This is a genomic window from Roseovarius aestuarii (assembly GCF_019966515.1).
Lineage (GTDB): Bacteria > Pseudomonadota > Alphaproteobacteria > Rhodobacterales > Rhodobacteraceae > Roseovarius > Roseovarius aestuarii.
The window spans coordinates 1-57671 of the sequence record NZ_JAIMIB010000017.1 but is presented as its reverse complement, the minus strand read 5'-3'; the positions used below and the strand labels follow the sequence as shown (position 1 = coordinate 57671).

55 protein-coding genes, 1 pseudogene and 1 riboswitch (1 of these 57 running past the window's edge) are annotated in these 57671 nt (G+C 56.9%); of the genes and pseudogenes, 27 read left to right on the top strand and 29 right to left on the bottom strand.

What is annotated here, in order from left to right:
• The 13 genes from LC334_RS17895 to LC334_RS17835 form a co-directional block, all read left to right on the top strand.
• Positions 1-420, top strand: partial view of an FHA domain-containing protein gene (locus LC334_RS17895; RefSeq protein WP_223413052.1) — the 3' portion only. The gene continues 549 nt to the left of window position 1, outside the view; only the last 420 of its 969 coding nucleotides appear in the window; its start codon lies beyond the left edge, outside the window; its stop codon occupies positions 418-420.
• The gene (locus LC334_RS17890; RefSeq protein ID WP_176237737.1) at positions 407-1351 is read left to right on the top strand and encodes a PP2C family protein-serine/threonine phosphatase; all 945 of its coding nucleotides are present in this window, start codon (positions 407-409) and stop codon (positions 1349-1351) included. Before LC334_RS17895 ends, LC334_RS17890 begins: the two co-directional genes overlap by 14 nt.
• A 4-nt stretch (positions 1352-1355) precedes the next feature.
• Positions 1356-2360: a hypothetical protein gene (locus LC334_RS17885; RefSeq protein WP_139836475.1), complete on the top strand. Its 1005-nt coding sequence runs from the start codon at positions 1356-1358 to the stop codon at positions 2358-2360.
• Positions 2361-2605: 245 nt separating this feature from the next.
• On the top strand, positions 2606-4678 hold the full coding sequence (locus tag LC334_RS17880) for a dynamin family protein (protein ID WP_085801678.1): 2073 nt from the start codon (positions 2606-2608) through the stop codon (positions 4676-4678).
• A 41-nt stretch (positions 4679-4719) separates the two neighbouring features.
• Entirely contained in the window at positions 4720-5541 is an 822-nt protein-coding gene (locus LC334_RS17875) for a dynamin family protein (RefSeq protein ID WP_263286554.1), read from the top strand.
• Positions 5542-5665: 124 nt separating this feature from the next.
• On the top strand, positions 5666-6052 hold the full coding sequence (locus LC334_RS17870) for a hypothetical protein (RefSeq protein ID WP_085801680.1): 387 nt from the start codon (positions 5666-5668) through the stop codon (positions 6050-6052).
• A 24-nt stretch (positions 6053-6076) separates the two neighbouring features.
• Positions 6077-6886: a hypothetical protein gene (locus tag LC334_RS17865; protein WP_139836476.1), complete on the top strand. Its 810-nt coding sequence runs from the start codon at positions 6077-6079 to the stop codon at positions 6884-6886.
• A 168-nt stretch (positions 6887-7054) separates the two neighbouring features.
• On the top strand, positions 7055-8371 hold the full coding sequence (locus LC334_RS17860) for a glutamine synthetase family protein (RefSeq protein ID WP_085801682.1): 1317 nt from the start codon (positions 7055-7057) through the stop codon (positions 8369-8371).
• Positions 8372-8428: 57 nt separating this feature from the next.
• Positions 8429-9109 (top strand): type 1 glutamine amidotransferase, encoded by a 681-nt coding sequence (locus LC334_RS17855; RefSeq protein WP_085801727.1) that lies wholly within the window; start codon positions 8429-8431, stop codon positions 9107-9109.
• A gap of 3 nt (positions 9110-9112) precedes the next feature.
• The gene (locus LC334_RS17850; RefSeq protein ID WP_085801683.1) at positions 9113-10474 is read left to right on the top strand and encodes a glutamine synthetase family protein; all 1362 of its coding nucleotides are present in this window, start codon (positions 9113-9115) and stop codon (positions 10472-10474) included.
• Between the two features lie 34 nt (positions 10475-10508).
• Complete coding sequence (locus tag LC334_RS17845; RefSeq protein ID WP_176237738.1) at positions 10509-11828, top strand: NAD(P)/FAD-dependent oxidoreductase; 1320 nt, start codon at positions 10509-10511, stop codon at positions 11826-11828.
• A gap of 174 nt (positions 11829-12002) precedes the next feature.
• The gene (locus tag LC334_RS17840; protein ID WP_085801684.1) at positions 12003-13214 is read left to right on the top strand and encodes a DegT/DnrJ/EryC1/StrS family aminotransferase; all 1212 of its coding nucleotides are present in this window, start codon (positions 12003-12005) and stop codon (positions 13212-13214) included.
• Between the two features lie 52 nt (positions 13215-13266).
• Complete coding sequence (locus LC334_RS17835) at positions 13267-14166, top strand: aminotransferase class IV (RefSeq protein WP_085801685.1); 900 nt, start codon at positions 13267-13269, stop codon at positions 14164-14166.
• A gap of 3 nt (positions 14167-14169) precedes the next feature.
• Here LC334_RS17835 and LC334_RS17830 read toward each other — a convergent pair whose 3' ends face one another.
• Genes LC334_RS17830 through LC334_RS17810 form a run of 5 tightly spaced genes read right to left on the bottom strand, consistent with a single transcriptional unit; the run spans position 14170 to position 20099 of the window.
• Positions 14170-15663 (bottom strand): AMP-binding protein, encoded by a 1494-nt coding sequence (locus LC334_RS17830; RefSeq protein WP_085801686.1) that lies wholly within the window; start codon positions 15661-15663, stop codon positions 14170-14172.
• The gene (sauS, locus tag LC334_RS17825) at positions 15660-17162 is read right to left on the bottom strand and encodes an acylating sulfoacetaldehyde dehydrogenase (protein ID WP_263286553.1); all 1503 of its coding nucleotides are present in this window, start codon (positions 17160-17162) and stop codon (positions 15660-15662) included. The genes LC334_RS17830 and sauS overlap by 4 nt, the downstream gene beginning before the upstream one ends.
• Positions 17137-18099, bottom strand: coding sequence for a Bug family tripartite tricarboxylate transporter substrate binding protein (locus tag LC334_RS17820; RefSeq protein ID WP_085801688.1), 963 nt, complete (start codon positions 18097-18099; stop codon positions 17137-17139). The genes sauS and LC334_RS17820 overlap by 26 nt, the downstream gene beginning before the upstream one ends.
• Positions 18100-18138: 39 nt before the next feature.
• Complete coding sequence (locus LC334_RS17815) at positions 18139-18594, bottom strand: tripartite tricarboxylate transporter TctB family protein (RefSeq protein ID WP_085801689.1); 456 nt, start codon at positions 18592-18594, stop codon at positions 18139-18141.
• The gene (locus tag LC334_RS17810; RefSeq protein WP_085801690.1) at positions 18591-20099 is read right to left on the bottom strand and encodes a tripartite tricarboxylate transporter permease; all 1509 of its coding nucleotides are present in this window, start codon (positions 20097-20099) and stop codon (positions 18591-18593) included. Before LC334_RS17810 ends, LC334_RS17815 begins: the two co-directional genes overlap by 4 nt.
• A 109-nt stretch (positions 20100-20208) precedes the next feature.
• On the opposite strand from LC334_RS17810, the gene LC334_RS17805 reads away from it, so the two are divergent.
• The 6 genes from LC334_RS17805 (at position 20209) to aat (ending at position 26074) form a co-directional block, all read left to right on the top strand.
• Positions 20209-21234, top strand: coding sequence for a LacI family DNA-binding transcriptional regulator (locus LC334_RS17805; protein WP_085801691.1), 1026 nt, complete (start codon positions 20209-20211; stop codon positions 21232-21234).
• A gap of 182 nt (positions 21235-21416) precedes the next feature.
• Positions 21417-22445, top strand: coding sequence for a DMT family transporter (locus LC334_RS17800; RefSeq protein ID WP_085801729.1), 1029 nt, complete (start codon positions 21417-21419; stop codon positions 22443-22445).
• On the top strand, positions 22442-23356 hold the full coding sequence (locus LC334_RS17795) for a DMT family transporter (protein ID WP_085801692.1): 915 nt from the start codon (positions 22442-22444) through the stop codon (positions 23354-23356). The genes LC334_RS17800 and LC334_RS17795 overlap by 4 nt, the downstream gene beginning before the upstream one ends.
• A 200-nt stretch (positions 23357-23556) precedes the next feature.
• The gene (gene accB / locus LC334_RS17790) at positions 23557-24045 is read left to right on the top strand and encodes an acetyl-CoA carboxylase biotin carboxyl carrier protein (RefSeq protein ID WP_085801693.1); all 489 of its coding nucleotides are present in this window, start codon (positions 23557-23559) and stop codon (positions 24043-24045) included.
• Positions 24046-24055: 10 nt separating this feature from the next.
• A complete protein-coding gene (accC, locus tag LC334_RS17785; RefSeq protein ID WP_085801694.1) occupies positions 24056-25405 on the top strand; it encodes an acetyl-CoA carboxylase biotin carboxylase subunit in 1350 nt (449 codons plus the stop codon).
• 18 nt (positions 25406-25423) lie between these two features.
• Complete coding sequence (gene aat, locus LC334_RS17780) at positions 25424-26074, top strand: leucyl/phenylalanyl-tRNA--protein transferase (RefSeq protein ID WP_085801695.1); 651 nt, start codon at positions 25424-25426, stop codon at positions 26072-26074.
• On the opposite strand, the gene LC334_RS17775 is transcribed toward aat, so the two are convergent.
• The 6 genes from LC334_RS17775 to LC334_RS17750 form a co-directional block, all read right to left on the bottom strand.
• Complete coding sequence (locus LC334_RS17775; protein WP_085801696.1) at positions 26038-26400, bottom strand: DUF2155 domain-containing protein; 363 nt, start codon at positions 26398-26400, stop codon at positions 26038-26040. The genes aat and LC334_RS17775 overlap by 37 nt on opposite strands.
• Positions 26397-26858 carry an outer membrane lipid asymmetry maintenance protein MlaD gene (gene mlaD / locus LC334_RS17770; protein ID WP_085801697.1) on the bottom strand — a complete coding sequence of 154 codons (462 nt, stop codon included), beginning with the start codon at positions 26856-26858 and terminating at the stop codon, positions 26397-26399. Before mlaD ends, LC334_RS17775 begins: the two co-directional genes overlap by 4 nt.
• Positions 26859-26866: 8 nt before the next feature.
• Positions 26867-27250 (bottom strand): NADH:ubiquinone oxidoreductase subunit NDUFA12, encoded by a 384-nt coding sequence (locus tag LC334_RS17765; protein ID WP_085801698.1) that lies wholly within the window; start codon positions 27248-27250, stop codon positions 26867-26869.
• Between the two features lie 180 nt (positions 27251-27430).
• Positions 27431-28696: an ATP-dependent Clp protease ATP-binding subunit ClpX gene (gene clpX / locus LC334_RS17760; RefSeq protein ID WP_085801699.1), complete on the bottom strand. Its 1266-nt coding sequence runs from the start codon at positions 28694-28696 to the stop codon at positions 27431-27433.
• A gap of 142 nt (positions 28697-28838) precedes the next feature.
• A complete protein-coding gene (locus LC334_RS17755; protein ID WP_085801700.1) occupies positions 28839-29471 on the bottom strand; it encodes an ATP-dependent Clp protease proteolytic subunit in 633 nt (210 codons plus the stop codon).
• 176 nt (positions 29472-29647) lie between these two features.
• Complete coding sequence (locus tag LC334_RS17750; RefSeq protein ID WP_085801701.1) at positions 29648-30883, bottom strand: acyl-CoA dehydrogenase family protein; 1236 nt, start codon at positions 30881-30883, stop codon at positions 29648-29650.
• Between the two features lie 230 nt (positions 30884-31113).
• On the opposite strand from LC334_RS17750, the gene LC334_RS17745 reads away from it, so the two are divergent.
• A complete protein-coding gene (locus LC334_RS17745) occupies positions 31114-31836 on the top strand; it encodes a Hint domain-containing protein (protein WP_085801702.1) in 723 nt (240 codons plus the stop codon).
• A gap of 110 nt (positions 31837-31946) precedes the next feature.
• Here LC334_RS17745 and LC334_RS17740 read toward each other — a convergent pair whose 3' ends face one another.
• The 4 genes from LC334_RS17740 to metZ form a co-directional block, all read right to left on the bottom strand.
• Complete coding sequence (locus LC334_RS17740) at positions 31947-33395, bottom strand: TrkH family potassium uptake protein (RefSeq protein WP_085801703.1); 1449 nt, start codon at positions 33393-33395, stop codon at positions 31947-31949.
• A gap of 77 nt (positions 33396-33472) precedes the next feature.
• Positions 33473-34180, bottom strand: coding sequence for a hypothetical protein (locus LC334_RS17735; RefSeq protein WP_085801704.1), 708 nt, complete (start codon positions 34178-34180; stop codon positions 33473-33475).
• A gap of 158 nt (positions 34181-34338) precedes the next feature.
• Positions 34339-35439: a GTP cyclohydrolase FolE2 gene (folE2, locus tag LC334_RS17730; RefSeq protein ID WP_085801705.1), complete on the bottom strand. Its 1101-nt coding sequence runs from the start codon at positions 35437-35439 to the stop codon at positions 34339-34341.
• Between the two features lie 163 nt (positions 35440-35602).
• On the bottom strand, positions 35603-36784 hold the full coding sequence (metZ, locus tag LC334_RS17725) for an O-succinylhomoserine sulfhydrylase (RefSeq protein WP_085801706.1): 1182 nt from the start codon (positions 36782-36784) through the stop codon (positions 35603-35605).
• 57 nt (positions 36785-36841) lie between these two features.
• A riboswitch (SAM riboswitch) is annotated at positions 36842-36920 on the bottom strand.
• A 116-nt stretch (positions 36921-37036) separates the two neighbouring features.
• Between metZ and LC334_RS17720 the strand changes: the two genes are divergently transcribed.
• Entirely contained in the window at positions 37037-37945 is a 909-nt protein-coding gene (locus LC334_RS17720; protein ID WP_085801707.1) for an alpha/beta hydrolase, read from the top strand.
• 49 nt (positions 37946-37994) lie between these two features.
• Here LC334_RS17720 and LC334_RS17715 read toward each other — a convergent pair whose 3' ends face one another.
• The 6 genes from LC334_RS17715 to LC334_RS17690 all read right to left on the bottom strand — a co-directional run bounded on the left by LC334_RS17715 (position 37995) and on the right by LC334_RS17690 (position 43873).
• Positions 37995-38624, bottom strand: a complete 630-nt coding sequence (locus LC334_RS17715) for a hypothetical protein (protein WP_085801708.1) — start codon at positions 38622-38624, stop codon at positions 37995-37997.
• A gap of 100 nt (positions 38625-38724) precedes the next feature.
• Positions 38725-39330, bottom strand: a complete 606-nt coding sequence (locus LC334_RS17710) for an inner membrane-spanning protein YciB (RefSeq protein WP_085801709.1) — start codon at positions 39328-39330, stop codon at positions 38725-38727.
• Between the two features lie 17 nt (positions 39331-39347).
• Positions 39348-40250: an EamA family transporter gene (locus tag LC334_RS17705; RefSeq protein ID WP_085801710.1), complete on the bottom strand. Its 903-nt coding sequence runs from the start codon at positions 40248-40250 to the stop codon at positions 39348-39350.
• A 36-nt stretch (positions 40251-40286) separates the two neighbouring features.
• Entirely contained in the window at positions 40287-41495 is a 1209-nt protein-coding gene (ftsY, locus tag LC334_RS17700) for a signal recognition particle-docking protein FtsY (RefSeq protein ID WP_223413051.1), read from the bottom strand.
• Positions 41496-41567: 72 nt separating this feature from the next.
• Positions 41568-42191 carry a lysoplasmalogenase gene (locus tag LC334_RS17695; RefSeq protein ID WP_085801712.1) on the bottom strand — a complete coding sequence of 208 codons (624 nt, stop codon included), beginning with the start codon at positions 42189-42191 and terminating at the stop codon, positions 41568-41570.
• Positions 42188-43873, bottom strand: a complete 1686-nt coding sequence (locus LC334_RS17690) for an NAD(P)H-dependent oxidoreductase subunit E (RefSeq protein ID WP_085801713.1) — start codon at positions 43871-43873, stop codon at positions 42188-42190. Before LC334_RS17690 ends, LC334_RS17695 begins: the two co-directional genes overlap by 4 nt.
• A gap of 182 nt (positions 43874-44055) precedes the next feature.
• On the opposite strand from LC334_RS17690, the gene LC334_RS17685 reads away from it, so the two are divergent.
• Both LC334_RS17685 and LC334_RS17680 read left to right on the top strand, forming a co-directional pair.
• A complete protein-coding gene (locus LC334_RS17685; protein WP_085801714.1) occupies positions 44056-45252 on the top strand; it encodes an alkane 1-monooxygenase in 1197 nt (398 codons plus the stop codon).
• Complete coding sequence (locus LC334_RS17680) at positions 45200-45571, top strand: hypothetical protein (RefSeq protein WP_306372163.1); 372 nt, start codon at positions 45200-45202, stop codon at positions 45569-45571. Before LC334_RS17685 ends, LC334_RS17680 begins: the two co-directional genes overlap by 53 nt.
• Before the next feature lie 110 nt (positions 45572-45681).
• On the opposite strand, the gene xseA is transcribed toward LC334_RS17680, so the two are convergent.
• Positions 45682-47172, bottom strand: a complete 1491-nt coding sequence (gene xseA, locus LC334_RS17675; protein ID WP_085801716.1) for an exodeoxyribonuclease VII large subunit — start codon at positions 47170-47172, stop codon at positions 45682-45684.
• A 111-nt stretch (positions 47173-47283) separates the two neighbouring features.
• On the opposite strand from xseA, the gene purD reads away from it, so the two are divergent.
• A complete protein-coding gene (purD, locus tag LC334_RS17670) occupies positions 47284-48546 on the top strand; it encodes a phosphoribosylamine--glycine ligase (protein WP_085801730.1) in 1263 nt (420 codons plus the stop codon).
• 85 nt (positions 48547-48631) lie between these two features.
• On the opposite strand, the gene LC334_RS17665 is transcribed toward purD, so the two are convergent.
• Together LC334_RS17665 and LC334_RS17660 are read right to left on the bottom strand one after the other, a co-directional pair.
• The gene (locus LC334_RS17665) at positions 48632-49435 is read right to left on the bottom strand and encodes an FG-GAP repeat domain-containing protein (protein ID WP_223413050.1); all 804 of its coding nucleotides are present in this window, start codon (positions 49433-49435) and stop codon (positions 48632-48634) included.
• 2 nt (positions 49436-49437) lie between these two features.
• A complete protein-coding gene (locus tag LC334_RS17660) occupies positions 49438-49761 on the bottom strand; it encodes a 2Fe-2S iron-sulfur cluster-binding protein (protein WP_085801717.1) in 324 nt (107 codons plus the stop codon).
• Between the two features lie 268 nt (positions 49762-50029).
• Between LC334_RS17660 and LC334_RS17655 the strand changes: the two genes are divergently transcribed.
• Complete coding sequence (locus LC334_RS17655) at positions 50030-50545, top strand: peptidoglycan-binding domain-containing protein (RefSeq protein ID WP_085801718.1); 516 nt, start codon at positions 50030-50032, stop codon at positions 50543-50545.
• 690 nt (positions 50546-51235) lie between these two features.
• On the opposite strand, the pseudogene LC334_RS17650 reads toward LC334_RS17655, so the two are convergent.
• Positions 51236-51358: pseudogene (locus LC334_RS17650) on the bottom strand (citryl-CoA lyase); the annotation flags it as partial.
• A 367-nt stretch (positions 51359-51725) separates the two neighbouring features.
• On the opposite strand from LC334_RS17650, the gene LC334_RS17645 reads away from it, so the two are divergent.
• Positions 51726-52322: a pyridoxamine 5'-phosphate oxidase family protein gene (locus LC334_RS17645; protein ID WP_085801732.1), complete on the top strand. Its 597-nt coding sequence runs from the start codon at positions 51726-51728 to the stop codon at positions 52320-52322.
• 192 nt (positions 52323-52514) lie between these two features.
• On the opposite strand, the gene LC334_RS17640 is transcribed toward LC334_RS17645, so the two are convergent.
• The 3 genes from LC334_RS17640 to LC334_RS17630 all read right to left on the bottom strand — a co-directional run bounded on the left by LC334_RS17640 (position 52515) and on the right by LC334_RS17630 (position 54955).
• Positions 52515-53297, bottom strand: coding sequence for a hypothetical protein (locus LC334_RS17640; protein WP_085801719.1), 783 nt, complete (start codon positions 53295-53297; stop codon positions 52515-52517).
• A gap of 178 nt (positions 53298-53475) precedes the next feature.
• Positions 53476-54645: an MFS transporter gene (locus LC334_RS17635; RefSeq protein ID WP_176237739.1), complete on the bottom strand. Its 1170-nt coding sequence runs from the start codon at positions 54643-54645 to the stop codon at positions 53476-53478.
• A complete protein-coding gene (locus tag LC334_RS17630; protein WP_085801721.1) occupies positions 54638-54955 on the bottom strand; it encodes an ArsR/SmtB family transcription factor in 318 nt (105 codons plus the stop codon). Before LC334_RS17630 ends, LC334_RS17635 begins: the two co-directional genes overlap by 8 nt.
• Before the next feature lie 758 nt (positions 54956-55713).
• On the opposite strand from LC334_RS17630, the gene LC334_RS17625 reads away from it, so the two are divergent.
• Complete coding sequence (locus LC334_RS17625) at positions 55714-56376, top strand: DUF2461 family protein (RefSeq protein WP_377150396.1); 663 nt, start codon at positions 55714-55716, stop codon at positions 56374-56376.
• A 172-nt stretch (positions 56377-56548) separates the two neighbouring features.
• Here LC334_RS17625 and LC334_RS17620 read toward each other — a convergent pair whose 3' ends face one another.
• Positions 56549-57436, bottom strand: a complete 888-nt coding sequence (locus LC334_RS17620) for a lysophospholipid acyltransferase family protein (RefSeq protein WP_085801723.1) — start codon at positions 57434-57436, stop codon at positions 56549-56551.
• Positions 57437-57671 lie beyond the last annotated feature (235 nt).

Here is a 57671-nt window from a genome sequence, read left to right as displayed (position 1 = left end):
GCCGATGCAGCCCCTGATCCCTTTGCTAATTCCGCGAAAGAAAAACGCCAGCCATCACGGACTTTTCCAGTCGGTTGGCTGGTCGTGGTTAAAGGCCCCGGCAGAGGTCATTCCCTAACCCTTTACGACGGCGTGTCGACCATCGGACGCGGCGAAGATCAGGCGATTAAACTGGATTTCGGCGATACCAGCATTTCGCGGCAGCACCACGCCGCCGTCGCCTATGATGATGAACAGAAAAAATTCTTTCTGGGGCATGGCGGCAAATCCAATATCATTCGGCTGAATGACAAGCCGGTTCTCAGCACCGAGGAATTGTCGCACGCAGATATGGTCCGGATCGGAGAAACGACGCTTCGGTTCGTGGCACTGTGCGACGATGACTTCAACTGGGGAGCGGGCGACCATGACGGTGAATGATGCCCCGCGTTTCAGCTTTGACACAGCCTCGGCGATCAATCAGGGCGCGCGCGACTATCAGGAAGACGCGATCATCTTTGATTTCTCTAGTGGCGCGGATCTGAATTTCGTCGTGCTTGCCGATGGTATGGGTGGGCACGCGGCAGGCGACGTCGCCAGCAAGATTGTCGTGACCGAAATGTTCAGCAAACTGACGTTCCGATGCGGCGATACGGCAAAGTTCAAATCCGACATCCCGAACGCTCTGCAAGATGCGGCGATGTGTGCAAATGACAGGCTGAAAGAACACGTGGCCGGACATCCGGACACGCAGGGCATGGGCGCGACCCTTGTGTCGGCGGTTTTTATAGATGGCCTGCTCTATTGGATCTCTGTCGGGGATTCGCCCATGTACCTGTTTCGCGATGGTGCCCTGACCCAACTGAACGAAGATCATTCCATGGCCAAGACGATCGACATGATGGTGCAGTCTGGCACGCTAAGCGAAGAAGAAGGCAGCAACCATCCGGACCGGAATGTACTGACGTCGGTCCTTTTTGGTGAACCGATCCCTCATGTCGACTGCCCGGCCGAACCAATGCAGTTGCAGGCGGGCGATACGCTCATCGTCGCAAGCGATGGGCTGCAATTTCTCGAGCATAGGTACATTGAACAGGTATTGCGCGAGCGTCCTTTCAGCAGCAGTAGCCAGATCGCCGATGTGCTGGTCAGTTCTCTGAAGAAACTCAACGACCCGGATCTCGACAACATATCTCTATCAGTCACTCAGGTCAGCAACGCTCGTCAGGACGATTTTGGACTGCATCAGGAATGTGCTGTCGAAGAGGCGTATGTAGAAAAACAATCTCTGTTTCAGAGCATGATCAAAAGCCGCAGGCTACGTGCCCTGAGACGCGAAAGCGGCCCAACCTCTGGTACGCCGTGTGAGTGAAAAAATGAAAGCAACCGCATCACTGACAACCCTGCAGGATATTCTGGCCAGCGGTATGCTTACGGAGCATATCCAGAAGATTGGCGAGGCGCTGCTTCACCGGCTGTCATCACCCGTTCGGCTTGTCCTGATGGGACCGGATAGCGACAACAAACAGCGCGTGCACGAGATGCTTACCGCCCACGCCATCCCCGAGACGATCATCAGCGAGTTGGCACTGGGTAGCCAGGTAGATTTCGGACAGGCGGATATCTGTCTCTGGTGCACGTCCGAGTTCGGCAGCACCGAATACCAGGTATGGCAGGACGCGCCGGACCTGCTGAAAGATCACAGTTTTCTCGTGCTCCTGGCGACGCCCGAGACGGCGGCCAGTGTGTTTTCCGAAGATCAGCTCGACGCCCTCGGAGATATCGCTGCCGAGGAGTTCCACAGCCTCTTCCCAATCACGCTTGAGCCTCAACCCACGTACCCGTCCGCTGCGCTGGACGCTCTGGTTGTAGAAATAGCGAAACTGGTAAAATCGGGACGCGTGGCCGATCACGATAGTGCCGAGTTTTTTGTTCGTACCCACAGGGGAGTGCTTGCGGGATCATCCACCGCTGGCAACCACGCGCCGGATACAGGCCCGCAGCCGAGTCCACCGACCGCTGAGGTGCTTCCCGAGGCGGTCGAACCGACTTGTGATGAGGCGCCTGTCGAACTCTATCGAAAAGCGTTCGATCATATCTGCAAATGCGCCTCTCAGCTCAGCTCACCCGCATGTACCGATGCCAGCGACGACTTCAGTGACATATTGTCTATCTGCCATCAGACATGTGAGACGGTGGCGGACATGTTGTCGGAAAGCGCCTCGGATGCACCGGATTTTCTCCTGTTGAAAGAGGACGTTCTTCGCTCGGCAGACAAGCTGTTGCTGATGTCACTCGAAAGTGGCGTGGCTCCGGCTATTTCCGCTGTAACGACGCTGCTGCAGACACGGCGAGAGATGGCAACGCGCATGGCCCTTTAGCTACTGGCTGTCGGCCTGAAAACACGGCTGGAGCTAGGTCGCGAGAGCGCCAGGTAAAAACCGAAAAGCTGATTCTATGGCTTTTTACCTGATTTCAACCAATCTGAGACGATACTGCACTCGCGGGGTTGCGGCTGATCGTAATCCTTTCATGTGTCCGGGAGATCGAGTTTGCGCGATATAAAAAGGAGATTGGGCCTGAGTTTCAGTACCTCCGGGACCATCTCTTGCGATGTGAAAATCCTATGAATGTGGAAACCAGCATAACCGGTGCTGCGGTTGCCGATTCCGGCCTGCCTCAGCAGCTGTTGCAAGCATCGCTTGGCAAGCTTGATGCCTTCTGCGACAGCCTTCGGCCGCTCGACAAGGCCTTGCGCATCGCCGCGAAACTGGGCGATGAAGATACTCAAAAAATAGCCAACCGCCTGATTGCGCAGCTTGACAAGCTGGAACCCAGCGTGACGATGATCGGGCAGATCAAATCCGGCAAGACCTCGCTGGTCAATTGCATGATCGGCTGGCCCGACCTGCTGCCGGCAGATGTAAATCCCTGGACATCCGTTGTAACCTCCCTGCACCTCAGTCCGGTCGAATTGACGCCGCCAACCAGCGCAAAGTTTAACTTTTTCGAGCAAGATGAGTGGGATCGACTGGTCGGCGGTGGGGGCCGCATAGGCGAGCTTGCAGATCGCGCTGGCGCGGATGACGAACTGGAAAAGATCAAAGCCCAGGTCGAGCAGATGCGCGAAAAATCCCGGGCCCGTCTGGGCCGGAAATTCGAGATGCTTTTGGGGCAGGAGCATGACTATGGATATTTTGATCAGGATTTGATCGAACGCTACGTCTGCCTTGGTGACGATTTCGAAGACACCGAACCTGATGCCACATCTGCCACTCAGGGCCGCTTTGCCGACATCACCAGATCAGCTGATCTGTTTTTTCACCAGCCCGCCATACCGATGCGGCTATGTATCCGCGACACTCCCGGCGTCAATGACACCTTCATGATGCGCGAACAGATTACCATCCGGTCGATCCGGGACAGCAGGATCTGTGTTGTTGTCTTGTCGGCGCATCAGGCACTTTCTTCCACGGACCTTGCACTTATTAGGTTGATTTCAAACGTGAAATCTCGTGATGTGACGATTTTTGTCAATCGTATCGACGAGCTGTCGGACCCCGCCAAACAGGTCCCTCAGATCAGGGCCAGCATCGTGGAGACACTCGCGAAACATGACGGGCCGGCGGATGCGCGCATCATTTTCGGCAGCGCGCTCTGGGCTCAGAACGCGGCCAGCGGGCAGCTGTCCTCCTTACCCGAAGCCAGCCAGGAGGCACTGTTCAACTGGGCGGAGGTTGCCGAAAACCTGGTCGCGGACGAAGAAAACCCCAGCACGATCCTGTGGCACCTCTCGGGCGTGCCCGCGCTCTATGAAACGTTGGCGGAAAGGATCACCCAAGGCGTGGGCGCGGAGGTAACGTCGCAGATCGTTGCCAGCACCCGAAACCTGATAAATGGCATGCAATTGTCCGACAATCTATCGGCAAAAGCAGAGGTCGGGGAAACCACGATTCACCTGGGAACCGAGGAGATCGCAACCCGTCTGGGCGCGCTCCAAAACCAGACTGTCGAGGGGCTTCGACAGGAGTTGATCAGTGTTCAGGCCGCCTTTGACGCGCGCATCGACCGTGCCCACGAAAGTTTTTTGGAACGGGCGACCGAAGCTCTGATTTCACATCTTGAGAAATACGGAGAGCAAAGCATCTGGGAATACAGCCCGTCTGGCCTTAGAATGCTGTTGAGCTCGTCTTACAAGCTTTTCGGAAAGAAATGCCAATCAGCGTTTTCCGCGCAGGTTGGCGCGGCGATTACCGAGCTTACAGAGCTCTATCACCAATCGCTTCAGCTACCGCGCGATCTGTTTGACATCAAGGCGCCGCCCGCGCCCAGGGTGCCTCCTCCGGTATCTCTGGGTCAAACGATCGCGCTCGACCTGAAGGGAGGTTGGTGGAAAAGCTGGTGGTTCAGACGCCGTGGCTTTCAGGCCTTCGCGACGAATTTTAACGAACTCATCAAGGCCGAAACCGAGAGTATTGTCGCCGATCTGAAGCAGGATCAGGCCCAGGCCATGCGCGAGGCCACGCTAAGCTGCTTTCAATCTTTTCTGTCAGAGCAATGCGCGATCCTGCAAAGCGCCACGGAATCCGCCTCGGCGAGCCCCGAAAAAATTGACGGGATATTCGGAAGAAGCTCTTTGGTAGAGCGTGAAAAAGAGCTGAGAGAAGCTCATAAGCAACTGGATACGTACAATAAATGAGAGAGCCCAGTAACAAAAACAGCAAACCGTGTATCGCGCTGATGGGCGAATTCAGCGCCGGTAAAAGCACGTTGGCGAACCTGCTGATCGGGTCAGACCCCCTGCCGGTACAGGTAATCGCCACGCAGCTACCCCCAGTCTGGATTTCATATGGCGATGAGGCTCCGTATAGATCGGACCTTGAGGGCAATCAATATCCGGTGGACGTTGATAATCTTGCCGAGGCGCCGCTGGAAGACACGGCCTATATCAGGATCTTCTGCAACGAGGATATCCTGATGCAATGCGACCTGCTTGACATGCCCGGTATCTCCGACCCGAACATGTCATCCGAAGTCTGGCAGCGCATGATCTCAAAAGCGAACGGTGTGTTGTGGTGCAGCCACGCCACACAAGCCTGGCGCCAGAGCGAGGCAGCGGTTTGGGCCGATCTGCCGGATGAGCTCTATGACCGGAGCTTGCTGCTGCTGACCCGCATCGACAAGATAACCTCCGATCGGGACCGGCAAAAGATAGTCAAGCGGGTGCGAAAAGAAACGCAGGGCCAATTTCTGGACTGCCTGCCAATCTCTTTGTTGCAGGCAACCGGTGAACAGGACGATTATGAAACCTGGGCCAAAAGCGGTGCTGAGGAATTTGCCAAAAAGCTTGCTGAACTCCTTCAAAAGCTTTCATCGGATCTTGCGACGCACCCGCAAGAAACCAGTGAACGCGACGGAACCCGCCCGTTGAAACTCCCTGCCTTCGAGGGGCCGGACAAGCCTGCCGAGGCGGCCGAGGTCATTGATGACGCTCCATCGCGGATCATGCCACGGCGGGTGATCGCAACGTCGTCAGAACAGCGCCTGCGAAACGAATCGTGACCGCTAACCTTCTCTGGTGAACCCCGCCAGGCAAAGCCATTAACCTGTTTCCAACTTTCAAAGAGTATGCTCCGACTGCTCGCGCCAATCTCTGCGCGATGTCTTGTTATGTTGGGTGAACAGCATGAAGCTGGCAGAAAAGCTGGATCAGTTGCGGCAGAAGTTCCCGGAATGCCAGACCCTGGCGTTTGCCGATATATCCACGGGAATGGTTTTATGTTCAAGCGCCGACAAAAATTCGCGGCAGGAGTATCTGGATTCATTATGTGACGTCGCGGTCGATATGCTCAACGGGGATAGCGCAAAACGTGTCAACGACGCGTTCGCTCGCGAAGATGACGCTGGCATATATCAGGCGATCATTATTGAGACCGCGGAAATTGGTGTTTTCCTGAAATCCACGAACAACCCATCCGAAGCATTATGCTGTGTGTGCACTCCAGGAATTGAATTGGAGGCGTTAATTCAGGGCGCCCGCGAAAATCTTGATGAGTTTGGGGGCGACCCATGAACCATTCCCAAAGCATCTTTTCTAATGACTGAGCTGACCACGCTACAGAGCCGAATCGCAAGCCTGACGCAGTGCTCGGATTCCGTATCAGGCCGATACCGGGACCTCATGCTGCCGGGAATGACTGATGGACTTTCGGCCATGCGGCTGGAAATCGAAGAAACACAGTTGCTCAGGCGGCTTGTGTTTCAAAATGACACGGGCAACACCATCGGGATTGAGGTCGCATCGGGCCGAGTGCTCAGGGTGGCAGAACCCATTACGCATCAATTGCCGGCGGAATGCGCCGACCTGATTGGCCAAGATCTGCTTGAGGATCACCATGACCAGATCTCGGCCGTAGTAGATATATTCCGTAACTTCTGCGCGGGAACTGAAACGCTTCGTGTAGAGAGCCATATCCTCGCAGAAAAGAAGGAAACTTCCAGCGTCGGCATTCCGGGCTCGAAGCTCTGTGAGCCCTTTCTGGATCTCGCGAAAACGCCCGAAATACTTTCAGGCCAGAATGACCTCAGTGTTTTCGCGGAACGATGCGCACCTTCAGCGACAGCTATTTTGGGCCTTGAAGGAGACGTGATTTCATTTGAACTGGGACCCGATGAATTTCTTAAACCACTCCGAGATGTCGCAGATGCAGAACAGGCCAAAGCTTCTGAAAAGCCTGGTACAGAACGAAGCGAGGAGAGTGAACCAAACTGCATCATTCTGAGTGAGCATCCGGCTAATGGTCGTTCTCTTTTGCGTGCCACCGCATCAGGAAGTCAGGTTTTTGTCCTGTTTGACACTACGGCGCTGACAAAATTCCTGACTTTCTGGACAGAAAGCCGCGTCTGAGTCGACCAGATCGCTTTAAACACCCCTACCGGCATGCAGGCGCATAATCCAAGCCGAAAAAGCCGAAACCCTGCCTCTGTATAGCTTCCGCAAATAATTTGATCAAATTATATTGGCATACCACAGGAAATCCGATAATCTGCCGGGAACTCAGACACAGGTGTCCCGATGGACCTCAGCAAATTCCAGACTTTCCGGGTTGCCGCCTGCGACCTAAATGGCCGTATGCGCGGTAAACGTGTGCCCGGCGACTATGCTGCAAAGCTCGACCGAGGCACTATTCGGATGCCGCTTTCGGTGCTCAATGTCGATATCTTCGGCGCTGATATCGAAAACAGCCCGCTGGTGTTCGAGACAGGTGATGCCGATGGCATCCTTTTACCTTCGGGCCGCGGTCCGATGCCGGTACCCTGGCTGGCGGTGGATCAGCCGCTGGTGCCGATGGTGATGCACCACGATGACGGCGCCCCGTTCGAGGGCGATCCGCGCCATGCGCTGGTCTCGGTGCTGGATCGTTTCGCCGCACGCGGCTGGCAGGTGATGGCCGCGACAGAGCTGGAATTCACCCTGGTCGATGACAGCGAAGATACGCTCAAGACGGTTCGCGACCCGCGCAACGGACGTCGTCTGACATCTCCGGGCATTCTGTCTTTGTCCCAGATGGATGCGTTCGATCCGTTCCTCAGCGCGCTTTATCAGGGCTGTCAGGACATGGGTATTCCGGCCCAGACCGCAACCACCGAAGCTGGCATCGGCCAGTTCGAGATCACGCTCAACCATCAGGATGCTCTGCGCGCAGCGGATGACACTTGGGCCTTCAAGACCTTGATAAAGGGGCTTGCAAGGCAACATGGCTTTGCTGCCAGCTTCATGGCCAAGCCGTTTGAGGACGACGCGGGCAATGGCATGCACCTACATTTTTCAGTGCTCGATTCTGATGGCAAAAACATCTTCGATGATGGCGGCGAGGCCGGGACCGACCTGATGCGCACCGCCGTGGCCGGCTGCGTGGCCGCCATGCCTGGCTCGACCCTGATCTTCGCGCCCCATGCCAACAGCTACACCAGACTTGTGCCGGGGGCGCACGCCCCCACCGGCGCCGGCTGGGCCTATGAGAACCGCACCGTCGCAATCCGCATTCCCGGCGGCCCACCCGCCGCACGCCGGATCGAACACCGCGTGGCCGGTGGTGATATCAATCCCTACCTGACATTTACCGCCATTCTGGGCGCAGCAATCACCGGCATCGACGATGACATGGCCCCGCCCGCGCCCCTTACCGGCAACGCCTACGAGCAGGAGTTGCCGCAACTGGCGGCGGATTGGCAGACGGCCATCGACCGGTTTGAAACCGATCCGCTGATCACCCGGTTCTTCAGCCCGATGATGATCCGCAACCTTGTCATGACCAAACGACAGGAACTCCGCCTGATGTCCGCGATCCCCCAGACCGAGCACTGGAAAACCTATCTGGAAACGGTTTAACTTCGGCACATGCTCAAACACACCCCTGAACATTTGATCAAATCACGAGACCAAGAGATGAAAATCGGCATCCTCATCACCGGCCACGCCATCCCCGAATTCGAACAGGATTTCGGCGGCGATTATGACGCGGTCTTCGCGCATATGCTGCGCGATCAGGGGTTTGATTTTCAGGGTTTCAACGTCGTTGATGGTGAATTTCCAGATGGGCCTGACGCCGCTGATGGCTGGTTGATCACCGGGTCGAAACATGGCGCGTATGAGGATCACGACTGGATCCCGCCGCTGGAACAGCTCATCCGTGAGATTTATGCCGAAGGGCGCCCGCTCGTCGGGGTCTGCTTCGGTCATCAGGTCATCGCCCAAGCGCTGGGTGGCAAGGTCGAGAAATTCAGCGGTGGCTGGTCGGTTGGCCACACCACCTATGACATCGAGGGCGAGCAGATGGCGATCAACGCCTGGCACCAGGATCAGGTCACCGAGTTGCCCCCCGGCGCGCAGGTCATCGGCTCCTCGGATTTCTGCGCCAATGCCGCGCTGGTATACGACGACCGCATCTACACCATCCAGCCCCACCCCGAATTCACCTCGCACATGATCGGGCAACTGCTCGATACGCGCGCAAAGGATGTGGTGCCAGAACCGATTATCAACGATGCCAAAACGAAACTCGATGCGCCAATTGACAGCGACAAGATCGCCTCTCGCATCGTCGAGTTCTTCAAACAAGGAGCCTGAGACATGGCCGACTGGAAAGACAATCTACCGGACGCCGCCAAGGCCTATCTGGAGGGCCGCCGCCTGGATGAGGTCGAATGCATCGTCTCGGACCTGCCCGGCATTGCCCGCGGCAAAGCGGTTCCGGCTTCGAAATTCGCCAAGCAGGACTATTTCCACCTGCCGGATTCGATTTTCTATCAGACCATTACCGGCGACTGGGGCGAGGCGGCTGACGAAGAGGAAGGCTTTATCGAAAAGGACATGATCCTGCGGCCCGATTTCTCCACCGCCACCGCCGCCCCCTGGACCGGCGACTGGACCCTGCAGGTGATCCACGATGCCGAGGACCGCGATGGCAAACCGATCGGCTGCAGCCCGCGCAACGTGCTGAAACGGGTTGTGGATCTCTATGCCCAGCGTGGTCTCAGGGCTGTGGTTGCCCCCGAGATGGAGTTTTTCATCGTCGCGCCCAATATCGACCCGGCCAAGGAAATCGAGCCGATGATCGGCCGCTCGGGCCGCCCTGCCGCCGCGCGTCAGGCCTATTCGATGACGGCCGTGGACGAGTTCGGACCTGTCATCGACGACATCTATGATTTCGCCGAGGCGCAGGGGTTTGAAATTGACGGCATCACTCAGGAAGGTGGCGCCGGACAGCTTGAGATCAACCTATTGCATGGCGATCCGGTCAAGCTGGCCGACGAGGTGTTCTACTTCAAGCGCCTCATCCGCGAGGCCGCGCTGCGTCACAACGCCTTTGCCACTTTCATGGCCAAACCGATTGCGGAAGAACCCGGCTCGGCCATGCATATCCACCACTCGATCCTTGATATCGAAACCGGCGAAAACATCTTTTCCGGTCCACAAGGCGGTGAAACGGACGCGTTTTATCATTTCATCGGCGGGTTGCAGAAACACATGCCTGCGGCCATCGCCGTGCAGGCACCTTACGTGAATTCCTACCGCCGCTACGTCAAGGATAACGCCGCCCCTATCAATCTGGCCTGGGCGCGCGACAACCGCACCACCGGCATCCGCGTGCCACTGTCCGGCCCCAAGGCGCGCCGCGTCGAAAACCGTCTGGCGGGGATGGATTGCAACCCCTATCTGGCCATCGCGGCCAGCCTTGCCTGTGGCCTTCTTGGCATGATGAACGAAACTCGCCCGGACAAGCAATTTAAAGGCGATGCCTATGCGGGTGAATCCGAAATCCCGCAGGTCCTGGGCGATGCACTGGACCTCTTTGACGCGGCGACCGATCTGCACGAAATCCTGGGGCCTGAATTTGCCCGTGTCTACTCGATCGTGAAACGCGCCGAATATGATGAGTTCCTGCAAGTCATCAGCCCATGGGAGCGCGAACATCTGCTGGTGAATGTCTGACCCGCACCGTTGGAATTTGATTTTTTCTCGAAAGATGAAGCCCTTGAACCTGCTTTATGCCAATGACCGTCCAGGCACCTATCCCGATAGCTGGTACGCCGCAACCGCGACGCCGCTCGAGCCGTTCGAGCGCCTCAAGGGTCAGACGCGGGCAGATATCTGCGTGATCGGTGCAGGCTATACGGGGTTGTCGGCGGCGCTACATCTGGCCGAGGCCGGACGCGACGTGGTGCTTGTGGATGCGCATCGCGTAGGCTTTGGCGCCTCGGGGCGTAATGGCGGGCAGCTGGGCAGCGGTCAGCGGATGGACCAGCACGGATTGGAAAAACTGGTTGGTCAGGATGATGCACTCAAGCTTTGGGAACTGGCTGAAGAGGCCAAAGACCTGGTCAGGTCACTGGTCGCCAGACACAAGATCGATTGCCACCTGAAGCCCGGCATTGCCCATGCCTGTTTTTCGACCCGTGAAGTGGCCGAAGAGCATGATTATGCCGAGCATCTGCAGAAGCGCTATGGCTATGACCAGATCGAAGCACTGGATCACGACGGGTTACAGTCCATCTGCCCCTCGCCCGCCTATGTGGGCGGCACGCTCGATATGGGGGCGGGCCATCTGCACCCGCTGGCTTATGCTTTGGGTCTGGCTCGTGCCGCCGCGGCGGCCGGTGTCCGCATCCACGAGAACACCGAGGTGCATGACATCAAAACTGGTGGCAAGGCTGTGGTGCGCACGACGCATGGCCAGGTCGAGGCCGATCATGTGATCCTCGCGTGCAACGGCTATCTGGGCGGGCTTGATCGCAAGGTGGCGGCACGGGTGATGCCGATCAACAATTTCATCGCAGCCACAGAACCGCTGGGCGATGACGCAACAAAGGTGCTGGCGCGCGATGTGGCCGTGGCCGACACCAAATTCGTCATCAACTATTTCCGCCTCAGCCATGACAAGCGGCTGCTCTTTGGAGGAGGTGAGAGTTATGGCTACAAGTTCCCCTCGGATATCGCCGCCACGGTGCGCAAACCGATGAGCCAGATTTTCCCGCATCTGAAGGACGTCAAAATCGATTACACTTGGGGTGGGACGCTGGGCATCACCATGAAGCGTATGCCATACCTCGCGCGGCTGGCACCGAACATCCTGACCGCATCGGGCTATTCCGGTCACGGTGTCGGCACCGCAACTCATTCCGGCTGGTTGATGGCGCAGGCGATCATCGGGCAATCCAATTCGACCGGGTTCGACACGCTGGCGCGGATTCCCACACCGTCATTTCCCGGCGGAACCATGATGCGCTCACCTCTGCTGGTGCTGGCGATGACCTGGTATGCGATGCGTGACCGCCTCGGATTCTGAGCGCCGCAACCTGCACGCAATCCAGGTACGTTCCGTACGAGCCGCTGATAAATTACCTCAAGCACAAGATCGGCACGATCGCGCCTTTTCTCGGACTTCCCAGTAGTTTTTTCTTTCCGGATCAGCTTCACTGTTTTAAAAAAACCGAAATTAGTATTCAGGAAAGCCGAAATCATGACCTTACCTCCGAACGTCTACGACGCCGAGCCCATCCCCGCCGCAGCCCGCGCGGAAATAGACCGGATGTTGAAAACAGGAGATCTCTTTCGCTACACGGCACCGGAAAACGCGCCGGTCACTTTACTGGAACGCGAATTTGCTGATCTGATGGGCAGTAAATATGCGCTTGCAGTGTCCTCATGCTCAGCCGCGCTTTTTCTGTCGCTCAAGGCACTCGGCTTGCCACGTGACGCCCGTGTGCTAATCCCCGCTTTCACATTTGCTGCGGTCCCGTCATCGGTCATACATGCCGATTGCGTGCCCGTCCTGTGCGAAGTCGGTGAAAATTATCGGATTCATATCACCGACTTCACCGAGAAATTGGACAGCACGATCAGCGCTGTGATCATCAGCCACATGCGCGGACATACTTCTGACATGGATGAGATCATGGCGCTCTGTTATGCGCGTGGTGTGCCCGTGGTCGAAGACGCGGCGCATTCGCTTGGCACCACATGGGGCGGGCGCAATATTGGTACGATTGGCCGCGTCGGCTGCTTCAGCTTTCAGTCCTACAAGCTTGTGAATGCCGGTGAAGGCGGGATCATGATCACTGACGACCCCGATATCATCGCGCGGGCAGTGATCATGTCGGGCGCCTACGAACATAACTGGGCTAAACATATCACGACCCCCGACCCCGATCTGGATGCAGCGTTTGCGAAAGCCCAGAACCAGCTCCCGCTTTATAATCTGCGGCTCAATAACCTTTCCGCCGCCATCATCCGCCCGCAACTGGCCGAGATTGAGCGCCGCGTGACCGACGGGCGCCGAAATCACGATTATGTCGCCGCGCGGTTGAACGCTTCTCCCTGGCTGGAAGTCCCTGAAAAACTTGAGCAGGAAGAACGCGCACCGGATTCGATCCAGTTCAACCTCGTCGGCATGACCGAGGATGAAACCCGCGCGTTCGCCGAGGCGGCTGCATGTCGTGGCGTCAAGGTCCAGGTTTTCGGACTGAGCACCGACAACGCCCGTGCGTTCTGGAACTGGCGGTTTATTCCGGGCCGCGCACCTGAGCTGCCGCAGACCCGCGCCATGCTGATGCGGGCCTGTGATACCCGCCTGCCCGCGCGTTTGACCCAAACCGAGTTGGACGTAATCTCGGACGCCATTATCGACGCCACCGCAGACGTGATGCCCCCGGCCCGCGCCTACGGGACCTGACGTCCTTTACGGAATCCGAAACGCGCTCTAGACCAGTAACGGGAGGGGCGCGATGAACGAATTTTCACAAGGTGCCGCGTGGATCAAGGGTCAGGTGGTTCCGATCGCCGAAGCAACCATTGGCGTGACCGATTGGGCCGTGACACATTCAGACGTAACATACGATGTCGTTCCGGTCAGGAACGGCGGTTTCTTCCGGCTTGGCGATTATCTGGACAGGTTCGAAGCGTCCATCAGCGCCTGCCGCATGAATATCGGCATGTCGCAGGCCCAGATCAGTAATGCGTTGCAGGCGATCGTTGCACGATCTGGATTGCGGCACGCCTATTGCGCGATGGTCGCCGCCCGCGGCACGCCGCTGACCCCGGGCAGCCGGGACCCACGCGACTGCGACAATCATTTCTACGCCTGGTGCGTGCCCTACATACATGTTGTCAAACCGGAAATTGCAAATCAGGGTGTCAAAATCTGGCTGTCAGAGGATGTCCGCCGCATCCCGCCTGACAGTGTGAATCCGCTGGTGAAAAACTATCACTGGGGCGATTTTACTGCGGGTCTGTTCGAAGCCAAGGATCGCGGTTTTGAAACCGTCATTCTGCCTGATCACGCCGGAAACGTCACCGAAGGACCGGGCTTTAACCTGTTTTCCATAAAGGGAAAATCCGCGGTCACACCAGATACGAGCGTGCTCCACGGCATCACCCGCCGCACAGCGCTGGAGCTTTGCCGGGAGGCCGGGTTTGAGACCACCGAACGTGATCTGCCGATTGACGAACTGATGGAGGCTGATGAAGTATTTCTGACTTCTTCGGGGGGCGGTATCATCCCGGTCAGTCAGATAGGCGAGCGGGTTTTTTCAAACGGGCATGCAGGGCCGGCGTCAATAAGGCTTCGACAGCGCTATTTCGAGTTGATGGACGATCCAGCGTACCGGACCGATGTTGCCTATTGACGTTCAGACCCGGGCCATTTCCGACAAAAGCCGACGCTGAATTTTACCCGACGGGCCTTTGGGAAGTTCTTCCATGAAATGTATCTGATCGGGGCTTTTGAATTGCCCAAGCTTCTGAACGCAGATCGCCAGTAGTTCGGCCTCGGACAGGGTTGAGCTGTCGTTGACCTTCACCGCCGCCTCTATCCTTTCGCCGTAACTGTCGCAGGGACAGGCAAAGGCCGCCGCTTCGATCACATCCGGATGCGAGTAGAGTGCCTCGTCAATCTCGCGCGGGGCAATGTTTTCTCCACCTTTTATGATCAGCTCTTTCAGACGGCCGGTGATGAACAGATACCCGTCTTCGTCCATACGGCCCAGATCACCCGTTCGCAGCCAGCCGTCAGGCGTAAACGTTTGCCGCGTCGCTTCGGGGTTTTTCAGGTATTCCAGCATGACATTGGGGCCTTGCACGGCAACCTCGCCTTCCTGTCCCGCTGGCACCGGGGCAAAATCCGGCGACAGGATGCTGACCTTGTTGCCGAATGCTATCCCTGGTGAGCCAATCTTGCGCGTACCGGGCGGCAAAGGGTTCGACAATATCTGAGCAGCGGTTTCCGTCAGGCCCATCGTTTCGATGATCGGCACGCCAAAGCGGATTTCAAAGGCCGTCTGAACATCAGGTGACAGCGCCGAAGACGCGGACCGCCCGAAGCGCAACCGCGCCTTGGTGCCTGGATCGGGGTCAATGCTGGAATGCAGCAGGTGAGAGATGATCGTCGGAACAACGGAAAACCACGTGGCCCCCGCCTGCTCCGCGTTCTTCCAGAACCGGCTGGTCGAGAATTTCGGACACATGGCAAGCGAGCCGCCGGATACAAGCGCGCCCATCACAGTGACGCAAAGCCCGTTGATATGGCAGATCGGCAGCACGCAAAAACCGCGATCCGCTGGTGACAGCGCATGGGCGATCGCCGTCGTCCACCCCCCCGCCAGCAGGCTGGATTGCGTGTGTACCACCCCTTTTGGCCGCCCTGTTGTGCCGGAGGTGTACATCAGCAACGCATGGTCGCCCGGCGCCACATCATGCAACTGCGCCGTCGCACTATCGTCGGGGTTCAAGCGTGTGATACCCACCCCTGACGCCTCCTGAAACAACGCCATCTGGTCTTCATCAACAAAGGCAAACCGGCATTCCGAATGGGCCAGGGCATATGCAATCGCCTCCTGCCCGGCGACAAGATTGATCATCGTTGCCCGGAACCCGCCATAAAGCACCCCGAACAGGCATTGAACTGCCACCCGCCCGTTGGGCATCATGATCGCCACGCTTTCGCCATGGGCGATCCCTCGTGCCGTCAGAGCCGCAGCGATGCGGGCAGCAGTATCGCGCAGCTCAGCCCAGCCCAGGCTGTCTTCTCCCTCCGGGAAGACAAAGGCCGTGCCATCCCCATCTGCGCGTTTATCGATCCAGTCACGGAGTGTTCCGGCTGGAGGTGTGCATTCAGAAAGCGTCATTTCCCGGCGACGCCCCAATAGGCGGCAAAAATATCTTCGACCTTCGGTTCATTAGGGGGGATTTCACGGATCACCTTGGTGGTCTGCATGAAATGACGCCAGTTCAGATTATCGTCGATTGAATTGCCACCCCAGGTGCCGCATCCCATGCTGAGCGAAAACGGCATCCCGTTGTTGAAGGCGCCGCCCGTGGCAAAACAATGGGCCTGGTTAACGATGACGCGGCAGGTTGGAATGGCGGCGCCCAGGGCCATTGCCCGACTGTCATCAATACTGTGCAGCCCGATGGAATGTCCGGCACCCATATGACCCAGAATGCGGGCGGCGATCGACTGCGCATCATCAAAATCCCGGGCCCGATAAAGCGCCGCTACACGGCTGAGCTTTTCGCCCGAAAGCGGATGTTCCGGCCCGATGCCGTCGGTTTCCACCGCCAGAAATCGCGTGTCCGGAGGAACCTTGTCCGACATCCCCAATGCTGCGAGCATCGGCGCGGCGTCCTGCGCGATCACCGCACGATTGAGATGCCCGTCTGGCCAGAGCTTTGAGATGATCCCGTCTGCCTCGGTCGCGGGCACCAGCGCGCCACCCTCTTTTGCCAACGCGGCGACGAAATCGTCATAGACCGCATCCACAACGACAATCTCGTTTTCGGAGGAACAGGATGTGGCGTTATCAAAACATTTCGAAGCGGCGATCTTGGCGGCTGCGGCCTTTGGATCGGCGGTTTCGTCCACGATCACGGTGACATTGCCCGCCCCCACCGCGACGGCGGGTGTGCCGCTGCTGTAGGCGCGGCGCACATTGTCCTGACTGCCGGTGACGACAAGCAAATCGGCCGCTTCGAGCATCCGTTGCGTTTTCGCCTTGGACCCGGGCGCCGGGATCATCTGCGCCAGATCATGATCCAGCCCGAGCTTGTCGAATTCAGTATAAATGTAACTCAGCAGCAACTCGCAGCTGGGGATGCCCTTGGGTGAGGGCGACAAAACGATCGCATTGCCGCATTTCAGAGCGTTGATGATATTGTTCGCTGGCGTTGCCGCCGGGTTGGTGGACGGCACGACGGCACCGACGACTCCGACAGGGCGAGCGATTTTCGTGATGCCGGTATCGGGGTTGTCGTCAATCACACCGCAGGTTCTGGCCCCAGCAATGTCGCGCATCAGGCCCAGTGTCTTGCGATGATTCTTGATGATCTTGTCGGGCACATTGCCCAGACCGGTGGTTTTCACCGCAAGCTCCGCAAGGCTCCGGTTACGATCTGGTTCCATAATTGCCCAGCCGGCCGCCGCCGCCGCCCTGTCATAGCGTTCCTGCGTTGCTCCGGTTTCAAAGACCTTCTGCGCCGCGCGGGCGCGGGCCATGACCTGATCGACTATTGCAAGATCGTCCTGCGCGTTCATGAAAATTTCCTGTCTGGTTGGGGAAAGGGCACAAGTTGCCCTTTCCCGTTTAGTTTCTGCAACCGTTTCAGAGGCCGGCCAGCAACTCTTCAAGCGTTGCCTGACGTGCCTGCCACATCGCCTGTACTTCTTCGCGGGTCATGATGTGCATCGGCGAACCGCCCGCCTTCATTTTCTTGGCCACCCGATCATTGGCAAACATCTCGGGTACCGTGGCGGCAAGCTTGTCGATCACTTCCTGCGGTGTGCCCTTGGGTACCATCACGCCGCGGAAATTCACGCTGGCGTTGTCGATATCAAGGCCCTGTTCCTTCATGGTAGGCACATCTGACAGGAACTCGTTCCGCTCCAGATCGAAGACCCCCAGGATTTTGACATTGCCCGCTTCGCGTGCCCGGAATGCATCCGACAGGTTGTTGACACCCGCAATGACATCACCGGCGATAACCGCCTTCATCGCTGCCGTACCACCGCCCTTGGTGGGAATGTAAGCCAGCTTGACACCCGCAGCCTTTTCAAGCTGAAGCGCGGCGATATGGTGCCCGACAAACAATCCTGCACCGGAAAACGTCAGCTTTCCCGGGTTTTCCTTGGCATATGCGAGCACATCGTCCATCGAATTCATCTCGCTGTCCGCAGCAACGACAAAAACGGCCGGATCAGCACCCCAGTTCGCAATGGGCTCGAAACTGTCGGCACCGTATTCGACACCGCCCTCGATCGACTGGGCAATGAAATGCGGAATATTATAGGCGGCAAGCGTGTATCCATCCGCATCGGCCTGCGTTGCGAACCAGTTCCACCCGACGCGGCCCCCGGCGCCCGGTTTGTTGATGATCGCGATCGGCATGCCCAACGCGTCTTCGTTCCCTGCGGTCATGGTCACGATACGGGCCTGAAAATCCGTCGCACCACCCGCGCCGTAGCTGACCATCATCATGATCGGTCGATCCGGATAATCCTGCGACTGCGCAGCACCGCCCGTCAGGGCCATCAAGGTCATCGCGGCCCCTGCCAGTAATTTCTTCATTGTCGTTTCCTCCCTTGGAACTCTGAATTTGTTGATTGATTAGAAGAGTATTTCACGAGGTGTGTAGACCTTCAGCAACAGGCCAAAGACGCCGTACATCACGGCGATGAAACAGGCCGTGATGATCCCCCGCTTGCTCCACGTCTTGAGATTGTCATGCGGGGCCGGGTCGTAAAGCGACAGCAACACGAAGAAGGCCAGCGCCGTTGCGGTGTAAAAGCCAAGCGCTTTTGCCAGCCAGAACACATAGAGCAGCGCCACCACAAGGCCGGGCGCAAGATTAACAGCCATCTGGCGTGAAATGCCACTGCCGATTTTCGACCATCCCAGCAGAGCCTTGAGAAATGTCCATCCGGACAGCGCCACGAAGGACGCAGAAATCAGGCGCGGGAACAAAAAAGCCTCGGATGGTTGCTGGGTGAAGCTGACCCAGGCAATCCAGACGCCCACGAAAAAGACGATGCCTGACGGGATGATATGCTGGGCACGGTTCATGCCTCGACCCCGACGGTCTGTGCCCGGTTCTGTCGCAACTCCATCATCACCGAATAGATGATCGAGGCGATGACCACGGCGATCAGGATAAGATTCAGGCCGCCAGAGAAGAAGTAGCTGCCCAAGCCATCAGTGGCATTGGCGATCATGCTGCCCTGGATGAAATTCGCCTCTGCAATCGGGCCGAGGATCAGACCCAGCACCAGCGGTGCGGCTGAAAATCCGAAACGTTCGAGAAAGAACATCATCACCCCTAGCGCGGCCATGACATATACGTCACCCATCGAGCTTTGCACCGAATAGGCCCCGAAGACCGACAGGCCCAGCACGACAGCCGCCATGACCGATTGCGGCACCTGCGCCACCCGTGCGGCAAGCCCTGCGATATAAAGACCGAAGAGGCACATCAGCACCTGCCCGATCAGCATCGAATTGATAAAGGTCCAGGCAACCTCGGGGTGATTATCGAAAAGGTCAGTTCCCGGGAATATCCCGTGGATCAGCAAGCCACCCAGCAATACCGCCGCCGTGGGCGAGCCGGGGATCGACAGGGTCAGCAGCGGCACGAGGCTAGGGCCCACCATGGCGTTATTGGCGCTTTCCGCCGCAATCACACCCTCGGAATGCCCGGTGCCGAATTCTTCCCGCTCGGGGCTGAATTTCTTGGTCTGGTCATAGGCCACCAACCCGGCGATCTGCCCCCCGACGCCGGGGATCAGGCCAATGAAAGACCCCACCGCAGTACCGATTGCCAAGGCCCGCTTGCGGCTGAACAGTTCTCGCACCGCGTCCCCGATCGCGTGTTTTTTAACCTCGATCACTTCGATATTGTCGTTACGACGCCCCTTGGCGAACATCGTCAGCACCTGCGGGATCGCGAAAAGCCCGATCAGGGCCGCGATGATGTTGATGCCGCCGCCCAGCGATGAATGGAAGATGAACCGCTGCGCGCCCATGATGTCATCAAACCCGATGGTCGCGAGCCAGAGCCCGATACAGCCCGACAACAACCCTTTGACCACCGAGGCGCTGTCTAGCGAGCCAATGATCGTGACCCCCAGAATGGCCAGCCAGAACAGGTGCGACGGCCCAAAGGCAAGTGCCCATTTCGCCAGCAGCGGTGTCAGGAAAATCAGCAGCAAGACGCCAAAGATGCCGCCCACCGCAGACGCAAGAAAGGAAAGTTGAAGCGCGCGCGCGCCTTCGCCCTTCTTGGCCATCGTGTGCCCGTCAAGCGTGGTGGCGATGTTTGCGGGTGCCCCGGGGATTTTCAGCAGGATGGCACTGACCGCCCCGCCCGCCACGGTCGAAGTATAAGCCGCACCCAGCAGGATCAGCCCCGACACGGCCTCAAGATGGAACGTGAACGGGATCAGCAATGCAACGGCCATCGTCGGGGACAGTCCCGGCGTCGCCCCCAGAATGAGCCCACCGATCGTTCCCACCAGCAACAAAAGGAAATTGACCGGCGTGAAGACGTCACCGAAGTAATAGATGAATTCCACGTGGGTTCCCTCCCGTCACTCGCAGCCATATGAGCGATTGACAGATCAGGGTAAGCTATGAAAATAGTATTGCAAATGTTTTCATAAATGATCTAAAAATGATAGATAAATGACTGATATAAAAAGACAAAAATCAGATATTATAGATGTTGCCAGAGCAGCTCGTGTTTCACCATCTACGGTCTCGCGCAGCTTCAATCACCCCGAAATGGTCAATCCCGCGACTCGGAAGAAAATTGATCGCGCGGTCAAGAAGCTGGGCTACATCCGCAACCGCGCGGCGCAAACCATGCACGGCCGTCGCAGCGGAACGATCGGGCTGATCGTGCCAACCATAAATCACACAATCTTTTCCGAGGTGATCCAGGCGTTCTCCGACGCCATCGACGCTGCGGGGTTCACTCTGCTTATCGCCTCGCACGGGTATGATCTGGATCGCGAATACGAGATGATGCGCAAATTGCTGGAACATCGTGTGGACGGGATAGCACTCATCGGGCTTGAACATACCGATGCCAGTTTTAACCTGATCGAACAGCAGGCCATCCCGGCAATTGCGATCTGGAACCATGACCCAAACTCTACCATGGCCTGCGTGGGCGCCGATAATCGCGAGGCCGGCAGGATGGCTGCTCAACATCTGCTGTCATTTGGGCACCGCGAGATTGGCCTGATATTTCCGCAAACCACTGGCAATGACCGCGCACGCCAGCGGCTTGAAGGCGCGATTGACGCGCTGGATACAGCTGGGGTCACAGTGCCCGCGTCATGGCATTCCGAAGCACCTTATTCGATCGCACAGGCCAAGCGTGCAACGACAATGGTGCTTGAAAAACACCCAAGGCCTACCGCGTTGCTGTGCGGAAACGATGTTATCGCCCGGGGCGCGCTTTATGCCGCGCAAAAGACCGGCATCAAGGTACCGGAAGATCTTTCGGTTATCGGGATCGGTGACTTTAAGGGGTCGGAGGATCTGGAACCCGGTCTGACAACCATCAGCATCCCGGCCCAGGACATCGGAACCATCGCCGGAGAGAATTTTGCCCGCATGATCACCACCGGCGACACTGAAATCCTTCGTTTCAAATGCGACCTTTCCTGTGTCGTACGGGGCACCACCGCCGCCCGGACATGATTGCGGCTAAATCTTGAAATAACTTCATATTTTCAATGCACTATACACGGGAAAGCCATCTTCCCGAACTGTCGAAACCAATGTTGTCGCAAATAAGCGAGACCGGTTTCAGAATTCAAGACAGGCTGACGGGGTTGGCCGCTTTTGTCGCGCCCGCCTTCCAACAGACCGGAATTATGACGATGTCCACCTACGCCCCGGATACGCCAGCCGCACCGTCACGCACGATGCACGGGCTAGTCTGCATCGAAATCGGCATGCTATTTTTCGTGGTTCAGGACGCCATGATGAAATCGCTGCTGATGACTTATCCGGTGTGGTTGCTCATCTGTATCCGGTCGTTGGTGGCGATCATTGTCCTGACGCCCCTGATTATCATGCTCGGCGCACCCCATCGCCTTCTCACACCGCTCTGGCCCCTGCATTTCTTGCGGGCGGGGCTTTTCGCCCTGGGTTTCTCGCTCTTTTATGCCGCCTTTCCTTTCATGGGTCTGGCGGAGGTGACGACGATATTCTTCTCGGCGCCGCTGATCACGGCTTTGCTGGCCTCGCTGTTGCTGAAGGAAACGATTGGACCGCATCGGATTGGCGCGCTGGTTATCGGGTTCATAGGCGTCATCATCGCCATGAACCCGACCGGCGACGCGTTTAGCTGGATTGCGATACTGCCACTGGCCTGCGCCCTTACCTATGCACTGGGTCAAATTCTGGCGCGCTACATCGGCGACCGGGATTCCACGCTGACGATGGGGCTCTACACCCTAGCACCTGCGGCCCCGTTGATCATGATCATGGGTTGGTCGCTGAACCAAATCGTCGATATCGGGCCGGAATTTCAGCACCTGCGATGGGCGTTCCCCGCAGAAGCAATGACCGATATTCCGCGTCTGGCGTTGCTGGGAAGTGTAGGCATGGCGGGATATCTGTTCCTGTCGCGCGCTTATCAGGTGGCCAATGCCAGCTTTATCGCGCCGTTTGACTATAGCTACCTGCCCATGGCTGTGGTTCTGGCCTACGTGCTCTGGAACGAAGTGCCCCCCACCGCCACGGTGATCGGCATGGGCCTGATCATCGCCAGCGGACTTTACCTGGGGTACCGCGAACTCAGGGCCACACGTCACAGTGATGACCAGCCGGTTGTCGCGGAAACCGTTTTCGCGCCCGGCAGCCCGCTATCCCCGCAAAATACCGAAGAAGACTCGCCCCTATGAGCATCGCTGATCCGCTGACACAGGCACCAGAGCGCAACTCGGGCGGCATCATGCTGGTGTTCATCGCGGGCGTCCTGTGGTCTACGGTCGGCCTTGGTATTCGACTGATCGAAGATGCGCTGGTCTGGCAAATTCTTCTCTATCGATCGGTCGGACTGTCCTTTCTGCTCTTTGTTGTCATCCGGCTGCGAACCGGTCAAAACCCGTTCGAGCGCGCGCGCCACGCTGGCTGGCCCGGGGTGATCGGAGGGCTTTCACTGGTCGCGGCTTATGCAGGCGGCATCTATGCCATTCAGTCGACATCCGTGGCCAACGCCATGCTTCTTTTCGCCAGTGCGCCGTTCATGGCCGCAGTGCTTGGCCTCGTGATCCTACGTGAGGCGGTGCGCGCGCATACCTGGCTGGCCATCCTGCTTGCCTGTCTGGGGATCGGCGTGATGGTCTGGGACAAGTCCAGTGGCGGCGCCATGGCTGGCAATCTCGCCGCGCTTGGTTCGGCCCTCGGGTTCGCGGTCTTCACCATCGCCCTCAGATGGGGTAAATCCGGCGAGATGCTGCCCTCGGTTTTCCTGTCCGGGCTTTTTGCCATCCCGATCATGGCCATTATCTGCCTTTCGCTGGACCTCCCCTTGATTCTATCGCCGCGTGACGCAGGGATCTCGGGCATCATGGGGATTTTTCAGGTTGGCGCCGGGCTGGTCCTCTACACGATCGGCTCGAAAACAGTGTCAGCGGCAGAGTTGACATTGCTGTCGCTGGCCGAGGTGGTGCTGGCACCCTTGTGGGTCTGGTTGCTGCTGGGGGAAACAGCGACACTCTATACGCTGATCGGAGGGGGCATATTGCTGGTGGCAATCGGTGGTAATGCCCTTCTCGGCGCACGCCGAAAACCACCGGTAACCCTTGTCTGATCCACGAAATCGCGCTCGGATACTGATCTGACAACGGGGCCGGGAAAAGATTTCCGATCACTTGTCGGCTTAGTTCGTCTGAAAACCCGGCTTTCAGATGCAATTGTCCGCTTTTATCACACCCGCGCTTGGCTTATAAACGGCGAAAATAACGTGGCGACCTCTTCCTATCGGATCGCCACAACTGGCCGAGGACTCAGATGTCGAAAAAAAACCACGATGATGACGTCGCCTTTATCAAAGCGCTGGCGGAGATGCTCACTGACAACGATCTGACCGAATTACAGGTCAAGCGCGAATATGGCGATGCAGATAGTCTGAACGTCCGCGTCAGCCGCCGTCAGGAGGTCGCCGCCGCAGCCCCTGCCCCGGTTGCTGTTGCCGCCCCGGCCGCTGCACCGGCGCCGACCGCCGCCGCGCCAGCCGAGAAAGCAGCAGATGATCCGGCAGATCACCCCGGCGCGGTTAAATCGCCGATGGTTGGAACGGTTTACATGCAGGCCGAACCCGGCGCACCGTCCTTTGTAGCCGCAGGCCAGCAAGTCAACGAAGGCGACACATTGTTGATCATCGAAGCGATGAAAACCATGAACCATATCCCGGCCCCGCGTGGCGGCACGGTAAAACGCATTCTGGTGGATGACGGGGCGACGGTCGAATATGGATCGCCGCTGATGATCATCGAATAAGGGCGTACCCATGTTCGACAAGATCCTAGTGGCCAACCGCGGTGAGATCGCGCTGCGTGTTATCCGGGCCGCCCGCGAAATGGGCATCGGTTCGGTCGCTGTTCATTCGACCGCCGATAGCGACGCGATGCATGTACGGATGGCGGACGAATCCGTCTGTATCGGCCCCCCCTCCAGCAGTGAAAGCTACTTGTCGATCCCCTCGATAATTGCCGCCTGTGAGGTGACCGGCGCACAGGCCATTCACCCCGGTTACGGATTTCTGAGCGAAAACGCCAATTTCGTCCAGATCGTCGAAGATCATGACCTGACCTTCATCGGCCCCACCGCTGAACATATCCGCGTCATGGGTGACAAGATCACCGCCAAGGATACGATGAAAAACCTCGGCGTTCCCTGCGTTCCAGGCTCGGATGGTGGTGTGCCGACACTGGCCGAAGCCAAGAAGCTGGGTCAGGAAATCGGCTATCCGGTGATCGTCAAAGCCACCGCTGGCGGTGGCGGCCGCGGCATGAAAGTCGCCAAGAACGAAGGCGAAATGGAGCATGCCTTCATGACCGCCCGGTCAGAAAGCAAGGCGGCTTTCGGCAACGATGAAGTCTATATCGAAAAATATCTGACCACACCGCGCCACATTGAAATTCAGGTCTTTGGCGACGGCAAAGGCAAGGCGGTACATCTGGGTGAGCGCGATTGCTCACTGCAACGACGCCACCAAAAAGTGTTCGAGGAGGCTCCGGGCCCCGCGATTTCAGCCGAAGAACGTGCCGAGATCGGCAAAACCTGTGCCGATGCGGTGGCGCGCATCAACTATACCGGCGCTGGCACGATCGAGTTTCTCTACGAAAACGGCGAGTTTTATTTCATCGAGATGAATACGCGCCTGCAGGTCGAACATCCAGTGACCGAAGCGATCTTTGGCGTCGATCTGGTGCGCGAACAGATCCGGGTTGCCGAAGGATTGCCGATGTCCTTTACCCAGGACGATCTGCGGATCAACGGTCATGCGATCGAGGTGCGGATCAATGCCGAGAAATTGCCCGAATTTGCGCCGCGCCCCGGCAAGATCACTCATTTCCACGCGCCCGGCGGTCTGGGTGTGCGGATGGATTCGGCCCTCTATGACGGCTATTCCATACCACCTTATTATGACAGCTTGATCGGCAAGCTAATCGTCCACGGGCGCGACCGCGAGAGCGCCTTGACCCGTCTGAACCGTGCTTTGGGTGAATTGATCATCGATGGTGTCGATACCACGGTGCCGCTTTTTCACGCCCTGCTACAGGAACCCGACATCCGCCGCGGCGAATACAACATTCACTGGCTGGAAAAATGGCTGGAAGACAATCTCCAAGACTAGCCGTGTCGTGACGATGACATGAGCGAACCGGATTTCCGCCTGACACCGGAAGCGTTACTGCGCGCCTACACGATGGGCATCTTCCCGATGGCAGAAAACCGCGATGACCCCGAGATTTACTGGGTCGATCCGCGACGGCGCGGCATCTTGCCACTGGGCGGTTTTCATCTGTCCCGATCCCTCAAGCGCCGTGTCCGAAAGGCAGATTACGCAGTCGATCTGGACCGCGACTTCGTCGGTGTTGTGGATGCCTGCGCCGACCGTGATGAAACCTGGATCAACGCAGAAATCCGCTGCCTCTATTCGGAGCTTCACCAAATGGGACATGCCCATTCACTCGAAATACGTCACGACGGCGAACTGACCGGTGGTGTTTATGGTGTCGCGATCAACGGGGCGTTCTTTGGCGAAAGTATGTTCTCACGCCGCACGGATGCCTCAAAACTCGCACTGGCCCATCTGGTGGATCTTCTCAGGCGCTGCGGTTTCACACTTTTCGACACCCAGTTCATCACGCCTCATCTGGCGTCACTGGGGGCAAAAGAGATTCCTCGCGCAGCCTATCATTCGCTGTTGGAAGACGCTTTGAAACAGCCCGCCGATATTCACAGCCAACCGATTTGCGGGGATCTTCATTCAGATTTGCAGCTCAACACCCAGACATCGTAGCGCGGGTGCTCCAAGGCGTTCAGTGCGGGCGACGACGCAATCATCCATCCGTCAAACATGATATCCTGATTGGACACGTCTCGGATGGTCAGAAAAGCATAGGCGTCCGCAGCGGTACCTTGCGGATAGCGGCACTCACGCAACTCAACACTCAGCCTGCCAATTTTGGCGGCTTCACCGTTGGCCAGCGTCATATCAACGATATCGCCGTCGATCTTGTCCAGCCCCCGCAAGACGGCCCCGGACCCTTTGGCCACCAACTCCTGAGAAGTCGCCGCGCCACTCATCCCCGCAAGAACCAATGCCGCCAGCCCCCACGGCTTCATTCGGCCTGGTCCTCTTTGTCGTCACCTGCGACGAATTTCATAAGCAGGGAAACGAGGCTGATTGACCCTTGGGTAAATTCAATCTCGGTGCCGGGTTCCAGGTAAAACGGTGACCCGCCCGGCAGCAGCTCAACGTAATTGCCGCCCAACAATCCCTCGGACGAGATAGCGACAGCACTGTCATCGGGAATTTCAATACCCTGCAAAACACTGAAAACCGTTGATGCGCGGTAGGTCCCAGGATCAAGCGTGATGTCGGTGACGCGGCCGATCTTGACACCTGCCATACGCACGTCGGTTCCGACATTGATACCGTCCGCACTGCGAAAGCTTGCGGTCAGCTCGTATTCCGACCCGCCGCCCGACAGACCAGTCGCCTGACCGGCATAGAGCAAGAATCCCACGGCAACCGCCAGGACGGCCCCGCCCACAATCACGTCAGTTGTATTTTCAGACATTGATCCGCCTATTCAGGGGTCCAGGCTTCATAATCCTGGCGCTTCGCCGGAACGCCGCGCCGAATCGATCCTGCCGGTGCGTAGGCCAGGGCTGTCCCGGTCTGGTTTTCCTCGTGGTCTTTTTCCCAAGCTTTATGGGCAAGCGGCTTTTCCGATGGCGGTTCTTTGTACGTGTGGTGCAACCAACCATGCCAGTCAGGACTCACGCGACTTGCCTCACATTCACCGTTGAATATCACCCATCGGCGCTTGTCGTCACTTGTACGATAGAAAATGTTGCCCTGATCATCCTCGCCCACTTTCACACCCTTGCGCCAAGTGTAAAGCTGAGTGTTAAGGGTCTGGTTATTCCACCAGGTCACAGCGCGTAGAAGTGTATTTACAATACCCATCGGGTCCTCCGCCGGTCTTATCCCCTGATATGGCTTAATTGGAAAGAAAGGTCCAGTAGAACAGGCGCCGCCGAGGGGAAAACCACCTGTCCTAAGACGAGGTTTCATCTGCTTCGGATAACCAGGTCAGCGCACCGCAGTTTGAACACCAGTGTTCACCGGCTACACGCCTGATCGGTTTCAGCCTGCGCTCGCTTCTTCCTTTTTTGTGTCGGAGTAGATCATCAACGGATTCGCATCTGCATTCACCGCCTCTTCATTCACGACAACTTCGGCGACGTTTTCCATACCCGGCAGTTCAAACATCGTGTCCAACAGAATATCTTCGAGGATCGAGCGTAAGCCACGAGCACCGGTCTTACGCTTGATCGCGCGTTTCGCAATTGCGCTCAACGCGTCTTCGGTAAAGCTAAGCTGTGCATCTTCCAGCTCGAAAAGCCGCTGATACTGTTTGACCAGCGCGTTCTTCGGCTGCGTCAGAATGGTAACCAGCGCATCCTCGTCCAGATCTTCAAGCGTAGCGATCACCGGCAGACGACCAACAAATTCCGGGATCAGGCCGAATTTCAGCAGATCTTCTGGCTCCAGATCCTTGAAAACCTCGCCCACGCCGCGATCATCCTCATCACGGACATCGGCACCAAAGCCCATCGCACTGCCCTTACCGCGCTGCGCGATGATCTTGTCCAGGCCAGCAAAAGCCCCACCACAGATGAAGAGGATATTGGTGGTATCGACCTGCAGGAATTCCTGCTGCGGATGCTTGCGTCCGCCCTGTGGTGGCACCGCCGCAACCGTGCCTTCCATCAGTTTCAGCAAGGCCTGCTGCACGCCCTCGCCCGACACATCCCGCGTGATCGACGGGTTCTCGGATTTGCGGGTGATCTTGTCGACCTCATCGATATAGACGATACCGCGCTGCGCCCTTTCAACATTATACTCGCTGGACTGTAGCAGTTTAAGGATGATATTTTCCACATCCTCGCCCACATATCCCGCTTCGGTCAGGGTAGTGGCATCCGCCATGGTGAACGGCACATCAAGAATCCGCGCAAGCGTCTGCGCTAGCAATGTCTTACCGCATCCGGTAGGTCCAATCAGCAGTATATTGGATTTCTGCAGCTCGACCTCACCCGCCTTACCTGAGTGATTCAGCCGCTTGTAGTGATTATGCACCGCGACGCTCAAGACGCGTTTTGCCGTCGCCTGACCGATCACGTAATCGTCAAGCACCTCGCAGATTTCGCGCGGCGTCGGAACACCTTCGCTTGATTTCAGGCCCGCACTCTTCGTCTCTTCACGAATGATGTCCATGCAAAGCTCGACACATTCGTCACAGATAAACACGGTCGGGCCTGCAATCAGCTTACGCACCTCGTGCTGGCTTTTGCCGCAAAAGCTGCAATAGAGGGTGTTCTTGCTGTCGCTGCCAGAACTATTCGCCATGAAGTACCTTTCGGGGCGCGAGCCGCAGTTTCAGGCCTGATCTTCGGCCGGTTTATTCACCTTTGATTGCCAGTCTAGGACAGCAACAAAGCCTCCACAATCTCAAAATGTCGGAACCCGGCATTGACGCCGGGACCATGATCTATTCCTCGTCGTCCGATGTTTTGACACGGTTTTCGACGATTTCATCTATCAGACCCCAGGCCTTGGCATCTTCGGGTGACATGAAGTTATCCCGCTCCAGCGCTTCTTCAACTTTTTTCAGCGTCTGGCCAGTATGTTTGACGTAAATCTCGTTCAGCCGTTTCTTCAGCTTCAGCGTTTCTTCGGCGTGAATCATGATATCCGTCGCCTGCCCCTGATACCCGCCCGACGGCTGATGCACCATCACGCGACTGTTGGGCAGCGAGAACCGCATCCCCTTTTCACCGGCTGTCAGCAAGAGCGATCCCATGCTAGCCGCCTGCCCGATCACCAGCGTGCTGACCTTTGGCTTGATGTATTGCATCGTGTCATAAATCGATAAGCCGCTGGTCACGACGCCTCCGGGGCTGTTGATATACATCGAGATTTCCTTGGACGGGTTTTCCGCCTCAAGGTGGAGAAGCTGCGCCACGATGAGGCTGGACATACCGTCATGCACCGGCCCCGAAAGAAAAATAATTCTCTCCTTCAACAGACGAGAAAAGATGTCGTAGGCACGCTCACCACGGCTGGTCTGTTCAACCACCATCGGCACGAGGGTGTTCATATAAGTCTCAAATGGGTCTTTCATGTCTGCCTGCCTGCTGTTGTCGCCGCGATCTTAAATGATCATGTCCTAAAGGAGTCTTAGTGTTGCGCCCAAAGGGCTGCAAGGGGCGTATCCCGTTTTGGTCTATCAACTAAATAATTACTTTTTTGTGAAAGCGGGGTTTCGCGCTGCGTTTCACGACGTGTCCAAGAACCCAATCAGAGCTTTTGCTGAGTGTATTTTCGCAATTCCGCACGGGCCACCTGACGTCGATGCACAGCATCAGGCCCATCGGCTAATCTGAGTGTACGCACATGGGTCCACATCGCTGCCAGAGGCACATCCTGACTTATACCCTGCGCACCAAACATCTGAATTGCCTGGTCGATCACCTCTAACGCCACCTGCGGCGCCACGACCTTGATCTGACTAATCCACGGGGCGGCGGCGCGGGCATCGCCCCGATCCATCATCCACGCGGCCTTCAGGCACAAAAGCCGGGCCTGCTCGATCTTCATGCGGGCATTCGCGATAATGTCGAAATTAGCGCCAAGCTGAGCAATTTTGCGTCCAAACGCCTCGCGTTCCACAGATCGGCGGCACATCAGTTCAAGCGCGACCTCTGCCTGACCAATCGCCCGCATGCAGTGATGGATACGGCCAGGCCCCAACCGGCCCTGTGCAATTTCAAAACCACGACCCTCACCCAACAACAGGTTTTCCGCAGGTACCCTGACATCGACAAAGCGAATATGCATATGCCCGTGGGGAGCGTCATCAGCGCCATAGACCTGCATCGGCCTCAGTTTTTCGATACCCGGTGCCGTTGCGGGGACGACGACCATAGAATGGCGTTGATGCTTGGGTTGATCTTCATCACCGGTACGCACCATCACGATGTAGACCGCACAGCGTGGATCGCCTGCGCCGGTCGCCCACCATTTCTCGCCGTTCAAAACATATTCATCGCCATCACGCACACAAGACATCGCGATGTTGGTTGCATCTGAGCTCGCAACGTCGGGTTCGGTCATCAAATAGGCGCTGCGTATATCTCCGTTCAGAAGCGGTTCCAGCCAGTTTTGCCGCATTGTCGCGGTGCCATAACGCTCGAAAACCTCCATATTGCCCGTATCAGGCGCATTGCAGTTGAACACCTCTGCGCCCATCGGCGTGCGACCCATTTCCTCGGCAAAATAGGCGTATTCAACCGTACTCAGGCCAACTCCGCGCGCACTATCGGTCAGCCAGAAGTTCCACAGACCACGCTCGCGCGCCGTCGCTTTCAAACCTTCCAGTATTGCCGCCTGACGTGCGGTGAATTGCCATCGGTTGCCCTTGGGAATTTCCGCGTGATACTCGACCTCCAGCGGCATAATTTCGTTCCGAACCATATCGGACACGCGCACCAGCAACTCTTTGATTTCAGGCCGAATCGCGAAGTTCATATCCATCTGTATTTCCCCAAACCCATCAGATCACTCTTGATGCGGAATTCCAGTGCCAGACGCATAACTTTAGGTTGAAATTTAGCAAAATTGTCAAACCCTGAGCCACAAAACCGCAAAATCCAGCCACAAATCACCATCATACTGCCCCGTGTTCGCTCACTGCACCAGATGGTGGTGTGGAAGTAAATGTTTGGCGGACTTTGTTTTGATTGAACGAGTAGCAGGAACAAACAATGCAGGTTGTGCAGGAAACGAGCAAGGTAACGTCGCTCTACCCGAACGGGCCGGAGCGCGCGGATCCCCCTACCAGAATTGGTCGTCCGATCAGTAAAAGCTCGAAGCTTCCGGCGCATCGTGACATCAAGGCCATCACATGTTTCACACCTGGAACTGGCATTGCAACCAAGAACGGCGCCAAGCTGGTGGAGCAGCTTAGACAAGGTGATCGTATCCTGACACGTGATCGCGGATTTCAGCCGGTCCGATGGATCGGGAAACGGCAGGTATCTTTTTCTGCGGCGCTACACAAACGCGACGCCCTGCCGGTCATGATCCGCGCCGATGCATTGGGCGCAGGCAGACCCGAACGTGATATCATCGTCTCGCCACGTCATCGCATTTTGACCAGCGATAGATCTTACCTGTCGATCATGGGTGAATCCGAGGCCCTAATTGAAGCGCGCGCGCTTGTCGGCCGACCGGGGATTACATGTGTGATGCCTGAACAACTGACTTACATCCACCTTCTCTTTGACCAGCACGAGATCATTCTGTCGGATCACCTCTGGTCAGAAAGCTTCTACCTTGGCAGGCCAGCAGTCGCCGCGCTACTGCGGGAACAGTGTAATGCGATTAAAGAAATATTCCCGCAGATAGACACGGCCCCCAACACGTCTCCGCAGATGCTGGCACGCGTATGTCTGACCCATGAAGAGGTTCAGATGCAATGCGCATAGAGCTTTTCCAGGAATGCCCCAAGGTCGTTGCCGGGACTGTCGTCCGACATCATGCGATGCCCAAATCAGGCGCTGTTTAGATTAACGAACGCGATGCCTTTCCGGGGAACTCAAGCCCGCCAGAACGCAACGGTAAAGATCACATAGACTGTCATCAGTTCAAGCCGGCCAATCAGCATCGCTGCAATTAAGATCCATTTGGCGGTATCGTTAAGCGGCGCGAAATTGCCCGACGGACCGATTATGTCTCCCAGCCCCGGCCCGACATTCGCAATCGCTGTCGCAGCGCCCGACACCGACGTTGTGAAATCCAGCCCCGTCAACCCCAGCAGCACGGCCACAACCCCTAATGTGCCAACGAAGAACACGAAAAAAGTCATGACCGAATTCAGAACATCGTCATCGATTTTCTTGCCCTGATAGCGCGGCACGAAGACGCCGTTGGGTGACCGGATACGCCGTAACTGGGATTTGATCGACGCAATCAGCAACTGATATCGAAATATCTTGACCGAGCACGCCGTCGAGCCAGCACAGCCACCGATCAACCCGACGAAGAAAAAGACACAGATCAGGAACCCGCCCCAATTCATGTAGTTAACTGACGAATAGCCGGTACCGGAGATGATCGAGGTGATATTGAAAAGCGCCTCGCGGAAGGCCTGTTCCCAGCTATGAGGAAGATTTGTTGTCAGCGCGATCACTGTCACCAGAACCAGTGCCGCGATCATCAGAAGAAACACATGTATCTGGCTATCGCGCCAAAGCGGCTTGGCATTACCATTAATCAGCTGCACATAGCGAACAAACGGCAGCGCTGCGAGTATCATGAAAACCGACGCCGCATACTCGGTAACGCCGGAAAAGACGCCGAAGGATGCATCGTAATTGGCAAACCCGCCGGTGGCGACCGTTGTCATCGCATGTACAGTTGCGTCAAATGCATTCATTCCAAGCACGAAATAGGTCAGGACGCAGGCCAGCGTAAGAGCGAGATAGATCACAGAAATCTGCGAAGCGATCGCCGTGGCGCGTGGCAGGATCTTTCCATCGGTGTCAAACGCTTCGGTCCGGAAAATCTGCATCCCGCCAACCCGCAATTCAGGCAGAAAAACCATCGCCACGACGATGATGCCGATCCCGCCCAACCATTGCGTGAAACCGCGCCAAAGCAATAACCCTTTCGGCAATGTATCCAACCCGGAAAAAACCGTCGATCCGGTCGTGGTCAAACCCGACATGGCTTCGAAGACGGCATCGACGAAACGGGCCTCGGTTGCCCCTAAAACAAAGGGCAACGCCCCGAAAATAGGCAGCGCCACCCAGACGCCGGTGGTCAAAAGAAAGGTCTGTTGAATCGTCAATCCCGCGCGGACGCCGTTGCGGCAGGCCAACGCAACCAGCCCGCCGGTCAGCACTGTAAGAATACCGCTTTCGGCAAAAACAGGCCAGTGGCCGCGGCCTTCAGCGACATCCACCATCATCGGCAGGAACATGGCAAGGCCCAGCACCATAACCATCAGGCCGATGACATAGCCGACGGGACGCAGATCAATCATAAAGCGCAGACTTGTCTCCGCATGACAGGAGTGTCAAGCTTGATCGATCTTAGGCCAACCGTTGCCGGATGTTGATCTCAGTCTTTCTTTGAGATCGTGTTACGCGCAGGCAACGCAGTCGGCATCGATGGCTCGCGATGATTTTTGCTCGCAGCCGTCGAATTTCCGGATTGGACTCGACCCGCTGCGGCCTTGGTGGCCTCTGGCTTAGTCGCAGATGCCTCAGGCGCCGCCACCTTGGCCGTCTCGGCGCGGACTGTCGTTGTGGTTCGGTTCACCCGGGACTTGAATTCAGGGGTTTTAATCTCGGGCTTGGCAATCACAGGCTTTTTTGCAGCGGACGGTGTCGCATCCTGTTTAGGCGCCGACTTGGCCACCGCAACATCCGTTGCAGCCACCTTCTCACGCAACGGTTTCCCAGATTGGACAGATTTCTGAGACGCGGACTGGGCTGGTTTTGACTTTTTAGCGGGTTTGGTTGCGACTTGCTTGATCTTCTCTGGCGCGGCGGCATTGCTTGTCTTTGACACTGTAGGTTTTGCGGCTTTTTTCTTCGCCGCGACCTTTTTGGTCACCTTAGCGTTTTTGATCTCCTGAGCGTCAGTTGCCGGCGCTTTTCTTGCCGTCGCAATATGCTTGCGCATATCTGCAGGCACTGCGAACGGGTTGGAATTCAAGGCGGCCCTGCCGATGATCTGAGCTACACGCAAGTTACTCTCGATGACATAACCTGCGAGGCGGATGCTGGCGGCGGACATTTCGAGTTGGGTCGAGACAGGGTTCATTTTTCTATTCCTGGTTGTTGAGTCGGAATTTAACAATCGGTATGAGCGATTGAACCTCATGCCGTCCTATGGTCAACCAGAAAAGGAAGAAATTGCGTGAAACCGCCGCCAAACCGCGTCAACGTTCTTTCGCAGGGTCACATAGCGCGCAGCGCGGATCAGCCAGCGTGAAACAGTGTATTGAACAGTTTCGGATCAAGGCTGTCGGCAGCAAAGGTTGGTCCCTCAGTCAACACACTCACGGCATCGTGGCTGTGCAGGCTTTCCTGATGGCTCGCCACAATGCGGAAATCCCCGATACGCTCATCTGCCAGAAACCTCTGACAGAACAACCGCGCTGCATCTTCAACGAAGATCGGGTTGGCGGCGTTCAACTCGGCAAATGCCTGTTCATCTTCCCGCTTCACCATGACCTGCGTCTCTGTTGGTACCGCCGCGCGTGCCATGTCGATCAGGTCTTCGAACCACAGGCAGTCATGTCCCAGCACTTCGACCGACAGGCGCGCCACCGACCGCTGTGAATGCGGTGTCGCCAACTGTCCGCGGGTCTGACGGGCATGTTCGCTGAGTTCAAGAGAGCAGGGGCATGTTGAGGAATAAACATAGTCCAGGTGCATGAATTTGCGGTGCTGGCCATTCTTCTCAACCAACTCAAGCGCGATGTCGTAGTACTGGAACCCTTCCAGATCTGACCGTAACGACTTGATCTTCATCGGATACGAAAACCGCATCTGAATACGCGCGTCGAAACTGTCCAGATCGCTGATATAGTCTTTCAACGCGGCCTCGATCACTTCGAAACTGAAGGTTTTCTGCGCGTGTTTGTAAAATGACCGCATGATTCGTGACATGTTGATGCCCTTCTTGCCAGCCTCCAGGCTGACCGTGCCGGTGACCGAGGTCTCCAGCCGTAGATCATCGTCATCGCGGGCATGAAACCGGATGGGCAGGCGGAAATTCGAGATCCCCACATGTTGAAGATGCTGTTTCGCGCCCCGGATAAGCGAGCTTGGGCCATTCTGCAGATCAGGCAAAGACGCCCGATACGCTTCATCCACGGCAAAGTCCTCGGGAAAAGCACGCGCCAGTGCGGGATAATTCGACACTTCGCTTTCGGGAAGCAACCGGGCGATAGCCGGATCGAGGTCGGCAACTTCTTCGGGGGTTGCCGAACGCGCCCAAGCCCGCAACACTGCCAACGCCTTGTTGGCATCATCACGCTGCGGGAACGTATCCACATCTGGTCGCTGCATATTCATGGCGGATCCTCAATTCATGCTACAGGGCCAGATATATAGCGCGGCAAAGGAAATTGCTAATCGCATCAGTGGCGTCCAACGTGAAGGGGCGCAAGATTTATATCAGCCCACCGGGCTGACAAGAGGCGACCCGCGCGAGCCAATCCCTTGGATAGACGCGGTTTCACGCCGCTGCTAACGCCTGCAACACGTCGTCCACCAGATCATCTGTGTCCTCGATACCGGCGCTCAGTCGAATCAATCCAGGTGTAATTCCAAGGTCGGATTTCTGATCGTCCGGCAACCGCTGATGCGTCGTGGTCGCGGGGTGGGTCGCAATCGACTTCGCATCACCCAGATTGTTCGAGATCAACACGATCTCGAGGGCATTGAGGAAGCGAAATGCCGCCGCCTTTCCCCCTGCCAGGTCAAGCGACAACACGGTGCCTCCTTTGCCCATCTGTCGCGCGACAAGTTCATGTTGCGCGTGCGAGCTGTGGCCCGGGTAGATCACCCTTTTCAGCTTGGCATGGCCCTGCAGAGCGTCGGTCAGCGCCAATGCTGATGCCGCCTGCGCCCGCACCCGCAAATCAATCGTCTCCAGCCCCTTCAGCATCACCCATGCCGTGAATGGCGACATCGAGCCGCCGGTATGCTTCATATAGGGTTCAATCGTACCGCGGATAAACTCGCGGGTCCCCAGGATCACGCCACCAAGGGCTCGGCCCTGACCATCTATGTGTTTCGTGGCCGAATAGACAACGACATCGGCCCCCTGCGCGATCGCCCGCGAGAAAACCGGCGTGGCAAAGACATTGTCTACCACCACCTGCGCACCCACCGCATGGGCCAGGCCCGCCACGCCCTCGATATCTACCACTTCCAGCGTCGGGTTGGCGATGGTTTCGAAAAAGACCGCTTTGGTATCGTTGCGGATGGCGCTGCGCCACTGATCAAGGTCGGTGCCATCTACGAATGTAACCTCGACACCGTAGCGGGTCAGGATTTCCTCAAGCACATAAAGACAAGAGCCGAACAGCGCACGGGCCGCAACAACATGCTCGCCCGCTGACAGCATCGCCATCAGCGCACCGGAAACAGCCGCCATACCGCTGGCCGTGGCAAAGGCATCTTCGCTTCCCTCCAGCGCTGCGATGCGCTCTTCGAACATCGCGACGGTGGGATTACCATAGCGGGCATAAATGAATTCATCCGGCCCACTTTCCAGAAACCGCGCTTCAGCAGCTTCGGCACTGTCATAGACAAAGCCTTGGGTCAGGAAAATTGCCTCGCTCACCTCGTTATACTGGCTGCGGCGCGTCCCGCCATGAACCAGCTTGGTACGTGTATTTCGAGTATCAGTCATATCGTCCTCCGGGCGCTCTCAGCCCACAAAAAAACCCCCATCGCGGTCAAGCGAAAGGAGTTCCTCCGTCTGACCTCTTTAGCGGTGATGTTTAACGTGGCCCGCAATCCGGTAACAAATCGCCACGTGGGTTCTTTAGCGCTGCGACAGGCATCCGTCAACAGCAGGTCAGCCCCTTAACCCGGGCTTCAGCAAATTCACGATAATGTTCACCTGCGCGTTTCGCGAGACGGATAACGGATACCCGGCAACATGCCACTCCTCAGGATAAATGCAGGCGAAGATGGTCCCGAACTGCATGGCAACAGGCGGCCATTGCTGCCTGCGCTTTCACGCGGCCTGCAACATTTGGGCCCCGTCATCCTGATGATTCACGGGTACAAATACGCGCCATATCAATCATCATCCTGCCCGCATGAAAACATTCTGGGCATGAAGACGCGCCGAGACTGCCGAAAAACACTAAGCTGGCCGCGTGGTCTTGGCTTTGGCAGCGGCGTGAGCCGCGAAGGGCTGGGAATCGCCTTTGGCTGGCCCGCACGGGGCACGATCTGGCAGGCTTATGGCGAGGCAGAAAAAGCAGGGCAGTCTCTGGCGCGGCTGATAACCCTGATCCACCGGCACGCACCAACCCGGCCGATTCACGCCCTGACCCATTCGCTTGGTGCCCGTGTCGTGTTAAGCGCATTACCGCATCTGCCCGCCGACAGTCTGGACCGCATCATCCTGTTGTCGGGCGCCGAATTTGGCAGCAACGCCGAGGCCGCACTGGACAGCGCCGCAGGAAAAACCGCCGAGCTAATCAATATCACCAGCCGCGAGAACGATCTTTTCGATTTCCTGCTGGAAAGATTGGTGTCGTCCCCGCTGCGGCGCGACCGGTGCCTGAGCAACAACATGCCCGCGCGTCACAACACGCTGACACTGCAGATGGACAATCCGGAAACGCTTCGTATCCTGCGGCGCTGCGGCTTCAAGATTGCGCCGCCACGCACTCGTATCTGCCACTGGTCATCTTATATGCGCCCGGGGGTGTTCAGCCTGTACCGTACCCTTCTGCGCCGTAGTGATCAGATCGATCTTGCACATCTGAGGCAAGTGCTGCCCACGCGAGCTGAACCTCGTTGGTCGCGGATCATGCCCTTCCGGACCGAGTTCTAACCGGCTGGCCGCTCAGGGACGGCATTAAGACGATAATTGAAGGTTTTGATCAGGCCCGCGACTGATGGTCAGGCGCGGGCAGGACCGACAACACCATCAGCCAATAGAATGCGTGCAACACAAGAAACAGGATCGGCATCGCGCTTATCCACACGGCAAGGGTTTCAAACGCGATAAGCGTCTCATTCACCCCGATCACGATGGCTGCGACGATCGCATTGATCCGCAGCAGGCTCACCGGCGCGCTGACCTGTTCTGACATGCGCCCTTTTGGCACAACCCGTTCCAGCATCTCGCGTTCGCGCAATATTCCCCAGATCATCACGCCGAGGAAAAACGCGCAGAAAAAGGTCAGCACCCTTTGAGTGAAAAGCGGACTTCCGATCCAGAGTTGAACGCCCGCGAAGACAATTATGATGCTGACGGGAAAGATCAGCATTCTCGGCTTGCCGCGCTCGACATATTGAAGACTGCGCGCCGCGCCGGGCAGGTTGCGCCAGATCGTATAGGCCTGTGCCGCCACGCAGCCGATCACGAAGGCCTGGTTTTCCGACACGCCGCAATAGCGCAATCCAACCCACAACATGATCATGACAAGCACCGGCAACAGGTTCGCAGGCCTGATCGGGGGGATCGAGGTTGCCAGATAACAGAACCGATGTGCGACGCGTTTTATCATGACCCATCGTTTACGGATGAAATGCGGCCTAAAATCGACGGCGACATGGGTTTTCGGGGGTATTCAAATCTTATTTTGCCAAATGGCCCGCCCGCATCACCTATTCGGCCTCGTCCTCGCCAGTTCCGTGCTCGCTGAACAGGCGCCCCTGCGTCATGAAAAAGATGAACATCGCCGCTGTCAGCCCGAAGGTCTTGAAGTAAACCCAAGTCTCCTCGGTCTGGGTTCGCCAGATCACTTCGTTCAGCACTGCAAGCGCCAGGAAAAATATCATCAAACGCCGCGTCAGAATCATCCATCCCTCATCCGTCAGGGGCATCAGCCCCTCCATCACCGATTGCAAATAGGATTGCCCACGCATCAGGCCCAGGCCCAAAGCGGCCCCGAATAAGAGATAAATAATCGTGGGTTTCATCTTGAAGAACTTAGGCTCGTTGAACCAGACGCTCAGACCGCCGAAAACCACGATCAACACGGCGGTGACGACCTGCATCTTCGACAGGTGGCCGGTGAGTTTCCAAAGAACTGCCATCGATAGAAGGAAGATCGGGATAAAGCCCGCCGTTACAACGACAAACCCGGCATATTCAGTGCCGCCGATGATAAAGACGCGGTCCTTAAGCCAGAGATAAGCCACGAAAAACGCGAGGATCGGCCCCAGCTCCAACGCGGTTTTCAGTTTGCCATCGATCTTTTTCTCGGCCATTGCCGGGTCACTCCTTGTTATCCACCCATTTCAACTATGACCGCACCCGCGGCAATCAATGCCATCAGGGCAATCCGGCGTGGGCCGACCGTTTCACGCAGTACCAGCCAGCCGATCAGGGCGGCAAAGACAACTGATGTCTCGCGCAGTACCGCTGCCTCCCCCACCTTGTCCAGCCTTGTGGCCAGCATGATCGACCCGAACGAGGAAAACGCCACCAGCGCGCCAATCAATCCGCGCCTCAGCAAGGGCACCATGGGCGGACGGTCCGGCATGTTGCGCCAGCGCAGATAAGCGACCGTCGGCAATGTCATGCCCTCAAACATGAAAAACCATGCCAGAAACGAAAACGGGTCCGCCGTGGCGCGGATACCGTAAGCGTCATAGGTCGTGTAGAGCGCCACCAGCAGGCCGGTCAGCACCGCCAGAATAAGCGCGATCGGCAGGGTGTCGCGATCAGTGACCAGAAAGATCAGATTGTAGACCGCCAGGCCAAAAATACCGGTCAGCAAGACCACCACGCCCAGCCATTGGGTCGCTGTAAACGTTTCGGAAAAGATCAGATAGGCGCCGATGACGGCAAAAAGCGGCCCGGTGCCACGCACCACCGGATAAACCACCGTGTAGGCACCCTTGGTATAGGCCTGCGCCTGTAACATCTTATAGATCACATGGATCGCAACCGCGCCTGCGAAAATGGGCCACATATGCGATTCTGGAAAAGGCACGACAAACAGCGCCAGCGGTGCGGCCAGCAGAAACAGCCAGACATCGATCGCCCCTCGTGTCAGCCAGGGGTCGAAACGACCCTTTTGCAACGCGCCGAAAATCGCGTGCAAAAAAGCCGCGACCAGCGCTAGCACAAGGGCAAGATTGCGGCCCTCAGCGGTCCCTTCAAGTGAGATCAGCCAGTCACTCATGCCCGCACCTTGTCAGATCAGGCGCATCCCCTGCGGTCACTGCCCCTCAAGCCCGGTCAGGGCGGCGGCGAACTCTTCCGGGTCGAACGGGGCCAGATCGTCAATCTGTTCGCCCACACCAATGGCGTGAATCGGCAGGCCGAACTTATCGGCCAGTGCCACCAGCACGCCGCCCTTGGCGGTGCCGTCCAGCTTGGTCATCACCAGCCCTGATACATCGGCCAGTTTCTGAAACGTCTCGACCTGGCTCAGCGCGTTCTGACCGGTCGTGGCATCCAGCACCAGCAAAGTGTTATGCGGCGCGGTTTCATCCTTCTTGCGGATCACGCGCACGATCTTGGCCAGTTCCTCCATCAGGTCAGCGCGATTTTGCAATCGACCCGCTGTGTCGATCATCAGAAGGTCCGCGCCGTCCTTATGGGCCTGCTCCATCGCATCATAGGCCAGGCTGGCCGGGTCCGAGCCTTCGGGCGCAGTCAGCACTGGCACACCTGCGCGGTCACCCCAGATCTGCAATTGCTCTACCGCCGCCGCCCTGAACGTATCGCCCGCGGCGATGACCACTGATTTGCCAGCCGCACGAAACTGGCTGGCCAACTTGCCGATGGTCGTGGTCTTACCCGAGCCATTCACGCCCACCACAAGTACGACCTGCGGTTTTTTGGGGTAGAGTGGCATCGGGCGCGCAACCGGCTCCATGATCCGGGTGACTTCGGCCGATAGCAACTCTTTGATTTCCTGCGTTGAAAGACGCTTTCCCATCCGCCCTTCGGCCATGTTGGCTGTCACCCGCAACGCCGTGTCCACGCCCATGTCGGCGGTGATCAACAGCTCTTCGAGTTGCTCCAGCATGTCATCATCCAACGCACGGCGGATAACAGTTTTCTTCTCGGTACGGCCCAGCAAACGCCCCAGCAGGCCCGGCTTTTGCGCTTTGCGCGCGGGTTCCGGTTCCGGAACCGGTTCCGCGGAAATGGTCATAGATTCGGCCTGTGCTGCAAGCACCTCTGGCTCTGGCTCTGGCTCTGGCTCTGGCTCTGGCTCTGGCTCTGGCTCTGGCTCTGGCTCTGGCTCTGGCTCTGGCTCTGGAAGGGTCTCGGCGGTGGGCTCAGGGACGTCAACCACCGGGGTCTCGAGCTCGATCACTTCTTCTTCGCCGCCCTCTTCGACGATCGCGTCAAGGCCTTCCTCGATTTTCGACGAAGACCGGAACAGCCGTTCCTTGAGTTTCTTGAAAAACGCCATGCGCCCCCTCGATGCGACCTCTGCGCCGATGCTTTACCTCCACCTAATGCGGATTACCGGCAGATGGAAGCCTCAGCCGAGGATCGCCGAGGCGATCAGGGCCTGCGCCCCATAATAGAGCACCCACACCCCGCGTTCGATCGCCATTTTCCACGGACTGTCCAGCGGAAGGCGAAACATCTGGAGGGCCAGGAGCGTATCTGATGCCATGAAGGCCGCCGCCCCGATGAGGGCCAGTACCAAGCCTTCCGGCAGCGCCAGGGCCGACACACCCATACCGGTGATCAAAACCACGTAGAGCCTGACCGGCGCTCGCAGGTCACCGGTATAGGGTGTCAGCCAGAATTCGGTTGATACCGCATAGGCAATGAGAGCGATGACAGGCAGGAGCAGAGGGGCGCTTGCCGCCAGCGACGCAAAGAGCAGGATGTAAGCCAGATGCGCCAGTGCGAAACTGGCCAACCCGATCAGGAAAGCCCGATCTCCATTGCGCGACAGGGCCAGATCCCCGACGACCGATAAAACCAGCGCCAGTACCAACAGTATCGGTCCGCCCTCAACCCATGCCACCACGGCCAGCACCCCGACCGCGCCGGTTTTGAGTATGGTACGCGCGACCGACGGGCCCCGATAGCAATATCGCACCCAGTAAATCAGCGCACATAGTGCGCTAAGTGCCGGCAGGAAAACCGTCAAACTTCGTCAGGGAAGTGTTTCATGGTCAAGCGGATCGGGTTCGGTGCTGCCTGCCCCAGGCCACAGATCGAAGCATCTGCCATCGCCGTGCACAATTCTTCCAGCAGCGGCTGGTCCCATTTATCCGCCTGCATCAGCTTGACTGCCTTTTCGCATCCGACGCGACAAGGTGTGCACTGGCCACAGCTTTCATCCTCGAAGAATCGCAGCATGTTCAACGCCGCCTCTTTCGCGCTGTCCTGATCCGACAGCACCACGATCGCGGCAGAACCGATGAAGGTGCCATGTTCCTGCAAGACATCGAAATCCATCGGGATGTCGGCCATCGACGCGGGCAGCAGCCCTGCCGAGGGGCCGCCCGGCTGGTAGGCCTTGAAGTTATGCCCGTCCAGCATCCCTCCACAGGCATCGATAATGTCATTCATCGTCGACCCGGCGGGTAACAGGTGTACGCCGGGCTTATTGACGCGACCAGAAACCGAGAAGGAGCGCAAACCTTTACGGCCGTTCTTTTCTACACCGCTCAGAATCTCTCCGCCGTCGCGCAAGATTTTCGTGACCCAGTAGAGCGTCTCAACGTTGTTCACCAAGGTGGGTCGGTTGAAAACACCGACCTGCGCAACAAAAGGCGGACGGTGGCGCGGCAGGCCGCGCTTTCCCTCGATCGATTCGATCATCGCGCTTTCTTCACCGCAGATGTAGGCACCAGCGCCGCGGCGCAGGTCGATATAGCCGGGCGCGACCAACTCAGCATCTTCCAGCGCCTTGATTTCACGACGCAGGATCTCGAGCACGGCGGGATATTCGTCGCGCATGTAGATGAAGCAGGTTTCGGCCTCTACCGCCCATGCCGCGATCAGCATTCCTTCAAGGAAAACATGAGGTTCCCGTTCAAGGTAAAAGCGATCCTTGAAGGTTCCGGGCTCGCCCTCATCGCCGTTTACGGCCAGGTAACGCGGGCCTTCGGCCGCACGCACAAACCCCCATTTTCGCCCTGACGGAAACCCTGCGCCGCCCAGACCGCGCAGGCCCGAATCGAGCAATGTTTGCTGGATGGTCTCGAAATCACCTTTGGCGTGCACCTCTGCCAACGTCGCGTACCCGCCCACGCCACGGTAAGCATCAAAACCCTGATAGGTCGGTACATGCGCGTGGGTATCGTTCGCAGCAATCGCGGCCTGCACCTTTTCCGGCGTGGCATGATCGATGTGGTTGTGGCCCAGTTCCAGCACCGGCGCCGTATCGCAACGCCCCATGCAGGGCGCGCACAGAACGCGGACTTCGGATGCGTCCAACCCGTCTTCCAGCGCCTTCTGTAACTGCTGCGCACCAGCCAGTTCACAGGCCAGCGAATCGCAGACCCGGATTGTCAGAGCGGGCGGCGGGGTCTCGCCCTCTTTCACGACGTCGAAATGAGCATAAAATGTCGCGACTTCATACACTTCTGCCTGCGCGATACGCATTTCCTCGGCCAGCGCCCGCAGATGCGCCGCAGACAGATGACCGAACTTGTCCTGCATCAGATGCAGATATTCGATCAGCAGATCACGCCGACGCGGCGCATCGCCCAAGAGTTCCTGCACCTCGGCCCAGGGCTGATCTTCCAGCTGACGACCTTTGGGTGTCCGCCGTCCCTTGCCCTTGCCCGATTTCCAGACGCCCTTGCGTTCATCCAGTGCCATGCGATGCCCTCTGACTTCATTCCGGTCCGACAAATAGCGGCCCCGACGGGTCAAAGCGAGAGCAAAAGCGACACTCACCCGTCCGGAAGCGTTGGGCCATACGCAAAATGCTCAAGATTTTGCCCTCTATGCGCCGAAATCTTCGTTAACGATAGCATCGTTCCGAGTTTGAAAGCGCCTGTATGCTGCTGTTTGCCATCGCCACCCTCTGCCCGTTCTTGCTGATTGCCGCTGCCATAGCATGGGGTGGGATATGGGCGTGGGGTAGCCTTGCGTTTCTGACGCTACTAGCCTTTTCACTTGATCGCCTCGCCCCGGAAGAAATTGAAAACGCCCCCCCCGATGCGGAGTTTCCGGCCAGCAACAACCTGCTTGTGCTGCTGGGCCTGTCGCATCTTGCAATCCTCCCACTCAGTGTCTGGGCCGTCGCAGGACAGAGTGGACTAAGCCTGCTTGATCGCGCCGTGATTGCAGTGGCAGTTTCGATACTGTTGGGACAGATTTCACACCCGGTCGCACATGAGCTGATCCATAAATCCACGCGGTCCAAACATTTGCTGGGCCAACTGGTGTATAGCTCGATGTTGTTTGGCCATCATGCCAGCGCGCATCTGCGGGTTCATCACGTTTATGTGGGCAACGATGCCGATCCCAACAGCGCCCGGCTGGGGGAAAGCTTTTACAGTTTTGTATTGCGGACCTGGCCTGCCGGTTTCATGGCAGGATTGCATGCCGAAAACCGACTGAGAAAAGGCCAGCCTTTGGTGCAGCACCCCTATGTGCTTTACCTCACAGTCGCTTCGGCGGTGATCATCGGCGCCTATGTCGGTGCAGGATTGCCGGGGCTGTCGGCCTTGGTCGTTATCGCGATTTATTCACAACTGCAGATCCTGATGTCCGATTACGTGCAACATTACGGGTTGCGGCGATATGCTTTGGCCGATGGTCGGCTGGAACCCATCGGGCCACAACATTCCTGGAACGCACCCCACTGGTTCACGTCGGCAATGACACTGAACGCACCCCGTCATTCCGATCATCATATGGCACCATCACGTCCCTACCCTGCCCTTCAACTCGACGAGGACAAGATGCCCTGTCTGCCCTACTCGCTTCCTGTGATGGCGGGCATCGCGCTTGTCCCGCCGTTCTGGCGCCGGGTGATGGACGCGCGGTGCCTGCGCTGGCATCCGGTCTGGACCGAACCGACACAGGTCACGTCACGCGACATCCCGCCCGCAGTACTTGCCCATGCGAAATCGGGTAGCGTGCCGCGGGCGGTTCTGGCAGTGTCGGAACATGCGAACACTCATCCTGACCCTGCTCATGACCGGCATCGGAACGACCGCGCTGTCCGACGCCCCGATGACGGCGGCTGAGTTCGACGCTTACACCCGCGACAAGACGTTCTTTTATGGCAGTCAAGGGCAGCCTTACGGCGCCGAGGAATACCTAAGCGACCGGCGGGTGATATGGTCATTTCTGGACGGAAAATGCGAAAACGGCACCTGGTATCAAGAGGGTGAGCACATCTGCTTTGTCTACGAAAACAAGCCAGATCCCCAGTGCTGGAGCTTTCGCCGGTCCTCAGGTGGTTTGGTTGCAATTTTTGAAAGCGACCCGGATCAGACCGTGCTCTACGAAGTCAAAAAAAGCCGCGAAGCTCTGACCTGCCTAGGTCCAGAAGTCGGCGCATAGTTTCATATATTCAACCTGAAATTATGGATAATACCGAAATTTTCCCGGGTATCTGATACATTATTGATTATTTACTGTTTCCGCAGCGGAAAACCCACTCTACGCCACGCTCAGAAAAGATTGCCCTGATCCGGAGCGCCCGGTTTCGGTTTTGTTGGTTTCCGCGCAGGCTTTCCAGCGCGATCAAGCGTCAGGCGGCCATCGGAGAATTCAATCTCAAGCGCAGCCGCCTTGGCCGCCGCCTGTTTTGATATCACAACCGCTCCATCGCCCCTAACCACCGCATAACCGCGCTTCAGCGTGGCTTTGTAGCTGAGCGTTTCGCGCAACCGGTCGGCAGCAACAAGCCGATCACGCCACCGGTCGATCTGGCGTGTTGCCACGTCGGAAAAACGATTGGAAAGCCGGTCCAGTTCCTGTGCTTTCCGGCTTGTATCAGCCTGCAAAGCGCGCAGGTTCAGGCGTGCCGAGGTGCTCTCTAACCGTTGCCGGTCGCCGTCCACCGCGCGCCGCAACAACGCCGGACGCAGGGCACCTGCCGCCTCATAAAGCTTCACCCGGCGCCCTTGAACCGACCTTATCAGCGCTGCAGGCAATCTTTCAGACCATGTGTCCAGTCGCTGGCGCGGACTGTCCAGCAACGTGTCTACGCGCGGCAAGGCACGGGACAGATCGCGTAATCTCTGACCTCGGGTGGAAATGCCGGATGTCAGTGCATGGGTCAGCCGTGCATCCTGCCCGTCCAGCCAGGCCATCAATTCCAGCCGTACTGGAACCGCCATTTCCGCCGCCGCCGTCGGGGTTGGCGCGCGCTTGTCGGAAGCGTGATCAATCAAGGTTGTGTCGGTCTCATGCCCCACGGCGGAAATCAGCGGGATATCACTTGCAGCGACGGCCCGCACAACGGGTTCTTCGTTGAAACCCCACAGATCTTCGATCGACCCGCCGCCCCGCGCCACGATGATCAGATCGGGGCGTGGCAGCGAACCGCCAGGGCTAAATGCATTGAACCCGTTAATGGCACGCGTCACTTCGGCCGCGCAATTGGCCCCCTGGACGGCTACAGGCCAGATCAGCACCTTGCGCGGAAACCGATCCCTGAGGCGATGCAGAATATCGCGGATGACCGCGCCCGACGGCGAGGTCACAACCCCGATGATTTCCGGAAGATAGGGCAGCGGCTTTTTCCTGCCGGGGTCAAACAGTCCCTCTTCGGCCAGTTGCTTGCGCCGTTTCTCTAACAAGGCCATCAACGCGCCCTGCCCGGCAACCGCCACCTCATCCACATTCAGGTTATATTTCGATTGCGCCCCAAACGAGGTCAGGCGCCCGGTCACGACAACCTCAAGCCCCTCTTCGGGCACCACTGACAACGCGGCGACCTGGCCTTTCCAGGTCGTGCAGGCCAGCACATTCCTGTCATCCTTGATGTCGTAATAGAGGTGACCCGACCGCGCCTTGAAAACGCGCCCCACCTCGCCACGGATGCGCACCCGGCCAAAGGTGCCCTCAAGGGTGCGTTTCACCTCTCCGGAGATTTCCGAGACGGTATATTCGGGCAGGTTCTGCCCCGGCAGCGGATCATCAATCAGGTCATTCATACCCCATCAATGACCGATCCGGATGATAATGAAAAGATCACCGGCCACACGCGCTTGCCTCTGGCACCGCCCACGCCTATTCAGACGCTGATCGGCAATATGGAGGGGCGGATGAACATTCTGATCTTGGGCAGCGGCGGGCGTGAACATGGGCTTGCCTGGGCAGTAATGCAGAACCCCAAATGTGACAAGCTGATCGTGGCACCGGGCAATGCCGGTATTGCGGACATAGCCGATTGCGCCGATCTGGACATCATGGACGGGACCGCCGTGGTTGCCTGCGCCGAGGCAAACGCCATCGACTTGGTGATCGTCGGGCCCGAGGCACCTCTGGCCGCCGGTGTGGCCGACGACCTGCGCGCGGCAGGTTTCCTGGTGTTCGGCCCATCACGCGCTGCGGCGCAACTGGAAGCCAGCAAAAGCTTCACCAAGGAAATCTGCGACGCTGCAGGCGCACCCACGGCAGCTTATGCACGATTTACCGAAGCCGAGCCCGCCCGCGATTATGTCCGTGCCCAGGGCGCCCCTATCGTGATCAAGGCCGATGGTCTGGCTGCGGGGAAAGGTGTGATCGTGGCCATGACTGAAGACGAGGCCCTGGCCGCGATCGACGATATGTTCGGCGGTGCGTTTGGCGGGGCTGGCGCCGAAGTGGTGATCGAGGAATATCTCGACGGTGAGGAGGCTTCGTTTTTTGTGCTCTGTGACGGCGAGACGGCGCTGCCGATCGGCACCGCGCAGGATCACAAGCGCGTCGGTGAAGGCGATACCGGGCCGAATACCGGCGGCATGGGCGCCTACAGCCCAGCTCCGGTGATGAACGATGCGGTGACCGAAAAGGCCCTGACCGAGATTATCCGGCCCTCGCTGGCGGAAATGGCGCGGCGCGGCACGCCGTTTCAAGGCGTCCTATTCGCCGGTCTGATGATCAAGGACGGCCAGCCTAAGCTGATCGAATTTAATGTCCGCTTTGGCGACCCGGAATGCCAGGTGCTGATGATGCGCCTAGGCGCGCAGGTGTTGGACCTGCTACAGGCGTCGGCGGGGGGACAGTTGGCCGAGGCTCGGGTGAACTGGGCCGATGATCACGCGCTGACGGTGGTGCTGGCGGCCAACGGCTATCCCGGCTACTACCAGAAAGGCAGCGTTATCAGCGGGCTTGAAAGCTGCGCGGAAGACAGCGCCCATATGGTCTTCCACGCTGGAACGTCTCGACAGGGCGGACAGATCACAGCGACAGGCGGGCGCGTCCTGAATGTGACGGCGCGCGGTGCGTCGCTATCGGAAGCCGCAGAAAGGGCCTACGCGATGGTCGACCAGATCGACTGGCCCGAAGGCTTTTGCCGGCGCGACATAGGCTGGCGGGCGCTCTGACGCCCCTGCGGTGTTTCTCATGCAACCGGCGGAGATGGGGGGCGTTGCCCGCCACAACACCAGAATATGTGCCGGAACGATGAAATCAGGAGCAATCCAGTGCGGCGTTCAGGCTTTCGGGTCCGGTATAGGCGGCTACCTCGCGCGACTGGATTGATCCGCTCTCAAGGCGCGACGCAACGATGCGAGACCAGTCCGCATTTGCCGTGATCAGTTCGACGGCCCCGCCACAATCACGCAATCCACCAGGAATATGATTCCAACCGATCCGATGATTGGTCAGACCCGTTTTGTGCGCGACAAGTCTGAAAGCACCATCACGATAGCGCCAGATTTGGAGGGTCTTCGACAGGTGCGGCGTAAGGATGAAAGCAACTTCTACATGCCCGTCCCCATCCAAATCAGCCGCTCCGACCGGCGCCAGCCAGCGAAAGCGTGTTCCGATCAAGGGCGTTGCCGCCAGATAGTTGAACTCACCGCCCCGATAGGCAATCACCGCAAGCTGGGCGCCAAAATTCTGATGACTGAGCACGACCACGACCTCGGGGCTGCCATCGCCGTCGATATCCCACAGCCGCGGTGCGGTGTCTTCGAAGACCATTTTCTGCGGCGCACCGATATCGTAAGTCAAATTGAGATGTCCGCTGATAAGGCTGCCTCCGTTGAGCGTCTGCCGCGATACGGTGATCCGGACAGCCGCCCATTCAAGCTCATCGCCAAGAGCGCCGTGAGGATAGGCGCGGGTTGGCGTGATGTATTCGGCGCCAGAAATCTCCTGCGCGACACCGGGGGACGCGCCCAGCAACGCCAGCGAAAAGCAGAACAATAGCAGCGCGCGGCGGGCGATACTGCACCGGGGACACAACGGTAGACGCCGCGCCCTGTCCAAGCTCAGATCTGCTTCTCGGGCATCTGCACGACCAGCCCATCCAGCATATCCGTTACCTTGAGCTGACAGGTCAGACGCGAACGGGCCGGATCGGGCTCATACGCGAAATCCAGCATGTCCTCTTCCATATCGTCCTTCTGCGGCAGCTTTTCGACCCAGTCCTCAGCCACATAAACATGGCAGGTCGAACAGGCACAGGCGCCGCCGCAATCGGCTTCGATCCCGGGAATATTGTTGTCGCGTGCGCCCTCCATGACGGTCAGACCATTGGCGACCTCTACGTCATGTTCCGTGCCGTTATGTTCGATATAGGTGATTTTCGCCATGCGAACCTTCTCCCCTTCACAAATTTCCTCAGCGCTACCTAGCCAAGCCATATGGCTGTTGCCAGCCCCTTTTGCGACCCCAACAGCAAAGAGATGCGACAATAATCACTTTGTTCCCGCCATGTTCTCAAGCTTCCGCCGTAAAACCCGCAATATGGTCACTCTCAGCGCTTAAATCTCCGTCGCACATGCACCGATGCGCCACCTTTCCCTGCCCGCTGAAACTCGCTAGGCTTTGCGAAAAACAGAGGCATTGATTTCGCCGCGCATGATCCGCCACCTGCCAACCCTATTGCTGGCCGCCAGCGTCACAACGGCCTGCGACAATCGCCTGCCGGGTGCAGAGGCTGATCATCCGACATCTCGTACCGCGTCAGCTCCAGGCGTAACACCCGGCATCTGCTGGGGCCGGAATGTGACGCCCGCGGTGGTCGAAACAGTGACTGAGCAGACCGAGCTCAAGCCAAACGAAACACATGAGGATGGAGCCGCCCCTCAACCGACGGCCTACAAAACCGAGACCCGCCAGGTGATCGTACAGGAGCGCGTAGAAACCCAGTTCGAAATCCCGTGCACTGGCACCATGACGCCTGAATTCGTTGCCAGCCTCCAACGTGCGCTGACCGCACGCGGATATTACCGAGGCCCGATCACCGGTCAGATGAACGCACGTACGCGCGCTGCGCTCCGGAGCTACCAATCCCGTCAGGGGCTGAATAGTGACATTCTGTCTATGGAAACCGCCAGGCTGCTGGGTCTCGTTGCGGCCAAAAGACCCGAATGAGCCATAGAGCACAAATACTGTTCTGTTTTTGAATGAAAATGCCTCGTCAAACAAGCCATCAGTGCGGCCGTTTCATGGCCATGATCAAAGCGCTGAAATCATTTCTGGGGGCCTGAAGCATTTCACACGTTTCGCCCACATCCGATCTGACGAAAAACTTCCGCGGCCATGGGATATGAACACATCTCATTCTCGGGAGAATACCCTATCCTCAGCGAATGCATGCGCGCCGCGCCAGCTCTGTCAAATTGTATTGTACTTGCTACCCCAACCCTCGCCGCGAGCGGGTTTTAGAAACACGCGCCCTGACGTGCTTCGTTCAAAACCAGATTTGAAGGGAAATACACTTAACGACGCCACAAAAGCGTATGCAAAACTATGTGGTACAACCGCAAAGTTCTATTGCAAAAAAGCGGAGCTACGCGTCGTCTTATGGGATTTTTTTGGCGGACCGAGGATCATCCATATATTTCTTATATTACACTGATATTTATTTTTTACCTCATTTATATTTTCGTACGACATTAACTACCACTTTCTATATCTTTGCCAACCAATTACATGCGAATTGAACGTATCCAGACATTTTGAGACTGATGCGGCTATGCGGACAAAGTGCAAGTTCGTTGCGCGTGCACCAATGGCGGCTTGTTGCGCTTTGCCGACATCAGAACAAGAGTGAAAATCGTATCATTTCTCACTTGAATTGAGATACGCCCATAGGTGCCCCTTGGGTAATGGACCTTTATTACGGCCGCCTTGTTGGGTCTGCTCCCAGGCGTGTGCCAGGATGCCCACTGACCTAGACAGGCAGCACCAGCGCCCGAAACCGTCATCCCGATGGAACACAGGCCGATCATGCACTAACAATCAGGTTGGACCCGTCAAATAAGGCTGCTCACCTCGATCTTCAAGACCGTTTACCTGCAACCGCGCTCTCGACATAAGCAAGCGCCTGCTCCCTCAAAAGGTCACACATCACCGCGGCAAGGCTAACCCATCCTGACTTGATTAATCCGATAGTAGCTCGCGCGCTTACCTAAGATGCAGCTTTCCGATTTAGTATTGGCACCAAACGCAATCTGTCTACCTTTGCACCTACTTGATGGCCTAAAGGTCTGTTGTGTGGGTTGTTGTATTTGGGGCCTAATTTCGAAACGTTTTGGAATGAACAAATATGATGACGCCGCAGAAACTCCGGGAAATCTATGGTAACCCGTCACCACATGCTGCGGCAAAAGTGATTTCAAGGTTTGACAAGCATTGCCGGCAATTCATTGAGCATTCGACTTTCCTTGTTCTGGCCACTTCGGACGGAACCAATCTCGATGTATCGCCCAAAGGTGATCCCGCGGGATTTGTAACGGTGGAATCTGACAAAACTCTGCTCATTCCGGATCGCCCTGGAAATAATCGCATTGACGGGCTGCTGAATATTTTGGCGCATCCCAAAGTGGCGCTTGTCTTTATGGTACCAACCGTTGCCGAAACGTTGCGCGTAAACGGAACCGCAGAAATCATCGATGAACCTGGCCTTTGTGACAAATTTCAAATCAATAGGCGAAGCCCCAAAACAGTTCTCCGCATTACGGCCGAAGAGATATTCACTCATTGTGGCAAAGCCCTGGTGAGAGCGAGCCTTTGGCACCCAGAAGCCTGGCCTGCAGAACGCCCGATTCCGTCTCTTTATGAAATTGTTCGAGACCACTCAGAGATGGATATTGACTGTGTTGAACAGTCTCATGTTGAGATGCGCTATCGTAAAACCCTCTATTGATGCGCCTGCTTTACATCTTCCATTGCTTGAATTTGGGTTTCTGTTTCAGGCAGGCCAACCGAGGCTTTTTCCCAGTTCAGACATTGTATTGGTGGTTTGGGATTCGGCTTACTAACCATTCTGCATCGACAATATATTACGCGCCACTTCAGGTCGGCTCAGATGTGACGCGCTCTTTGCTTCGTTTGCTAGCTATCCGGTACGATGCGCGACCCATACATTCGGCTCTACGTAGCGTCCAGTATTTTGGTCGACATCTATATCAATTGGATTGAGAGCGAACGGAACTATGTATTGACCTGACCCAGGAAATTTCTGCCCCGTCCAGCTCTCCCACTCAGCGATTGTCCCAGGTATGATCATGGATTGATGGCAAACCTTGATTGTTTTGCCGCCCAATCGCTTGTGAATGCGAAGCCAATTGTCGAACGGTTGCCCATCCGCTCTTTCCCAATTGATGTATTGATCCATTGGAATCAATGGATAGGCATGCTTTCCATTGGGCCTGACGGGCAACAAAACGAAGTCACAATTACGCTTTCTGGCGTGAACGATCATTTCCTGCGTTGCAATTTCGCTGAGTCTTTGTCCTCTGAAATTTTTGCCGATAACGACTTGCAAGCCCATCATCGCATTCGGTGGAGTGCTGTTCTCATGGTCTTCCACCGATTTTTCGACGCCCCAGTCCACACCCCGATCAGGCAGTTGGATCAGGTCGGTTTCTACCCTGATAGGTACCATGTTTATGACAGCTGCGATTTGGCCTTCGACAAGCATAGAAAGCTGGTCGCCCGCAAAGTAAGACATCATCTTGTCCCAGTTGGCAATCGCAACAGGGTCGTGAATCATGAATTCAGGCCAGGCAGAGCCGCCGGTGGTTTGATGTTCGTCGGTCAAATCAGGTCGCTCCGACAGCGACGATACCGTGTAGTTTACGCCTGCGGTTGTGGCGTTCGAAGTGTATTCGGAAGACATGGATATTCTCCGTTGAGCTAAGTTTCAATTTCTTGATTTCTTGCTCAGTCGAGATCCATTTTCTTCCACTCCCAATTTTTCGGCAATTTATCAGTTTTATATCTGATCTCACGCAAAATAAAAAGCAACTTGAACACTTTGGGTGGTGGTCTCTGCTGATCACTGCAACACACCTGGCTCAAAGTGGGCAACATCGTCTTCGTGTATTCAGCAAAGCCATTAACGTGGTGACTCCACTAACTGCCAGACATAGGCTGATCCAATGATAGAGCCCTGCAGGACCACCATGATTCATCGCGATTGCCGCTCCGATCGGCCCTATAAACGTACCGAGGCTGTAACCGAGTAAGCCCGCTGTTGTTGCAGAAATCAATTCGTGTCCGCCATCAACGAGACGCCCATGGCCTAACGCATAAAGTGGTTGGCCAAGACCATTCACCAAAACAGCCGCTATCGTTACCGCCACGAACGAGTTGAGTGACTGAAACGAAAGAACAGACGCGCATACCAGGGCAAGCAGAGAGATCAGGGTACCTATTTGCGCACGCCCGTACCAATCGGCCAAAGTTCCGATCGGCAATTGACTTATCGCTGGTGCGATCAGGACGAGCGACACAAACAAAGCTATCTCAGCCGTCGAGAATCCGTGACCTTCGGCGTAGATTGTGCCGAGGCCGTAGAACGAACTGCTTAGCAATCCCGCAATCACCGTGAGCGCCAGAGAACAAGGTGAACACACAAATATTGCAACGGCATCTCTCCAGTTCGTGTTGTCGAAACGCGTCGTTGGTGAATTGGCTTTTGTCACCGGAACGATACCAAAAAGGAAAAGCACGCCAATCAAAGCAAACGCCGTATGTGACGAGGCTACAACCAACAAAACTGGGCCGACTGCGACCGCCCCCGTTCGCATTGCCTCATAGGCTGCTAACATACGGCCACGGGTATTCGGAGTCGCGAGTCCACTAATCCAACTGTCCATCAACAAATAGTAGGTCCCAAGACCAATGCCACCGATAAACCGAAGGCAAATCCACAAAACCGGTGAATCCGAAAGCGTGAGCCCCCACACCGAAACTGCTGCAATTGCCGCCGCTGCGACAAACGCACGATGGTATCCAAGTCGATAAATTACACGTCCACCCAACACGGTTCCAAGGAAAGCGCCGAGATACCAAGCCGAAGTCATCACACCGATCAACGCGTTACCATAGCCGTTGGAGAAAAGTTCCAGCGCGATCAACGGATAGAGCGCACCGGTACCAACTGCGAACAGAGGTACTGCGCCGAACAGATATCGGGCGTTCCACACATGTTTACCGAATGCGTCCCGATAGCGGTTAGTCATCGTGCAATTGCGCCGCTGCCTCAAAACCAGCCAGACAGTCAGAAAGAGCCTGGCGCAACACACCGATTGCCTGTGCATTCACGTAGTAGCATGATCGAGGTCCATTGATTGTGCCCTCAAGTAGTCCCGCTTCCTTGAGAATTTTCAGATGTTGCGAAACGGTGGACTGTGTCAGTGGCAGAACCTCAACGATCTCGCCACACATGCATTTTCCGCGATCGGTCAACAGCTGGAGAATCTTAAGTCTAGCCGGGTGAGCCATGGCTTTGAGTTGAATTATCAAACGTTCGTCGCTGACAGTGTCTCGCATTTTACCCTCTTTAATCGTCTATCGTCGATAAACGGTTAACTGTAAGCGCCGAAATTGTCAAAGCGGGGCCGATCACTTAGAAAGTTGTGCAAACCTAGTGCTTGTAGGCAATTGCATCCGTTTATTAAAATCGCAGCATCATGCGACTTGGGCTCAATGCGGTCATTCGAAGAAATCGGATTTGTGCTAAGGCTCCCTGCCCCGCCACTTCGCCCACGGCCCGGAGCTGACTTTCGATGCCGCTCAAAATCAACAATCCAATTTGCCGCGAAGCGGGCCTTCACGCACAGTGCAGCATTTCGGGCCGAGCTGTTGTCAACTCCAAGCCCGAATTGGGTGGTATCAATCCAGCCTCAAACCTTCTATGTCAGCCTGAAATCAGGGAAAGGATACCAGATGCCTAAATCCAAAAAGCCTCGGGCAAAGCGCCCGGGTGCAAACCCCGTAAAGAAGCCTGCTTGGCACCAAGCACTCAGCGGCACTCCCGGACAACATGGTGAGAGGCCAACCAAGACAGGCAAGAAGGCACAAAACAAGTCGGCATAAGCCGACTGGTGTTTTTAAAAGGAGTTGGTGGAATAGCGGCATTGGCCATCTTGGCCGCTAAATGCCCATAATTTCGCGGTCTTATGTATCAAACGCACCAAAATCAGAGTCTTTCAGACCAAAGGGTTGCAAACCATGGCTGATGCTCTGAAGTAGCCTTACAAAGTTGTTATCGGAACGCAGACGCGCCACGCGATAGCTGCAATACAGGAATTTCGCCCATCGTAGAGCCCGAAACATTTGCCTTCCTTGCAGATCTTGCATTGAACAACCGCAAAGCCTGGATGGACGCGCATCGCGTCGAGCGCGACGACGCGATGCGCAATTTCGCTGGCATCGCGATGACACTGCACGACTATGCTGATCGCTTTGACCCTTTCGTGGCGGACGCGAGGATCAAACCGAAGCAAAGTTACACCAAGTTCTTTCAGGAGCCGCGCGACCGCATCGGACGTGCTCTGTACCGCGCGGACGTGGATGTTTTTGCCAATGCCGGCCATCCCACAGAAGACGTCGGATACTACCTTCATATTGAGCCAGGAAATTGCTACGCGGGTGCCGCGCTTTTCCAACCATCCAAGGCTGCGCTCTCGCGGTTGCGGACGCGTTTGGTCGATAATCCAAACGGCCTGAAAGCCATCTTGGCCGATCCTGAGTTCAAGAAAACTTTCCCAGACGGAGTTGTCACACGAAAGCCACTGGGCGCTGTACCGGACGACTTTGTAAACAGCGACCCCGCGGCACCCTATCTTAAAATGGTCGGCCTTGGATGCCGCAAAGACCTGCAGGACGCGCTTCTGCTTGACGACGATCTGATCGATGTGTTGATCCCGATATTTCGCACCGCCGGCCAGTTGGTGCGATACTTCGACTGATTGCGCAAAAGATAGATTATGTAAGCGGGGGTGTTTTCGTGAAATGGCTCTTCATCCGTGGACACCGACTGGTGCTCTGGGCATGCAAAACGCTTGCTGCGCCGCGGCCCGTGGTTTCGGACATTCGCCGCATTCGCGAAAATCAGCCCCATCGAATTCACGCAACGCGGGACTACTCTGACATTGCCACATCGTCCCAGCGTTTTAACATCCAATACCACTGCTCTGGGTTCGCAATGATCCGCGCAGATAGGCTGTCATTAAAGGCACGGGTCATGGTGATGCTGTCCGTGTGGGGAATTGGGGTTTCGAATACCACGCGAAATGCGTTCCCGTCATCAATGCGAATACCATAAGCAGGGATCATCGGCAGATCGTATTTGAGTGCAAGCTGAGCAGCAGAGAGAGATGTGAGCGCGTCAAGGCCAAGAAACGGTATCCGAACACCATCCGCCTGTTTTTCATCCAACAGGATAGAAATAATGCCGCCACCCCGTAGATGACTCACAAGGGCCCTAGTACCAACACGGCCGGTTGCCAAAATCGGTTTTCCCCCGGCTTCAATACCCGCAAGAATCCGGCGTGCGTAATGGCGGTTATTATGGGGTCGATAAACTCCTCCGCTTTCCATCCCGTGCATTTTGATCACGGCGCGAATTGCTTCCCATTGCCCAAAATGGCCGGAAACAATGATCGCCCCCTTACCAACCGCGTTCGCCTCTTTCAGGACGGCAAGGCCGGGGCCAGAGGTTCTGAATTTGTGATGTTGGGTTTGAAATTCAGCATCGTGGTAAAGCTCAAAAAGCGTTCGCCCCATATGCCTGCCCATATTTTGACCAAGCTTCGCGCGCGCGCTTCGCTTCATATTGGGAAATACTTTCTTTGCTTCGCGGTCAAATCGCCTTCTTGCAGGTGGAAACCACCGCATGACCATTGCCAAAGTAGTTCCCAAACCTCGGGACCGCGAATCAAAGGCGCGCCATCGAAAAACAGTAAGCGCCGACCACAAAGGGAAGTATCTAGCGTGATGTAAGACTGATTTCAGAGTGGTGGTAAACATGGCACTGTATGCGCTGATCTGGCTGCAATACCAATCAAAAACACGTGGGCGGATTACTCCGGTCCGTATCTATTGCCGTTTGGATCGGTTTGGCTCTTCGCGGACGTCAGATGCAATGCGGCATTTGCCAGCCGCATACCTATCGCGGTCGTTTAGGACGGCCCAAACCTGCCTTTCACCGACCATTCAAAATGCTGCGGTAGCAGCCCGCTTTGCAGACATTTGCCGCAGGCGC

What these genes read in the sequence shown, in the direction of transcription:
- LC334_RS17890 (WP_176237737.1), top strand. Translation starts at nt 407, where the DNA reads ATGACGGTGAATGATGCCCCGCGTTTCAGCTTTGACACAGCCTCGGCG.
- LC334_RS17885 (WP_139836475.1), top strand. Translation starts at nt 1,356, where the DNA reads ATGAAAGCAACCGCATCACTGACAACCCTGCAGGATATTCTGGCCAGC.
- LC334_RS17880 (WP_085801678.1), top strand. Translation starts at nt 2,606, where the DNA reads ATGAATGTGGAAACCAGCATAACCGGTGCTGCGGTTGCCGATTCCGGC.
- LC334_RS17875 (WP_263286554.1), top strand. Translation starts at nt 4,720, where the DNA reads ATGGGCGAATTCAGCGCCGGTAAAAGCACGTTGGCGAACCTGCTGATC.
- LC334_RS17870 (WP_085801680.1), top strand. Translation starts at nt 5,666, where the DNA reads ATGAAGCTGGCAGAAAAGCTGGATCAGTTGCGGCAGAAGTTCCCGGAA.
- LC334_RS17865 (WP_139836476.1), top strand. Translation starts at nt 6,077, where the DNA reads ATGACTGAGCTGACCACGCTACAGAGCCGAATCGCAAGCCTGACGCAG.
- LC334_RS17860 (WP_085801682.1), top strand. Translation starts at nt 7,055, where the DNA reads ATGGACCTCAGCAAATTCCAGACTTTCCGGGTTGCCGCCTGCGACCTA.
- LC334_RS17855 (WP_085801727.1), top strand. Translation starts at nt 8,429, where the DNA reads ATGAAAATCGGCATCCTCATCACCGGCCACGCCATCCCCGAATTCGAA.
- LC334_RS17850 (WP_085801683.1), top strand. Translation starts at nt 9,113, where the DNA reads ATGGCCGACTGGAAAGACAATCTACCGGACGCCGCCAAGGCCTATCTG.
- LC334_RS17845 (WP_176237738.1), top strand. Translation starts at nt 10,509, where the DNA reads ATGAAGCCCTTGAACCTGCTTTATGCCAATGACCGTCCAGGCACCTAT.
- LC334_RS17840 (WP_085801684.1), top strand. Translation starts at nt 12,003, where the DNA reads ATGACCTTACCTCCGAACGTCTACGACGCCGAGCCCATCCCCGCCGCA.
- LC334_RS17835 (WP_085801685.1), top strand. Translation starts at nt 13,267, where the DNA reads ATGAACGAATTTTCACAAGGTGCCGCGTGGATCAAGGGTCAGGTGGTT.
- LC334_RS17830 (WP_085801686.1), bottom strand. Translation starts at nt 15,663, where the DNA reads ATGACGCTTTCTGAATGCACACCTCCAGCCGGAACACTCCGTGACTGG.
- LC334_RS17820 (WP_085801688.1), bottom strand. Translation starts at nt 18,099, where the DNA reads ATGAAGAAATTACTGGCAGGGGCCGCGATGACCTTGATGGCCCTGACG.
- LC334_RS17815 (WP_085801689.1), bottom strand. Translation starts at nt 18,594, where the DNA reads ATGAACCGTGCCCAGCATATCATCCCGTCAGGCATCGTCTTTTTCGTG.
- LC334_RS17805 (WP_085801691.1), top strand. Translation starts at nt 20,209, where the DNA reads ATGACTGATATAAAAAGACAAAAATCAGATATTATAGATGTTGCCAGA.
- LC334_RS17800 (WP_085801729.1), top strand. Translation starts at nt 21,417, where the DNA reads ATGTCCACCTACGCCCCGGATACGCCAGCCGCACCGTCACGCACGATG.
- LC334_RS17795 (WP_085801692.1), top strand. Translation starts at nt 22,442, where the DNA reads ATGAGCATCGCTGATCCGCTGACACAGGCACCAGAGCGCAACTCGGGC.
- accB (WP_085801693.1), top strand. Translation starts at nt 23,557, where the DNA reads ATGTCGAAAAAAAACCACGATGATGACGTCGCCTTTATCAAAGCGCTG.
- accC (WP_085801694.1), top strand. Translation starts at nt 24,056, where the DNA reads ATGTTCGACAAGATCCTAGTGGCCAACCGCGGTGAGATCGCGCTGCGT.
- aat (WP_085801695.1), top strand. Translation starts at nt 25,424, where the DNA reads ATGAGCGAACCGGATTTCCGCCTGACACCGGAAGCGTTACTGCGCGCC.
- LC334_RS17775 (WP_085801696.1), bottom strand. Translation starts at nt 26,400, where the DNA reads ATGAAGCCGTGGGGGCTGGCGGCATTGGTTCTTGCGGGGATGAGTGGC.
- mlaD (WP_085801697.1), bottom strand. Translation starts at nt 26,858, where the DNA reads ATGTCTGAAAATACAACTGACGTGATTGTGGGCGGGGCCGTCCTGGCG.
- LC334_RS17765 (WP_085801698.1), bottom strand. Translation starts at nt 27,250, where the DNA reads ATGGGTATTGTAAATACACTTCTACGCGCTGTGACCTGGTGGAATAAC.
- clpX (WP_085801699.1), bottom strand. Translation starts at nt 28,696, where the DNA reads ATGGCGAATAGTTCTGGCAGCGACAGCAAGAACACCCTCTATTGCAGC.
- LC334_RS17755 (WP_085801700.1), bottom strand. Translation starts at nt 29,471, where the DNA reads ATGAAAGACCCATTTGAGACTTATATGAACACCCTCGTGCCGATGGTG.
- LC334_RS17750 (WP_085801701.1), bottom strand. Translation starts at nt 30,883, where the DNA reads ATGGATATGAACTTCGCGATTCGGCCTGAAATCAAAGAGTTGCTGGTG.
- LC334_RS17745 (WP_085801702.1), top strand. Translation starts at nt 31,114, where the DNA reads ATGCAGGTTGTGCAGGAAACGAGCAAGGTAACGTCGCTCTACCCGAAC.
- LC334_RS17740 (WP_085801703.1), bottom strand. Translation starts at nt 33,395, where the DNA reads ATGATTGATCTGCGTCCCGTCGGCTATGTCATCGGCCTGATGGTTATG.
- LC334_RS17735 (WP_085801704.1), bottom strand. Translation starts at nt 34,180, where the DNA reads ATGAACCCTGTCTCGACCCAACTCGAAATGTCCGCCGCCAGCATCCGC.
- folE2 (WP_085801705.1), bottom strand. Translation starts at nt 35,439, where the DNA reads ATGAATATGCAGCGACCAGATGTGGATACGTTCCCGCAGCGTGATGAT.
- metZ (WP_085801706.1), bottom strand. Translation starts at nt 36,784, where the DNA reads ATGACTGATACTCGAAATACACGTACCAAGCTGGTTCATGGCGGGACG.
- LC334_RS17720 (WP_085801707.1), top strand. Translation starts at nt 37,037, where the DNA reads ATGCCACTCCTCAGGATAAATGCAGGCGAAGATGGTCCCGAACTGCAT.
- LC334_RS17715 (WP_085801708.1), bottom strand. Translation starts at nt 38,624, where the DNA reads ATGATAAAACGCGTCGCACATCGGTTCTGTTATCTGGCAACCTCGATC.
- LC334_RS17710 (WP_085801709.1), bottom strand. Translation starts at nt 39,330, where the DNA reads ATGGCCGAGAAAAAGATCGATGGCAAACTGAAAACCGCGTTGGAGCTG.
- LC334_RS17705 (WP_085801710.1), bottom strand. Translation starts at nt 40,250, where the DNA reads ATGAGTGACTGGCTGATCTCACTTGAAGGGACCGCTGAGGGCCGCAAT.
- ftsY (WP_223413051.1), bottom strand. Translation starts at nt 41,495, where the DNA reads ATGGCGTTTTTCAAGAAACTCAAGGAACGGCTGTTCCGGTCTTCGTCG.
- LC334_RS17690 (WP_085801713.1), bottom strand. Translation starts at nt 43,873, where the DNA reads ATGGCACTGGATGAACGCAAGGGCGTCTGGAAATCGGGCAAGGGCAAG.
- LC334_RS17685 (WP_085801714.1), top strand. Translation starts at nt 44,056, where the DNA reads ATGCTGCTGTTTGCCATCGCCACCCTCTGCCCGTTCTTGCTGATTGCC.
- LC334_RS17680 (WP_306372163.1), top strand. Translation starts at nt 45,200, where the DNA reads ATGACCGGCATCGGAACGACCGCGCTGTCCGACGCCCCGATGACGGCG.
- xseA (WP_085801716.1), bottom strand. Translation starts at nt 47,172, where the DNA reads ATGAATGACCTGATTGATGATCCGCTGCCGGGGCAGAACCTGCCCGAA.
- purD (WP_085801730.1), top strand. Translation starts at nt 47,284, where the DNA reads ATGAACATTCTGATCTTGGGCAGCGGCGGGCGTGAACATGGGCTTGCC.
- LC334_RS17660 (WP_085801717.1), bottom strand. Translation starts at nt 49,761, where the DNA reads ATGGCGAAAATCACCTATATCGAACATAACGGCACGGAACATGACGTA.
- LC334_RS17655 (WP_085801718.1), top strand. Translation starts at nt 50,030, where the DNA reads ATGATCCGCCACCTGCCAACCCTATTGCTGGCCGCCAGCGTCACAACG.
- LC334_RS17645 (WP_085801732.1), top strand. Translation starts at nt 51,726, where the DNA reads ATGACGCCGCAGAAACTCCGGGAAATCTATGGTAACCCGTCACCACAT.
- LC334_RS17640 (WP_085801719.1), bottom strand. Translation starts at nt 53,297, where the DNA reads ATGTCTTCCGAATACACTTCGAACGCCACAACCGCAGGCGTAAACTAC.
- LC334_RS17635 (WP_176237739.1), bottom strand. Translation starts at nt 54,645, where the DNA reads ATGACTAACCGCTATCGGGACGCATTCGGTAAACATGTGTGGAACGCC.
- LC334_RS17630 (WP_085801721.1), bottom strand. Translation starts at nt 54,955, where the DNA reads ATGCGAGACACTGTCAGCGACGAACGTTTGATAATTCAACTCAAAGCC.
- LC334_RS17620 (WP_085801723.1), bottom strand. Translation starts at nt 57,436, where the DNA reads ATGTTTACCACCACTCTGAAATCAGTCTTACATCACGCTAGATACTTC.